This is a genomic window from Pseudomonas sp. TSRC2-2, assembly GCF_049897785.1.
Classification (GTDB): domain Bacteria; phylum Pseudomonadota; class Gammaproteobacteria; order Pseudomonadales; family Pseudomonadaceae; genus Aquipseudomonas.
Map to the genome: position 1 here is coordinate 1 of NZ_JAFCWZ010000005.1, position 56,099 is coordinate 56,099.

A 56,099-nucleotide genomic window follows, 5' to 3' on the forward strand; every position below is an offset into this window, starting at 1 on the left:
ATCGATAGAAATCTATAACCGTAAGCGACCTCATTTGTCCCTGAAATACAAAACGCCCGATGCGGTGCATCGGGCGTTTTGAAACTGAAACAGGTGTAAACCTATTTCAGGACTAGACAAATCAAAAGCCCCTCACCACTCAACACAATGAGCGTTAGCTCGAGTACCGCTTTTGATCTTGCCGTGCCAGCGATGTCGGAAGGCTGAGTGGCGGGATTGTTCCGGGCGTGGGAGCGCAGCGACCGTCTGGCGCAGCCAGACACAGCGCAAGGAGGTGCAGCGCAGCAAACCGTAGCCGCTGCGCCCGGATCAGTCCCGGAGCGAAGGTACCCCGAGCCCCAGCGAGCGGGCCGAACGTAGGAGCTAGCGTTTTTTGCTGACTTTTTTACTGGGCCGGCATTCCGGGCGTTTGTAAAAAAGTAAGTCGCCGTAAGGGCGAAACCCGAAACAGCCGTTACCGCAGCAACGGATATTCACCCAAAACCCCAAGAACCTGGTCCGCCCCAAGGCCGCCAAGCCCCTAAAACAACCTCAAAGCAACCCCTCACTCTCCGGCAGCTCATACGCTACAGCCACATTGCTCCCGCCCACCGACTTCCCGGGCCGACCCAACGTCGGTTCCTTCTGCAAACACTCCACCAGATAATCAATAAACACCCGCAACTTCGGCGGCAGATAGCGCGTCGGCGAATGCAGCAACCACAACCCACCATGATAGGAAGCAAGAAACGTCCACTCCGGCAGCACCTGCACAATCAGCTGCTGCTCCAACGCATAACGCGCGGTGAAATACGGCAGGCTGCCTATTCCGATGTGCTGCAACACCGCCCCTAGCCGCACACCGGTGTGATTGGCGGCATAGCGCCCGCGCACACCGACGGTCACCGCCTTGCTGCCCTGCTTGAATTTCCAGCGCGCATCGCTCGGCGTTTCACCCAGATAAATACAACTGTGATTGAGCAAATCGTGAGGATGTGTCGGCGTGCCATGTTCGGCCAGATATTGCGGCGTCGCGCAGAGCATATGATCGATCGTCAGCAACTGCCGGCCGACCAGACCGGCCGGCGGACGATCGGTGATGCGAATCGCGAGATCGACATGATCATCGATCAAATCGACCTGACGATCCTCCAGCAACAACTCGACATCAACCTTGGGATAGCGGCGAAGAAACTCCGGCATGTGCGGATGAATCACAAAGCGCCCCACCGCTTTCGGCACGCTGACCCGCACCAGCCCCTCCGCTTCGTGGGTGAACTGACCACTGATTTCCATCACCGACCTGGCCGCACTGACCATTTCCTGGCAACGCTTGAACACCTCTTCACCACCATCGCTCAAGCGCAATTTGCGCGTGGTGCGTTGCAGCAAGCGTGTGGCCAAGGCTTTCTCCAGACGCGAAATGCTGCGGCTGATCGCCGAGGGTGACGACCCCATCTGCCGGGCCGCTTCAGAGAAGCTGCCGGTCTCGACAACCTTGACGAAAATCGCCATTTCACCCAGCAGAGGCAGCGGAAGATTGATGCTCACAACGCACAAGTCCTTTGATGTTCGAATGGATTATCACGTTATTGCACGATTCATATAATAAAAACAGAACTTCATCAGGGCATGGAATATGACGCTTCGCCTGTTTTTTCACAGTGATGATCTCAAGGCGAATGTCGAAGTCCTCGACTGCACACCCTGCGAGAACGAATTCGCCGTAGTGCTGCGCGCTACCCTGTTTCACCCGCAGGGTGGCGGCCAGCCCTGCGACACCGGCTGGATCGGTGAAAGCCGGGTGTCGCGCGTGGTGCAGGAACCGGAGCGCATTGTTCATTTCGTCGACCGCCCGGTCCCGCTTGGCATGACCGTCATCCGTGTCGATGAAGAGCGCCGCCGCTTCAATACCCGCATGCATTCGGCTGGGCATCTGATCGGTCATTTCATTCAAGCCATGGGCTGGGTGCCGATCAAGGCGCACCACTGGCCGGACGAAGGTCGGGTGCAATTCAAGCCGGGCGATGGCGCTGAAGAAGTCGATGCGCCAACCGTACAAACCGGCATCGAGCAGTGGATCGAACACGATCTGCCGCGCCTGACTTCACTGCGCGAGGGCGCACGGGAAATCAGTTTTGGTGAACTGCCGGCCTATGGCTGCGGTGGCACCCATGTACGTAGCCTGAAGGATTTAGGCACAGTCACGATCGCGTCGCTTTCGCAGAAGAAAGGCACGCTGTCCGTCCACTACAGCGTGGGTTGAGCATTTCGGACGATGCCATCGCGCAGCGTCCACAGCCGGGAACCGCATTCGCCGGTTCCGTTGACTATCGATAGATGGACCTAAAAAATGATGCTAGACGTCGAGCGTCTCGATGAGACGTGCATAAAAAAACTGGCCAACGAAGAAGTCCTCGCCATCCGCGTCAAACGCTTTTTGCCCGAGCCGCTGGCGATCGAGATCGGAGACAAGATTCTTGCTCCAGGTTTTGAAGGCTACATCAACGCGCCGAGTATCGGCCGCATCGGCATGGCCTTTTACGAAGCGGAAAATCAGCCGCTGCTGATCGAGGATTACTTCGAACGCGCCGCCCGCAATATCGATGAATTACGCCAGCGCTGCGCGCCCTACTCCTCACCGATCGACACCCTGCGCTGCATCCTCGACGAATCCTGGCCCGCCGGCGCGCATCTGGAAAACCTCTACGGGCGCAAGATGTATGTCGGCTTGTCGCGAGTGGTCAAGCCCGGCGTGTGCTTTCTCGCCCACCACGACATCTTCGCCAAGGACGCCCCGGACAGTTTTCAGGCGCGCAGTCTGGAAGCGCAATTTGCCTGCAACGTCTACCTGAACATGCCCACCGAGGGTGGCGCCTTGCAGATGTGGAATGACCACATCACCCCGGATCAATTCGACGAAATGCGCGGCGACAGTTATGGCATCGAACCTTCGCTGCTGGGGCCGCCGGCGCTTGAAGTGCGGCCGCAGCCGGGCGATTTCATCATGTTCAATTCGCGCCGTATGCACTCGGTCACTCCGGGCGTAGCAGACCCGCGTTTGAGCCTGTCGTTCTTTGTCGGTTATCGCGGCAATGCTTCCCCCCTGACGTTCTGGAGCTGACATGCTTTCCAACTACCTCGGCGAATTTCTCGCATTGGCCACCATCCACTTCCTCGCCGTGGTCGCACCCGGCCCGGACTTCGCCGTGACCATCCGTCAGAGTGTGCGCTTCGGCCGCCTCGTCGGAATCTGCACCGCGCTGGGCATCGGCGCGGGCATTTCCGTACATGTGCTGTACACCCTGCTGGGCGTCGGCGCCCTGATGCATACCACGCCTTGGCTGCTGACTGTGGCTAAGGTTGTCGGCGGTGCATACATCCTTTATCTGGGCGTCAGCCTGATTCGCAGCAAACCGAAGAGCAGCGTCAATAGCGAGAAAAACGCTGAAGAGCCGCTGATCGAGCAGTCGTTGTTCAAGGCGTTCGGCACCGGTTTTCTGACCAATGCGACCAACCCCAAGGCCACGCTGTTTTTCCTGGCGATTTTCACCACGATCATCAGCGCCAGCACACCGCTGCAGGTCCAGGCGTTGTATGGATTGTGGATGTGCTTCGTCAATGCGCTGTGGTTCGTTATTGTCGCGGTGTTTTTTTCCAGCAACAAAGTGCGCCTGCTGTTCATGCGCCTCGGACACTGGTTCGAACGCAGCATGGGCGTGATCCTGATTCTGTTTGCCGGACGCCTGATGCTGTCGATGTAACTCACACAAAAAAGTCCCGGCATCAGCTGCCGGGACTTTTTCATGTGTGCGCCTCTTTTGCATTTCTGTGCGACAGATCAAGTTTGTGACTCCCTCTTCACCTGCTCATGGTGGTAGGTTGCAAAATGTTTCTGCCGCAAGCGTCAGACTATTTTCCCAATCTCTAGCAAAGGAATGCCTGTTCCATGGTCTTTTCCCTGAAAAAACTGGCCGCTGCCACGCTCGTCATGGCCAGCCTCACCGCGTTTACCAGCGCCGCACAAGCCAACATCACTGCCGAGCAAAGCGCGGCGATCCTGAAATCCTTCGACGGCAAGAGCTTGACGGATTTCCGCAGCTTCCTCGGTAGCCTGGCAAAAAGCGACGTGGCCAATGCAGATAACCTCACCCCGTCCATCAGCGCCTTCCTCGACAACAAGGCCTTGAACGATGAACAGCAGAACGAAATTCACCGTCTGCTGGGCATTTACACCCGCGTGAAATATGGCAAGTCTGCACTGGAAACCCTGCGTCAGCTCGTCGAAATCCCGAGCTTCCGCAAGGATGGCGTTGAACAACATGACAACCCGGAATTCATCAAGATTGCCGGCGAGATTCAGAAACTTGCTGAATCCTTCGGTTTGAAATTCCGCAATGTCGATAACCGCGTCTATGAAATCTCTCTGGACGGCAAAGGCGACGAAGTCGTTGGCATTCATGCACACGCCGATGTGGTGCCAGTAACTCCGGAAAACTGGGTATTGAAAGACGGCACCAAGCTCGACCCGTTCAAGGTCACGCTGATTGGCGATCGGATGTACGGGCGCGGCACCGAGGATGACAAGAACGCCATCGTCGTCGCCCTGTACGCCATGAAAGTGATCAAAGACGAGAAGCTGCCATTGGCGCGAAACTTCAAGTTGCTGGTCGACACCACCGAAGAAACCAGCGGCGATGCCATTCCTTATTACTTCGAACGCAACCCGACGCCGAACTACAACATGGCGCTGGACGGCGGTTATCCAGTGGTAATTGCTGAAAAAGGCTACGGCACCGTCATGGCCAACTTCGCCAAACGCAAAGCCGAGGGCAACGGTGCAGAAATCATTTCGATGACCGGCGGCAAAGCGACCAACCAGATTCCATCGGCTTCGGTGGTCACGCTGACAACCGACAAGCCTGCCGAGCTCGCCGCCAGTTTGCAAAAAGCCGGCGACGCCTACGCCAAAGCCAACGGCGGCGACTTTGAAGTTGCGGCAAAGGTTGATGGCAAAGGCGTGAAACTCACCGTCACGGGGGTTTCTGCGCACTCTTCCGAACCAGAATCCGGCGTCAACCCGGTTGCGCGGATGCTGAGCTTCATCAACAGCCTGGACGGCAAAGTCCCGCTCAAGCACAACCAGTTCACCGATGCCGCGCGTTACGCCGATGACAACTGGGGCCTGGATTATCTCGGCAAAAAACTTGGCGTGGGCTTCTCCGACTCGTTCATGGGACCACTGACCACCTCGCTGACCTATGTCGGTGAGGACGACAAAACCTTCAAACTGGCAGTGAACTTGCGGGTTCCGAAGGGCAAGTCGCCTGAAAAGCTCAAAGCTGAGATCGCTGAGAAACTGGATGCATGGAGCAAAAAGGCTCACGTTGCGGTGGCATTCGACTATTCGGTGGCCGAACCGATGTATCGCAATCCCGAGGGTGAGTGGGTCAAGGCGCTGCTCGCCGTGGCCAGCGAAAACCTCGGCATGAAGTCTGAATTCGGTACATCCGCTGGTGCGACTTCGGTTCACGAATTGCCGAACGGCGTGCAATTCGGCCTGGCGCGGCCTGAGGCCAAATACACCGGCCATACCGACGGCGAATTCAAGACCGTCGAGCAGTTCCTGCTGGATCTGCAGATCGTCACGGAAATGATGGGGCGTGTCGGGCAACTGCCGAAACTGTAATGCAGCGCCTGAGTTTGGTCACCGATGACCGGGATCGAGATAAAAAAGGACCTGTGAAAAGGTTCTTTTTTATCGCCCCTATAAAACGCGCACAAACAAAAACGCCGATCATCGCTGATCGGCGTTTTTGTGAAATTGGAGCGGGAAACGAGACTCGAACTCGCGACCCCGACCTTGGCAAGGTCGTGCTCTACCAACTGAGCTATTCCCGCAAATGGCGTCCCCTAGGGGACTCGAACCCCTGTTACCGCCGTGAAAGGGCGGTGTCCTAGGCCACTAGACGAAGGGGACACGCTACCCGGAACACATGGTGTGTGTTTCGGTGTCCAGATCCGCATCCGAAGACTTGGTTCTGGTTTCACTCAGCACCGCCCGAAAGCACTGCTGTTTAAAATTGGAGCGGGAAACGAGACTCGAACTCGCGACCCCGACCTTGGCAAGGTCGTGCTCTACCAACTGAGCTATTCCCGCATTGGCGTCCCCTAGGGGACTCGAACCCCTGTTACCGCCGTGAAAGGGCGGTGTCCTAGGCCACTAGACGAAGGGGACACACTACAACATTCACTCCCTGCCGCGTTTCGCTGTGTGCTTTACGCTGCAAGTGGCGCGCATTCTATGGATGGATTGAGAGGTCGTCAACCCCCTGATATAAATTTATTTAAATCAATGACTTCGACCTCGATTAAGCGTCGGGCAGGTCTTTTCCGTCGTCCGAAACCTGACGCCTATATTCCGCCACTCGCCAAGACGTTATAGTCACCGCACAGTGATGGCAATCTGCACATCAAGCGCCAGCATTCATCTATACAGCTGGCGGCCGATACAGATTGCAGCAGCCGATCAAACCCGTCGAGCGGCGCTAGGCGCCTAAATGCCCAGCCACTACACTCGCATGCGAACCCTATAAAGAGGTCTTACCGGTGACACCACTCATGATCACCCTGCTAGTCGTAGCCGGGATCGCAATTCTGATCGCCATTGGCTACATGAACCATGTGGTGGAAAACAACAAACTGGAGAAGGCCCGCACCAAAGTCGAACTCAACGACCGCCTGCGCCGCTGCGGCGAACTGACCGAAACCTTCCCCGGCCAGTTCATGACTCCGGCACTCAAGCTACTGCTGACACGCCTGGAACTCAACGTGTGCCAGCGTCTGCTCAATCTGGAAAAGACCAGCGCAACCACCAAGGCCCGCATCACCGAACTCAGCGCCTTGGTCGCCCAAGGCGAATCGATCCCGGTGAACAACCCGCCCGCGCCGATCCTGACCGAAGCCAAGGCCAAAGATGTGCGCTTCCTCCTCGAAGCCCTGCACGGCCAGATCACTCGCGCCGCGCACGACGGCTTCCTGCCACCGAACGAAGCCAAGCAGTGGATCCGCGAAGTGCGCCACATCCTTGTGCTGCTGCACATCGAGTTCTTCAACAACCTCGGCCAACAGTCCCTGCAACAAAACCAGCCCGGCCAGGCCCGCCTCGCCTTCGAACGTGGCGTGCAATATCTGCGCAAACAGCAGGACCCACAGATGTACGCGGAGCAATTGCAGTATCTGGAAAAACTGCTCGCCCGAGCCAATGCCCAGGTCATGGACAAGATTGCCCCGGTTGAAGGGGACGAAAACCAATTGACCGCCGGTTTGAAGGATGTCGAAGCGGATGCGGACTGGAAGAAGAAAGTTATTTACGACTGAGGCGCGAATGCTGGGGAGAGAAGCCACCTTATTGGTGGCTTTTTTGTGGGCGACTTGGAAGAGGATGTGAATTGAAGACCGCTTTTGCGAGCAGGCTCGCACAGAAAAGCAAAAGCAAAAGATCGCAGCCTTCGGCAGCTCCTACACACGATGAGCGTTAGCTCGAGGACCGCTTTTGATCCTGGCGCCCGTCGGCAGGCTTAGTGGAGGGATTGAGCGACCTTACGACGCAGTCGTACACACGCAAGGAGGTGCAGCGAAGCAAACCGGAGCCGCTGCGCCCGGATCAGTCCCGGAGCGAAGGAACCCCGAGCGCCAGCGAGCGGGCAGAACGTCAGGGCGCAGCCTTTTGGTTACTTTTTGCTGGGCCGGCATTCCGGCGTTTGAAAAAGTGACCCGCTGTGAGAGCGGAACCGCCCCAAGGCTCAAAGCCGAAAATGCCCAACCATCGAGCGCAACTCCCCGCCCAACTGCGCCAGCTCAACACTCGAAGCCGCATTCCCGCGCATCGCCAGCGAAGAATGATCCGCACTCGCGCGAATCTGCGTCACACTGCGATTGATCTCCTCCGCCACCGAACTCTGTTGCTCGGCCGCCGCCGCAATCTGCTGATTCATCTGTTGAATCAACGACACCGCCGCCGCAATGCTCCCCAGCGCACTCTCGGTCTGCAACGCATCGCTGACCGCCAGTTTTACCAGTTCGCCACTGCTGCGGATCTGCTGCACCGACGACTGCGCCGCCGCCCGCAAGGCGCTGACCAGACGCTCGATCTCCTCGGTCGATTGCTGGGTACGCCGCGCCAGCGCACGCACCTCATCGGCCACCACCGCAAATCCCCTCCCCTGCTCCCCGGCCCGCGCCGCTTCGATTGCCGCGTTCAGCGCCAACAGATTGGTCTGCTCGGCCACGCTCTTGATCACTTCCAGCACCGTGCCGATATTCTGAATCTCGGCGCTGAGGCTCTCGATGCTGGAACTGGCCGAGGTCGCCGAATCCGCCAACTGCTCGATCCGCGCCATGCTCTGGCGTACCACCTGCTGACCGCTCTCGACCTTGTCATCCGCCGTCTGCGCCGCCAGCGCCGCCTCTTCGGCATTGCGCGCAACATCATGCACGGTGGCGGTCATCTGGTTCATCGCGGTGGCGACCTGCTCGGTTTCTTCCTTCTGACTGTTGACCTCCAGGTTGGTCTGCTCGGTCACCGCCGACAAAGATTGCGCGGAACCGGCCAAGCGCTCGATCCCGGCCTGCAAGCCACTGACAATCGTGCCAAGGCCGACAGCCATTTGCTGCATCGCCAGCATCAACTGACCCATTTCATCGCGGCGCGTCACCTCGACCTTCGCCGTCAGATCACCCGCGGCAATCTGCTGCGCCACACGAATCACGCTGCGCAACGGCGCCACGATCAGGCGCGTGATCACCCATGCGGCGAGTAATCCGACCAACAGCGCCAGCGCCGAAGAGCCAATGATCAACAGCGAATTCTTTTTCAGCTCGGCCTGCATCGAAGCGTCTTCGGCGACGTAAGCCTGATTCACTCGATCCACTACCTGCGCGGCACGCTCATGCAGTTGGTCGTAGACGGTTTTTTCCTGAGCCAGCAGGCCGGTGTATTCGGCGAGTTTTTCGTTGAACCCGGCGATGTGCCCCGACACTTCATTGAGCACGGTCAGATAGCCCTCGTCCTTGACCGTGGTTTTAAGCGCTTCGGCCTGCTCCTGTGCCTGTGCGGCCTGCTCGATGTTGCCCTGACCGGCATTGTCGGCATCTCCCTTGCGGCTCTGATCCAGGCGCACCCGCGCTTCGTTCATCGCCTGCAGCATCAGCCGCGCGACCTGACTGACCTGATTCGCCTGCTCGATGAACTGGGCGCCGTCCTTGCCCTCGGTGTCTTTCAACGTATAGGCGCCATCATCCGCGAGCCCGGCCTGCAACACGTCGAGGTTATTGGCCACGCTGGACACCGACCAACTCGCCATTTCCAGGGCGAGATCCTTGGCCTGGCTCAGCGAGACGAACTGATCGAACGCCTTGCGATATGCGCCCAGCGCTTGCTCGACATCGCTCATCACCGGCCCATTGGCCGGCGCTTGCGCCTTGAGCTGCCCGGCGAGCACGACCAGTTCATCAACGCCTTCGCGCAAGGCATCGGCTGTTTTCGGGTTGCCGCGCAGGGCGTACTCTTGCTCGAGCAGGCGCACCTTCAGCAGGCCGCTGTTGAGCGCGGACATCTGCTTCAAACCCTCGAAACGCAGACTGATGGCTTGCAGGGACCAGACGCCGATCGCCGCAACCAATGCAGTCAGCAACAAGACCAGCACAAATCCGATACCCAGTTTTTTCGCCATACCGAGGTTGGCAAAACGTCCCTGCACGGCCGAAATCATTGCGCGTAGCCCCCTGCCAAAGTCTGTGGATGGAGATTCGCAACGGGCTCGAACCAGCACAAGTCTCAGGCATCGGAATAATGGCAAAAAGCTACGCCAGCGTCGTTTTCAGAATGCTGGAGGTCGATCCACGCACGTATTGCGAAAAAACTGCCGGGCACGTGGGTCACAGGCACAGGCCACATTGATGCGCTGCCAGTCACCGGACTCACCACTGGGACTGAATGCATCCGCTGCCGACAACTCCAGCCCGCAACGCTGCGCCTGCCTGCGTACCGATGCCTGATCGCCCAACCGGGCGCGCGCCCAGATGAACAGCCCGCCAACCGGCTTGCCGAACACTTCCCACTCGGCATCTTCCAGAGCCTGCAAGGCCGCCGCGCGATCAGCATTCAAGCGTTGGCGCTGACGCTGCACCAGTTTGCGGTACGCGCCAGTCGCCATCAGCCTGGCCAGCACCGCCTCGGCCAATCTGGAACAGCCGAGGCCGCTGACCATCTTGACCTCGGCCAGACGTGTCAGCAGTTGGCTGTCAGCCAGGACGAAACCGACCCGCAACGAACTGCTCAGTGTCTTGGAAAAACTGCCTACGTAGATGACCCGGCCCTCATGGTCCAGCGCCGCCAGCCGCGTGCCGCTGCCGGTGTGCAAATCAGCGTAGACATCATCTTCGATCACGTGCAGCTCGTAAGTCTTGCTCAACTGCACGATGCGCTGAGCCACGGCGGGCGTGAGACAACTGCCAGTGGGATTGTGGTGATGGCTGCCGATGAACAAGGCGCCGGGACGAAACTGACGCAGCAGCGATTCGAGCATGTCGATGTCCGGCCCGCTCGGTGTACGCCGCACTTCGAGCATGCGTACGCCGTGCAGGCGCAACAGGTCAAACAACGGTGCATATCCGGGCGTTTCCACCACTACGCAATCGCCCGCCCTGAACAAGGTGCGCACGATCAGATCCAGCGCATGACTGGCACCACTGGTGCTCATGAGCCGGGTACTGCAGGCATCGATATTCATCAGCTTGAGGCGCTTGGCAATTTGCTCGCGCAACGCTGGCAGGCCCAGCGGCGAGCTGTAGTTGAACAGACTGGCCATGTCGGTGCGCGCCACCTCGCGTAACGCGTAAGTTAGGTCGTCGGGCTCACGCCAGCTCGGCGGCAAGCCACCCTGCCCCAATATCAAGCGCCCCCTGGAGTCGCTCACCTCATCACGCCATGCATGGCGCCCCTCGAATACTGGCGATTCCGAGTCCGCTTCGAGCAACGTCGGCGAGGCCGCGACGATGAATCCGGCCCCCTGACGTGAAGTCAACACACCTTGCGAAACCAGGCGTTCGCAGGCTTCGACGACGCACGACTGGCTGAGCAGATTACCCCGTGCGATTTGCCGAACGGAGGGCAATCGCGTGGCCGGAGGGATACCGCTTTGAACGATCCAGTCAGTCATTCCGTCGACAATCTGCTGCACGACCGGCACCATTGCCTGTCGGTCAATTCTCAGTTCCATGAGCACGCAAACTCCTGTCCGTTTTGCTGGCAGCAGTAAATCACAGCCGCGCCGCCGAGGCTGTGCGACAACGCCGCCAAATGCACCAGTTCTAACTATTTGATACACATTGTTGAACGGTCTTCACGGGGACAAACAGCGAGGCACAAAAAAACCGCACGCAGGCGGTTCTTTGTATAACAGCAACGGTCAGAACGCGGTCACGCCGCCATCCACCGCCAGCGAATGTCCCGTGGTAAATGCTGCACCGTCGCTGCACAGATACAACACGGCACTGGCGATTTCTTCGACCTTGCCGATGCGCCCGACCGGGTGCATGGCGTTGGCGAATTCGCCCTTCTTCGGATCGGCTTCATAGGCACGGCGGAACATGTCCGTATCGATCACCGCCGGGCACACCGCGTTGACGCGGATTTTCTTCTTAGCGTATTCGATCGCCGCCGATTTGGTCAGGCCGATCACCGCGTGTTTCGACGCCGCGTAGATACTCATTTTCGGTGCCGCGCCCAACCCGGCTACCGATGCCGTATTGACGATCGCTCCACCGCCCTGTGCCAGCAGCAACGGCAGCTGATACTTCATGCACAGCCAGACGCCTTTGACGTTGACGCCCATGATCGCGTCGAATTCGTCCAGCGAACCGTCGGCGAGTTTGCCCTTCTCGATTTCAATCCCGGCGTTGTTGAAGGCATAGTCAAGACGACCGTAGGTATTGATCACCTCGTCCATCAGATTTTTTATATCGCTTTCCAGCGTTACGTCACAGCGTACGAAGGACGCTTCGCCTCCAGCTGTACGAATCAGCGCCACTGTGCCTTCGCCACCTGCCGCATCCAGGTCAGCCACTACCACTTTCAGGCCTTCAGCGGCAAACGCGAGGGCAGTTGCACGGCCGATGCCGTGTGCGGCTCCCGTGATTACAGCCACCTGACCGGAAAACGTCATGCTCATGGGTGTGTCCTCGAAGGCAAACAAGCTGGGGGGATATTGGCGTTGCAGCATAGCCAGCTGCGGTGGCAGCGTGTCAGCACTATCCAATCGCTGTTTACTTGTCCATGCATGGCGGTGATGTAACCCCACCAACGACCATCACTGCACTGGATCGAGCTGCATTCGCCGCATCAGCCAACCTTGCGGCATCGGCCCTGAAGGGCTATCAACAAGGCTTCATTCCGTTCGAGTGCCTGTCATGACCAACCAGACCAATCGCCAGTTCCTGCTCGCCAAACGCCCGGTAGGCGCCGCAACCCGCGAGACCTTCACTTACCAGGAAGTACCGGTCGGCGAGCCACAGTCGGGACAGATTCTGGTGAAGAACGAATACTTGTCCCTCGATCCGGCCATGCGTGGCTGGATGAACGAAGGCAAGTCCTACATCCCGCCGGTCGGGATCGGTGAAGTCATGCGCGCACTGGGCGTGGGGAAAGTCATCGCCTCGAACAATCCCGGGTTTGCCGTGGGCGATTACGTCAACGGTGCCCTCGGTGTGCAGGATTATTTCCTCGGCGAGCCGCGCGGTTTCTACAAGGTCGACCCGAAACTCGCACCATTGCCGCGTTACCTGTCTGCACTGGGCATGACCGGCATGACCGCCTATTTCGCCCTGCTCGATGTCGGCGCACCGAAAGCCGGTGACACCGTGGTGCTGTCCGGCGCGGCAGGTGCGGTGGGCAGCGTCGCCGGGCAGATCGCCAAGATCAAAGGCTGCCGCGTCGTCGGCATTGCCGGTGGCGCCGACAAGTGCAAATTCCTCATCGATGAGTTGGGCTTTGACGGCGCCATCGATTACAAGGCTGAAGACGTTGTCGCCGGCCTCAAGCGCGAATGCCCGAAAGGCGTGGACGTGTACTTCGACAACGTCGGCGGCGACATTCTCGACGCGGTGCTGAGCCGCTTGAACATGAAGGCGCGAGTGGTCATCTGCGGCGCGATCAGCCAGTACAACAACAAAGAGGCAGTCAAAGGTCCGGCCAACTACCTGTCACTGCTGGTCAACCGTGCACGCATGGAAGGTTTCGTGGTAATGGACTACGCCGCGCAATTCGCCAGCGCCGCGCAGGAGATGGCTGGCTGGATGGCCAATGGGCAGCTTACAAGCAAGGAAGATGTAGTCGAAGGGCTGGAGACGTTTCCGGAAACCCTGATGAAACTGTTCAACGGCGAGAACTTTGGCAAGTTGGTGTTGAAGGTTTAAGGCAGGATCGCAGCGTTCCGCAGCGCCTACAGCTGTTCGCATAACGCTGTAGAAGCTGCGGAACGCTGCGATCTTTCAGGCGATTTCGGCTACAACCGCGGCCAACGCCTGCGCCGGATCTGCCGCCTGGCTGATCGGGCGGCCGATCACCAGATAATCGGAACCGGCATCCAGCGCCTGACGCGGGGTCAGAATGCGGCGTTGATCGTCCTGCGCGCTGCCCGCCGGGCGAATCCCCGGGGTGACCAGTTGCAGCGACGGGTGCGCGGCTTTCAGCGCCGATGCTTCCAGCGCCGAACACACCAGACCGTCCATCCCGGCCTTCTCGGCCAGTGCCGCCAGACGCAGCACTTGTTCCTGCGGCTCGATATCCAGACCGATACCCGCCAGGTCCGCGCGCTCCATGCTGGTCAGCACGGTCACGCCGATCAGCAACGGTTGCGGACCACTGCGCTTGTCCAGCTCTTCACGGCAGGCGGCCATCATGCGCAGGCCACCGGAGCAGTGCACGTTGACCATCCACACGCCCATTTCGGCAGCGGCTTTCACGGCCATTGCGGTGGTGTTGGGAATGTCGTGGAATTTCAGATCCAGAAAAACTTCAAAACCCTTGTCACGCAGGGTGCCGACGATTTCCGCGGCGCAACTGGTGAACAGTTCCTTGCCCACTTTGACCCGGCACAGCTTCGGGTCCAACTGGTCGGCCAGCTTCAATGCGGCGTCACGGGTAGGGAAATCCAGGGCGACGATGATAGGAGTCTGGCAGGCGGACATGAATGGGCTCTCAGGCTGGTCGAAAACGGCGCGCATTGTAGCAGAGTTGATTGACCGCCAGGACGCCATCGCCGCCATAACCGCAGCAACGGATCTGCTTGCACAACTCAAACAATGCCGCTAGGCCCGAGCCTGACTCTTGCTCCAATCCGTCAGCAAACTATAAGCCACCGCCAACAACGTCGGCCCAATGAACAACCCGATAAAGCCAAACGCAATCAACCCGCCAAACACCCCAAGCAACACAATCACCAACGGCAGATTCCCGCCACGGCTGATCAGATAAGGCTTGAGCACGTTGTCGACGCCGCTGATGATGAACGTCCCCCAGATCCCGAGAAACACCGCCATCCCGTACTCGCCCTTCCACGCCAGCCAGGCCGTGGCCGGCACCCACACCAGCGGTGGCCCCATCGGAATCAGACTGAGCAGGAACGTGACGATTCCCAACACCAGCGCCCCCGGCACCCCGGCAATCAAGAAGCCGATCAACGCCAGCAACGCCTGCGCTGCCGCCGTACCGATCACGCCGTTGACCACACGTTGAACAGTTCCGGCCACGAGCTCGATGTAATAGCCGGCACGATCGCCGATCAGGCGCTCCAGCAGACTGTGCACGAACGCGGCCAGTCGCGGCCCGTCACGGTAGAAAAAGAACACGAAGACCAGGCTCAGCGTCAGTTCTAGAATCCCGCCGCCGATCTGCGCACTGCGCGCCAGCAGCCAGTTACCGACCTGCCCCAGATAAGGCTTGATCGAGACCATCAACGCCGCGCCCTGCTGATCGATGCTGTCCCACATCGCCACCAGACGCTCACCAACCAAAGGCACGCTGCCAAGCCAGGTGGGCGCTTCCGGCAAACCGTCGACTTGTACGTCCTTGATGAAGGCCGTGGCATCGCGCACATGATCGGCGAGGTTGAGACCCAACCACACCAATGGCGCCGCCACCAGCAACATCCAGCCCAGTGTCAGGATCAAAGCGGCCAGCGATTCGCGGCCATTGAGCCAGCGGGTCAGAAGACGCATGAGCGGCCAGCTGGCGAACGCCAGCACCGCGCCCCAGAACAGCGCCGACCAGAACGGCGCCATTACCCACAGGCTGGCACCAAACAACACCAGCAGCAGAATCTGCACCAGCAGGCGATCGTTATTGAGCATGGAAAGTCCCGGCAAAGTCAGTCAGCGAAAGAGTAGGCGAGCACTGTGTTCGTGCCCGCCCGGCACAGCTTATCGCAACAGATCAATGCGCAGGCCCGGGCCTTCGAGACTGCCCATTTCCATCCGCGCTGCCCGCACGCCCTGACTGATCAGCGCCTGGCGCCAGGCTTCGGCCCTGGGCCCGGAAACCGTGACCCGCAAGGTTGTGTCGAGATTAAGGCCACGGGAAATCAGGCGCAGCCAGGTGGCATCCGGCTCATCCGCCAGTTTCGGGAAATCCAGCTCGCCGGTGCTTTTCAACTGGCGCAGCAGGGTCGCCGAGGTCGGGAGTAACTCGCCCAATGGCGCAGTCGCCTCGAATTGCTCGACATGCAGATAGGCTTTGCGATTACCGCGAGTGATGCTGTAAAGCGCCACCAGAGTGTTGTCCTTTGGCGCGGCCAGCCTGAGCAACAGATAGGCCTGCTGCTCATCGGAACCGTACAACTTGGCGTTGCCAAACACCTCGTTGGCCCACAGGCTGCTTTCGCCGCAGTCACGGGCCTGACACCAGAACAGCAATTCGGCGTCCTGCTTTTGCAAGGCTTCGCGGGCGGCGGTGAAGGCTTCGGTGGCGGAATGTTCCGGCGGCAACTCATAGGTCACCGAGGTGGTCTGGCCGCGGGCGGTGACCTGCCCGTCGAAACGCAATTGGCCGCTGATCTTGCGGATCGCGCCCAGCGGATAGATACGTTCCAGCTCGGCGACCGGGCGATAGTCGACGATTTGCGCATCGGCCAGACGCGGCACGATTTGCAGGTCATGGCTGCCCGGCACATCGGCAGCAAACGATAAGGAGCTGAAGCAGCACAGCGCGAAGAGACTGAGTGACCGCATAGTCAGCCTCACCGGACGGTCATGGCTGGGCGGGTCGGGGTCGCAGCGGTATAGAAATCCATCGAGTTTGTCTCCCATTTCAACCCGCCCAGCCTCGACAGTTGCCCGCAGCAAGTCAAGGCATGGAGAAGAAGCGATTGAAACAGTCTGCTACAAGACCTGCGCCAGCCTCGTCATTCAGGTGCAGATGATGCCCGCCCGGCAACTGTTCCTGGCTGAAGGGCAAACGCTCCAACAGCGCAGGATGTTTGGCCAACATGCCATCCGCCGCGACCACCAGATGGGCCGGGCAACTGACGCGCGAGGCAAACGCCATCGCCTGCTCTTCAGTCAGGCGCAGCGGCGATGGCAAGGTCAGGCGATTGTCGGTACGCCAGGTATAACCGCCGGGCACCGGCATCAAACCGCGCTGGCCCAACAGTTCAGCGGCCTCGCGACTGACTGCCACCAGCCCCTTCATCCGTGCTTCGATGGCACGGTCGAGGGTGCTGTAAACCGGTTTGCGCTTTTCCCGCAGATCCAGCTGCGCCTGCAGAGCCATGCCCATGCGCTCGGCAGCGTTTTCGCCTTTGTCTGTCGGAGGAATTACTCCATCGATGAGCGCCAGATGACTGATGCGCTCGGGCAGCGAACCGGCCAGCACCATGGAGACGATCGCGCCCATCGAATGTCCGAGCAGGCCGAAACGTTTCCAGCCAAGTTGTTCGGCGACTTGCAGCACGTCATGAGCGTAGTCCCAGAGGGCATAACCGGCGCCGTTCGGCCGATGCCCGGAATGACCGTGGCCGGCCATGTCCAGGGCAACAATGCGCAAGCCGTTGAGCTTGGGTGCAAGCCGGGCAAAGCTGTTGGCGTTGTCGAGCCAGCCGTGCAACGCGATCACCGGCAAGCCGTCCTCGGGGCCAAAAAGATGCGCGGCCAACTCGATGTGCGGCAGGTTCAGCCGCACTTCTTCGCAGGTCGGGCTCATGCGCAATCCTTGTTCTGGCGCTGTTCCCAGCGCATGAACAGGCTCTTGAGCAGCCGCGCCGTGTCCTGCGGGCGCTCCAGCGGGAACATGTGCCCGCCGGGCATGCTCAACGCCTCGCCTTGCGGCAGCCGCGAGACGAAACGTGTGTGATGACGCATGACCACGCGGCTCTTGTGCCCGCGCACCATGGCCAGCGGCACCTGCAACTGACGGGTACGCCCTGGGCTGGTGTGCGGCACCCCGCGATAAATGCTGATTTCGGTGGCCGGGTCAAAACGCAGGCGCAGCTTGTCGTCGACCTGATGCAAACCATGTTGCAGGTAGGCATCGAAGCATTCCGGATCGAAGCCGCGAAACAGGGTCTTGCCGGAAAAGTAATTGCGCGCACTGTCGAGATCGGCGAATTCCTCACGGCGCCCGAGGGTGCGCCCGGCCGGGGTCAGCCGGTCGATGAAACCAAAGCGCTTGGCCGCGCGAATCACCCACTGATCGGTGCGGGTCAGCACTGGCGAGTCGAGCATGACCACGCCGCGATACAACTCGGGACAACGCAACGCCGCGTGCAAATGCAGCAGGCCGCCAAAAGAATGGCCGACGCCCCACACCGGCTGCTCCTGCTGCTCAAGGTGATGGATCAGTTCATCGACGAGGTTGTACCAATTGTCGTCCGCCGGAAAACGCGGGTCATGGGCGTGCTGCTCCAGATGCGCGACCCGATACTCCGGCGCCAGCGCCGCGAACAACTTGCCATAGGTTCCCGAGGGGAAGCCGTTGGCGTGGGCGAAAAAGATCGGTTGCGACATTCGGGTAAATCCACTGGGCGGGAACGTGGCGTTGATTGTCCGCAAGACCCGGCGCCGCAGCAATGACCATAACTGCCAGAAATGGTGGTGGAGACGCTTCACAAGCAAAAGATCGCAACCTTCGACAGCTGCGGCAGGTACACGCATTTTGATGGGGAGCTGCCGAAGGCTGCGATATTTTTGATCTGCAACCGGTCAGCGCACAGGCGGCTGCTCCCCCAGCGGCACCACCGCCATGGTCAGGCGCGACACGCAACTGGCCTTGCCTTCATCGCTGGTCAGGCGGATGTCCCAGACATGCGTGGTGCGGCCTATATGAATCGGGCTGGCCACCGCCGTCACCCGCCCGCTACGCAAGCCGCGCAGGTGGTTGGCGTTGATTTCCAGGCCGACGCAATAGAATTTGCTCGCATCGATGCACAGGTAACTGGCCATTGAACCAACGGTCTCAGCCAGCACCACCGACGCGCCGCCATGCAATAGACCGTAAGGCTGGTGGGTGCGATGGTCGATGACCATGCTCGCCGTCAGCGACTGTTCGTCGAAGGCTTCGAAGCGAATATCCAGCACTTCGCCAATGGTGTTCTTCTGGATTGCGTTCAACTGTTCGATGTCGGGAGTAGTACGCCACAAGCTCATCGCAGACTTCCTTTGTTGTTGTAATCGACGCTCAATCCTGCCACAGCACCGCCTCACTGCGCGCGCTCCATTCTTCGAAGCGAGCGCCGTATCGGTCTTCGATGACGTTGCGCTTGATTTTCAGGGTCGGCGTGAGGAAGCCGTTGTCTACCGCCCAGTTGTCCTTGACCACCACCAGCCGGCGCAAGCGTTCGTGTTTGTCGAGGGCTGCGTTGACCTCTTCCAGAAGTTTTTCCAGGCTCGCGTGCAGGCTCGCCCGTGGCTCCTGCTGATTGACCGTCGACAGCACACACAACCCCAGCGGTGCACTCAGGCCATCGCCGACCACGCACACCTGTTCGATGCGCGAATGCACGGCCAGGCGGTTTTCAATCGGCGCCGGGGCGACATATTTGCCTTTGCTGGTCTTGAAGATTTCCTTCAGCCGCCCGGTCAGGCGCAGGCGCCCTTCGCTGTCCTGCTCGCCCTTGTCGCCCGTGCGCAGAAAGCCGTCTGCGGTCAACGTCTCGGCGGTCTTCTGCGGTTCCTTGAAATAGCCGAGCATGTTGGCCTGGCTGCGCACCTGCACTTCGCCGGTCTCAGCGATGCGCACCTCGACTTCCGGGCACGGCTGGCCAATCCAGCCTTGCTTGTATCGCCCCGGCAGGCAGATATGCGAATAGCCGCAGCCCTCGGTCATGCCGTACACCTCCAGCACATCGAGGCCGAGTTTCTGATACCAGGCAAGCAGGGTCTGCGGCACTGGCGCGGCACCGGACAACGCCACGCGCAAGGCATCCAGTCCAAGCCCGGCCAGCACTTTGTGCCCGACCCGCTTGCCGATGAAGGGCAGCCCGAGGAGGAAATCCAGGCGCTGTGCCGGAATCTTGCTGTACACGCCCATCTGGAATTTGGTCCAGATACGCGGCACGCCGAACATCGCGGTCGGCCGCGCGCGCTGCAGGTCGGTGATGAAGGTGTCGAGGCTTTCGGCGAAGAACACTGTCTGCCCGGTATAAATCGACGCCAGCTCGACAAACATGCGCTCGGCGACATGGCACAGCGGCAGATACGACAGCAGCCGATCGTTCTCGTTGAGTCCGAACAACTGTGTTCCACGACTGGTGGCGAAGCCGAGATTGGCGAAACTGTGCATCACGCCTTTGGGCAGGCCAGTGGTGCCGGAGGTGTAGATGATCGTCGCCAGATGCTCGGCGGCCGGACGCGGATCGTCCTGGATCGGCGACCAGCGCTGCAGGTCCGCCCAACTGAAATCAAATTCGCCCGGCGGGTGCAGCGGCAGGCTGATGGTCGGCAGATCTGCCGGCACACCTTGCGACATGCCCGCCCAGTCATCGAGTTTGCCGATGAACGCCAGCGCACTTTCGGAATGAGTCAGCACTTGCGCCACGGATTCGGCGGTGAGGTTGGGATACAGCGGCACGGACACATGCCCAGACATCCAGATCGCCAGATCGGCGATGATCCAGTGCGCGCAGTTTTTCGAGATCAGGGCGATGTGGCTGCCGGCCGGCAAGTCCCTCGCCCGCAACCAGTGGGCGGCGCAGCGTGCCTGATGGCCGACATCCGCCCAGCTCAGCGCCTCGACCTGCCCGCCGCCGATCGGCTGCACCAGAAAGCGCTGGCGCGGGTGCCGGGCTTCCCGTTCGTAGAACACGTCCAGCGGCAAACGGAAGGCGGCAGACATGCGACTCGCTCCTGTTTTTTTGGTCTGGAGCAAGCGTAGTCAACCAAGCAAGTGCTTGGTTGGAAATTTCAAACAAATAATTTCGTGAGGTTTGCGCAGATCCAATGTGGGAGCGGGCTTGCTCGCGAATGCGGTGGATCAGACACATCAACTGTGAATGACACACCGCATTCGCGAGCAAGCCCGCTCCCACAGCGATATGGCGTTAAGGGTGTTTCAGGCTATTGAGCTTCATCGAGCCAATCAGCAGTTCACTGTGCTCAAGCTCCGCCAGCCCCGCTGTGCTTACCCGTTCCGGCGGGTGTCCGGCGCCATGCTGCAGATAGCTGAGCAGGTTACCCACCAATGGGTTGTGGCTGACCAGCAGCACATTGCTCACCGCGACCAATTGCTCGGCGACCTTGTCCGGATCACTCTCCGGCGTCAACCACTCGACCGTGCGGATCTCAGGCTCGAAACCCAACGCCTCGCGCACGATCTGCGCGGTTTGCTGCGCGCGCACATAAGGACTGGCGTAAATCGCTGTCAGCGGCTGGCCCATCAGATGCGCGGCGCTGCTGAGAACTTCTTTACGGCCATGCTCGGTCAGCTCGCGCTCGGAATCGATTTTAGAGCCGTGAGGCACCGCCTCACCATGACGCAATACCCAGAGTTTCATAGCTTGGGCTCCTCATCGCGCACCGGATGCGCGGCCGGGGCGACGGTGTGTGGCGCCTCACCTTCCGGGGTGCGCGGCGCCGGCCAATCAGCAAACGGCCAGGGCTTCTGGTCACTGTGGAACGTGCCGAAGCGGCCGATCTGCGCAAGAAACTGGCTCAGGCTGTCGCCAAAATTCATCAGGCTGGCGCTCGGTGCGCCGTAGATCAGACGGTAAATCAGTTGCACCAACACCACCGCGCCGAGGATGAACTGCGCGACTTGCCAGACCAGCAGATAAACGATCATCCACAACACCCGCAGGGGGAGGGATTCGTACTGGGTTTCGCTTTTCGGATCGTTCATGGCTTGCTTCCTGTCCGTGTAACAGCTGAATCAGTTGAAACCGCTGGTGGAAATAAAGTCGACGTCGGTTTTCGGCTCGGCCCGCATCAGTAGACCAATCACCTGCTCCAGCGTGCGGCCTTCGAACAGGATCGCGTGCAGCCCGGCGACCAGCGGCATGTACACGCCGACTTCCTGGGACTTGGCCTTGAGCACTTTCAGCGTGTTGACCCCTTCAGCGACCTCGCCCAGACGCGACACCGCTTCGTCGAGGCTCAAGCCCTGGCCGAGGGCAAAACCGACCTGATAGTTGCGGCTCTTGGGCGATGAGCACGTGACGATGAGATCGCCAACGCCGGCCAGGCCCAGGAAGGTCATCGGATTGGCACCTTGATTCACCGCAAAGCGGGTCATCTCGGCCAAGGCGCGAGTGATCAGCATGCTCTTGGTGTTCTCGCCCATCTCCAGCGCTACGGCCATGCCGGCGATGATCGCGTACACGTTTTTCAACGCCCCGCCCAGCTCGACACCGAAACGGTCGGCGCTGGCGTAAACGCGAAAAGTGCGACCGTGCAGTGCGGCTTGCACCGCTTTGCACAGTGCTTCGTCTTCGCTGGCGACGACCGTGGCGGTCAGTGCATGCTCGGCAATTTCCCGAGCCAGATTCGGCCCGGATAACACGCCGATCCGTGCCTGCGGGGCGATCTCTTCAAGGATCTGACTCATCAGTTTGAAGGTGTGCGCTTCGATGCCTTTGGTCAGGCTGACCAGCATCTTGCCGCTCAAGCGCTCGGCGTGGGCGGCGAGCACCGTGCGCAAGGCGCTGGATGGCAGCGCGACAAAGCACAGATCGCAGGCCTCGAGGGCCGCTTGCAGGTCGGTGACCGCGGTCACGCCTGGCAGAATCTTGATGCCTTTGAGGTAACGCGGGTTTTCGCGATTGACCCGGATGGCCTCGGCCTGCTCGGGGTCACGCATCCACTGAAGGACTTGATGGCCGTTCTCGGCCAGCAGATTGGCCACGGCGGTACCAAAACTTCCGCCTCCCAGGACCGCAATCGGGCGCTGTTCAGTCATATGCAATCCGTTAATCCATACCAGTGGCGATGGCGGGCATTATACGGGGCCCCCCGGTGGCGGCCAGCCCCAGCAACAATTACCGTCAGTTGTAAGAAGAAGACCAATAAAATCAATGAAAATGCCTGCAACGTCACTGGAAAAGTGTCGGCCCTCGGTTAACATGCGCGCCAACTCCTCTCTCTACAGGCTGCGTCGTGCTTTCTGGCTCTTCTCCCCCGCGCTCGCCCCTGCTACTGGCGCTGCTGTTCAGCCCGCTGGTGGTGGCGGACGACCTGTTCGTCGACAGCCAGACGTTGCCGCAAGTGCTTACGGCCACGCGCCTGAAACAGACGCCGGCGGAAGTGCCCGGGAGCATGACCGTCCTCGACAGTGAATTGATCAGCGCCAGCGGTGCTCGCGACTTCAACGAACTGTTGCGGCTGGTGCCGGGGATGATGGTCGGCAACATCAACGGCAATCAGCCAGCCGTGAATTACCACGGCACCAACGCCAGCGAAGCACGACGCATGCAAGTTTTGATCGATGGCCGCTCGGTGTACCGCGCAGGTCTGGCCACAGTGGACTGGAGCGATATTCCAGTGGCCATGGAAGATATCGACCGGGTCGAGGTATTTCGTGGCCCGAACACCGTCAGTTACGGTGCCAACGCGCTGATGGCGGTGATCAACATCATCACTCGTCACCCGGCCGACAGCCACGGCACGCGCTTGAAAATCACCCGAGGCCAGCGTGGCATCAACGACTTTTATGCCAGCCAGGGCACCGGTTGGGATGGCGGTGATTTGCGCCTGTCGCTATCCGGCCAGGAAGACGACGGTTTCGACAGCGACCGCAACGGCGCCGATTATCGCGACAGTCGGCGCTTGAATCGTCTGAGTCTGGCAGTCAGCCACAACCTCGACGAAGGGCAGAGTCTCGACTGGCAGCTTAACGCCAAGGACGGCAGCAATCAGCGGCCTTACACCTACCGCCCAGTATTCTCGGGGATTACCGACGCAGGGAACAATTCCGACGTGGTAGCCAAGGATTACGCCGGTTCGGTGCGCTGGAATCTCGATATCAACCCCGAACACAGCCTTTATGTACAAGGCTCGGCACAGCACTGGGATCGCCAGCAAGTCTGGCGCGCCTGCGATGCCGAGGTGTCGTTCAGCCCTGAGCTGACGCAGCTGTGGCAGCTCGACCCGAATTACACCGAGCGGCTGGCGCGCAACATCAACCAGTTCACCGGGCCCGGCGCGGCGCCCGGCACGCCACAGCAAATGGCGCTGGCCAATCAGGTGCTCGAGCAATGGCGTAACGGCGCCAGCCAGACCTTGTGCGGCGATATCGACCAGAGCGCCCGCGAGTCGCGCTACGACCTCGAATTGCAGGACACCCTCAGCCTGTCCGACGACCTGCGTCTGGTCAGCGGCCTGAACTACCGTTACGACCGCGCCGATTCGCAGACCTACTTCAACGGCACCCTCGACGACACCACTTGGCGCGCGTTCGGCCAACTTGAATGGCGCGCTACCGAGCACTGGCTGGTGCAGGGCGGTGCGATGTTCGAAGACACGCAATTGATCGGCAGTTCGCTGACCCCGCGCTTCGCAGTCAACTACCTGATCAACCCGCGTCACGGCCTGCGTGCGGTGTACTCGGAGGCGATCCGCTCGCCGGACATGTTCGAGAACAACGTCAACTGGAGCTATCAAGTCAGCAACCTGCGGCCCTCGGCCTACGGCCAGTCGTCGGCGCGTTATTTCGTCAAGACCCGTGGCCCCGGCGATCTCGACCAGGAGCACATGCGTTCGCGCGAGTTGGGCTACAACGGCTACTTCGCCGAACTCGGTCTGGCGGTGGACGTAAAGCTGTTCTACGACGAAATCACCGGAATGATCAGCGAGCCGCTGCGCAACAACCAATACATCGCCAGCAACGCCAACCGCTCGCGCTTTCGCGGCACTGAAACGCAACTTGACTGGCGCCTCAGCAGCGCCGACCGTTTGCGCTTCACTTATGCCTTCGTCGATGCCGAGGCGAGCAATCCGCTGGATCAGCAATTCACCTCACGCAACAGCGGCTCGGCCGGATGGCTGCGCAACTGGGGGCATGGCTGGAACAGCGCCCTCTTCTATTACGGCGACAACGCGCTCAATGGCTATCGCTTCGAACGCGTCGACACGCGCATCGCCAAACGCATCCCCATCGGCAAAGCTCAGTTGCAATTGGCAGGCGTGCTGCAACAGCGCCTCGACCATCAGCCAAACACCTTCGTCGACAACAATTACGACGAACGCCGAGTGATGTATTTCAGTGCCGAGCTGGAGTTCTAGGATGCGCAACGGCCCGTCACGGAAGACGCCAACCCTTGGCCACTGGCTGGCCGGGCTCTGCCTGTTTTTGACCGCGTGGCTGCACGGCGTCGCGGTGCAGGCGGCCGATATTCTGTTGACCGGCGCCGAGGAAAGCCCCGGCGTGCAGGCTTTTGTTCAAGCATTGAGTGAATTGCGCCCGACCGACAACGTGCGCTTTCAGCCGCTGGCCAGCCTGCCCGCACCTGGCAAACTGCCGACCAGCCTGCGCCTGATCCTGCTCGATCTGCCGAGTCTCGACTGGCGCCTGCAGGACTCGCAAGGCCCCTCGACGCTGGTGCTGCGCATCAGCCGCTTGCAGGCGCGCCAGCGTTTCGCCGATGCCCAGCCGGCGCGCTTGAGTCTGCTCTGGAGCGATCCGCCGCTGGGCCGGCAATTGCAATTGATCCGGCGAATCCTGCCGCAGGCCCGGCGCGTCGGCGTCCTGTTCGATGAGCACGGCGAATTCCTTCTCAACGAATTACGCGTGGCTGCGCGGCCCTTGAATCTGGAGATTGTCAGCCAGCGCTGGGACAACACCCACGACAGCCGTCCGTTACACGCTGTGCTGAAAAACAGCGACGTATTGCTCGGCCTCGACGATCCCGATCTGTACAACTCGCAAACGGCGAAAAACCTCTTGCTCAGCAGCTACGCGCGGCAGGTTGCGCTGATCGGCCCGACCATTGCATTCGTTCGCGCGGGCAGCCTCGCCAGCACCTACAGCGACCAGCGTGACTGGCTGGCGATCCTCGACCATTTGCTCGACCAGCCGACCAGCGCATGGCCGCGAACGCTTTATCCCGCGCGTTTCAAAGTTTCAAGTAATGCGCAGGTGGCTCGTTCACTGGGCATCGAACCGCTGAATGAAGCATCTGTCGCCACTGCCTTGGCCGAAGGAGAGCGCCGCCCATGAATTTCCGTCGCCGTTGGGACATCAACACCCGCACACAACTGATCAGCCTCGGGCCGGCGCTGTTGCTGACACTGCTGTTGATCAGTTTCTTTACCTTCGTGCGTATCCAGGATTTGCGTCAGGAGCTGAACCACACCGGTCAGTTGATCGCCAACCAACTCGCCCCCGCCACGGAATACGGGGTGATTTCCGGCAACAACGAAGTGCTGGAAAGCCTGCTCAAGGCGACACTGGCCACCCCCAATGTGCGCTTTCTCGAAGTGCAGGACAGCGCCAACCGGATTCTGGTGTACGTCGAACAACCGGCCGATAGCCACAGCCGCCCGCATCAGGTCGAAGTGTTCCAGGCGCCGGTGCGTTTGCAGCGTATCGCCTTGCACAATGATTTTTTCCAGGACGGCAAAGTCAGCAACGGCGCCGCGGGCGAGGATTATCTGGGGCGGGTGATCGTCGGGTTGTCCAATGACGCTTTCAGTCAGCGCCAGCAGGAAATCCTGTTCAAGGCCGCAATCCTCGCGCTGTTTGCTCTGCTCTTCACGTTCGTCGTGGCGCGGCGCCTGGCCGGCAGTCTGTCTCAACCGATCCGCGACATCGGCGACGCGGTCAAGGCCATTCAGGAAGGCGACTACAAGACGCCGCTGCCGATTGTCGATGACACCGAACTGGGCGCGCTGTCGCAGCACATCAACAACCTCGCCCACGCGCTCGAACAGGCCAGTCGCGAACAGCAACAGGCGATGGCGCAACTGATCCAGACCCGCGAAGAGGCAGAAAAAGCCAACAACGCCAAATCGGATTTCCTGGCGATGATGAGTCATGAACTGCGCACGCCCATGAACGGCGTCCTGGGCATGCTGCAGTTACTCGAAACCACCGAGATGACCGATGAGCAGATCGAATATGCAGCACTCGCTTCAGAGTCGACCGAGCACTTGCTCAAGGTCATCAATGACATTCTCGACTTTTCGCGGATCGAGCGTTCGGAGCTGGAGCTTGAGCACATTCCGTTCAACCTCGCCGAGCTGATCGGCGCCTGCGCGCAGTCGTTCCAGCACAGCGCGGCGCAGCGTGGCCTGGCGCTGAGTCTGCGCATCCCCGACGACATGCGCGGTTTGCAGGTCCAAGGTGATCCGACGCGGATCCGGCAGATTCTGGTCAATCTGGTTGGCAATGCCTTGAAGTTCACCGAGCAGGGCCGTGTCAGTATCGAGGCGCAGTGGCAATCGCTGGATCACGAACTGCTGTGGTTCACCTGCTCGGTGCGGGACAGCGGTATCGGCATTTCCTCGCAAAGTCTGGAGCTGATGTTCAATGCCTTCCAGCAGGCCGACAGCTCGATCTCCCGCCGCTATGGTGGCACCGGTCTGGGTCTGCCGATCGCGCGGACGCTGGCCGAACGCATGGGCGGCACGTTGCGCGCGCAGAGCGAAGAAGGTCGCGGCTCGGTATTTACGCTGGAAATTCCACTGGCGCTATATAAGCAGGCAATGCCACCGCTGGTCGCGCCGCGTGCGCTGAACGGCAGTGGCCAGGGCGAAGGACGGCATGTGTTGCTGGTCGAAGACAATCCGGTCAACCAGACCGTGATTGAAGCGATGCTGCGCAGCCTCGGTTTTGCCGTGAGTGTGGCGACCGATGGTGCGCAAGCGGTGCGCTGTGCCCAGGGCGGTGAATTCGAAGTAATTCTGATGGATTGCCGGCTGCCGATCATCGACGGCTACGAGGCCACGCGGCAGATTCGCGACCTGCCCGGACGCCGCGATGTGCCGATCATTGCGCTCACCGCCAATGCCTTGCAGGGCGATCGCGAAACCTGTCTGGCAGCGGGTATGAACGATTACCTGGCCAAGCCGTTCAAACGCAATGACCTTCAGCAGATTTTGCAGCGCTGGGTGTCGTAGTGTGGGCCTTTCGACCATCTGCGACTGGCGTGAAAAGCGAAAGTGCGGCAGTCTTAGGCACCCGAACGAGCCCCAAAAGGGGCTTGATTAAAAATTTCAGTGCACAAGTGTACATTCATGTCCTTGGTGCTGTGACTTTCACCACAACGCAATAGTCTATGAGTAGGCTGCCGGTTCGAGGCATGAACGCTTTGAACGGTCGGGAAGATCTGCCCCACCTGCCGCATGGGATTATTGAGGAGCTCGCATGACCAAACAAAACGCCTTTACTCGGGAAGACCTGCTGCGCTGCAGTCGCGGTGAGCTGTTCGGCCCAGGTAACGCGCAACTGCCCGCCCCGAACATGCTGATGGTGGATCGCATCACCCATATCAGCGAAGAAGGCGGCAAGTACGGCAAAGGTGAATTGGTCGCCGAGCTGGATATCAACCCTGACCTGTGGTTCTTCGCCTGCCATTTCGAAGGCGATCCGGTGATGCCGGGCTGCCTGGGTCTGGATGCCATGTGGCAACTGGTCGGTTTTTTCCTGGGCTGGCAAGGCCTGCCGGGCCGCGGTCGTGCGCTGGGTTCGGGCGAGGTGAAATTCTTCGGTCAGGTGCTGCCGACCGCCAAGAAAGTCACTTACAACATTCATATCAAACGCGTCCTCAAGGGCAAGCTGAACATGGCCATCGCCGATGGTTCGGTCAGCGTCGACGGACGCGAAATCTACACCGCCGAAGGCCTGCGCGTCGGCGTGTTCACCTCCACTGACAACTTCTAAGGGTTATTCGCATGCGCCGCGTCGTTATCACTGGTCTGGGCATCGTTTCGTGCCTGGGCAATGACAAAGAGACCGTCTCCGCTAACCTGCGTGCAAGCCGCCCTGGCATCCGGTTCAACCCGGAATATGCTGAAATGGGTCTGCGTAGCCAGGTTTCCGGCTCCATCGACCTCAACCTTGAAGAGCTGATCGATCGCAAGATCTATCGCTTCGTCGGCCATGCAGCGGCTTACGCCTACCTGGCCATGAAAGACGCCATCACTGACTCCGGCCTGACCGAAGAGCAGGTGTCCAACCCGCGCACCGGCCTGATCGCCGGTTCCGGTGGCGCATCGACCTTGAACCAGATGGAAGCGCTGGACATCCTGCGCGAGAAAGGCGTGAAGCGCGTCGGCCCGTACCGCGTCACGCGGACCATGAGCAGCACCGTTTCCGCCTGCCTGGCCACGCCGTTCAAGATCAAGGGCCTGAACTATTCCATCGCTTCTGCCTGCGCCACCAGTGCTCACTGCATTGGTACCGCCATGGAACAGATCCAGATGGGCAAACAGGACATCGTCTTCGCCGGTGGCGGTGAAGAAGAGCACTGGAGCCAGTCGTTCCTGTTCGACGCGATGGGCGCCCTGTCCAGCAAGCGCAATGACACTCCGGAACAAGCTTCCCGCGCCTACGACAAGGACCGCGACGGTTTCGTCATCGCTGGCGGCGGCGGCATGGTTGTCGTCGAAGAGCTGGAACATGCTTTGGCCCGCGGCGCGAAGATCTACGCCGAGATCGTTGGCTATGGCGCAACGTCCGACGGCTACGACATGGTTGCCCCGAGCGGCGAAGGCGCGATCCGCTGCATGCAGCAGGCGCTGTCCACCGTCGACACCCCGATCGACTACCTGAACACCCACGGCACTTCGACTCCGGTCGGCGACGTCGCGGAAATGAAAGGCGTGCGTGAAGTGTTTGGCGACAAGGCTCCAGCGATCAGCTCGACCAAGAGCCTGTCCGGTCACTCCCTGGGCGCCGCCGGCGTGCACGAAGCGATCTACTGCATGCTGATGATGGAAGGCAACTTCATCGCCGGCTCCGCCAACATCGACGAGCTCGATCCGGAAGTGGCCGATCTGCCGGTGCTGACCAAGACCCGCGAGAACGCCACCATCAACACCGTGATGAGCAACAGCTTCGGCTTCGGCGGCACCAACGCCACGCTGGTGCTGAAGCGCTGGGAAGGCAAGTAATTCCCCGCTGCTGAGCCACACATGAAAACGCCCCGACTGGTTCGGGGCGTTTTTTTGTCTGAAGAAAATAGCCAGAACACCGTTGATCCCTGTACTGATCGTTCCCACGCTCTGCGTGGGAATGCAGCCCGTGACGCTCCGCGTCACTGGACGCGGAGCGTCCCTTGAGGCATTCCCACGCGGAGCATGGGAACGATCAATTCGGGGTGTCTGAAGATGAAACGTTTGTCATGAAACCAAACGCCCTGCGACCGAATGTCGCGGTTTACGCGGCCTGCAGCACTGTTGCGAAAACCGCAACAACACCCTGCGCCAATCGGCGGTTTACTTAGCTGGCTAACAAAATCTATAACAGAGTCCTGCACACGCCTTGGTGCAGATAACCTGAGATTTGGAGCTAGCAGATGACTGTAAAAGTAACTGAACGCGACGATTCACACATGTCCCACGAAGGCCTGGCCGCCGGCATCCGTATCTGGGATGTGCATCAACAAGACTTGCTGGTCGGCATGTTCCACAACGAAACAGATGCGCACAACTACAAGGCCGAACTGGAAGTGCAGGAACAGCAACGAGAGCTGAAGTCCGCCTGAGGCAACCACAGCATTGAAAACGACAAACCCCGCCATGAGCGGGGTTCGTCGTTGTTACAGCCTTGGATTTACCACATCAGATCGTCAGGGATCTGGTACGCCGCGTACGGATCGTCCTCGGCGTTGACCTCTTCGGTCTGCACGTTGAGCTGGACGATACGCTGCGGGTCGCGTTCCTGGATCTTCAGCGCCGCTTCACGGGGAATCACTTCATAGCCGCCATTGTGGTGGACGATCGCCAGCGAACCGCTGCTGAGCTTGTTGCGCATCAGCGTGTTGACCGAGATACGCTTGACCTTCTTGTCGTCGACAAAGTTGTAGTAGTCCTCGGTGGTCAGCTTGGGCAGACGCGAGACTTCGATCAACTGCTTGACCTGCGCGGCACGGGCCTTGGCCTCGGCTTTCTCCTGCTGCTGGCGGTTCAGCTCCTGGTCGCGCTTGACCTTCTCGGCCATGGCTTCCTGGGCGGCGCGCTGCTGCGAATCGTCCAGCTCGGCCTGGCCTTTGTGGGCGAGACGCTGCTGCTTTTGCTTGTCTTTGCTGACCTGTTTGGCCTGCTTTTGGTTGACCAGGCCTGCTTTGAGCAACTGGTCGCGAAGGGAAAGGCTCATCAATGCTTACTCACTTGGGCAACGGCTCAGCCGCAGCTGGGCTCATTCTTTTCCTGGCGTTTGGCTTCGCCCCACAGGGCGTCCAACTCTTCGAGGGTGCAATCTTCCATGGGACGGTGGGTCTCGCGCAATGCCTGTTCGATAAAACGGAAACGTCTCTCAAACTTGCCGTTGGCGCCGCGCAGGGCGGTTTCCGGATCGACCTTCAGGTGCCGGGCCAGATTGACCACGGAAAACAGCAGGTCGCCGATCTCGTCCGCCACCGCCACCGGATCGTTTTCGGACATGGCTTCGAGCACTTCATCGAGCTCTTCACGCACCTTGTCGAGCACCGGCAAAGCGTCCGGCCAGTCGAAACCGACCTGCCCGGCGCGCTTCTGCAACTTCGCCGAACGCGATAGCGCCGGCAACGTCGCCGGCACATCGTCGAGGAGGGACAACTGCTCGGGCGCGGCGGATTTCTCGGCGCGCTCCTGGGCCTTGATCTCTTCCCAGCGTTGCTTGACCTGCTCTTCGCTCAAGCGCGGCACGTCGAGCGGCGCGTACAGGTCGCCGGTGGGGAAGACGTGCGGATGGCGGCGGATCAGTTTGCGCGTGATGCTGTCGATCACCCCGGCAAATTCGAACCGCCCTTCTTCCTTGGCCAACTGGCTGTAATACACCACTTGAAACAACAGATCGCCCAACTCGCCCTGCAAATGATCAAGATCGCCACGCTCGATGGCATCCGCCACTTCATAGGCTTCTTCGAGGGTATGCGGGACGATGGTCGCGTAGGTTTGCTTGATGTCCCACGGGCAACCGAACTGCGGATCGCGCAGGCGGGACATCAGGTGGAGCAGGTCTTGGAGGGTGTACATAAAGGCCTCTATATACCCCTGTAGGAGCTGCCGAAGGCCGCGATCTTTTGATCTTGAAAAACCAAAGTCAAAAGATCGCAGCCTTCGGCAGCTCCTACAGGAGATCGCATCACGGAGTTCGGTTACGCCGCGTTTCGATGATGTTCGGCAATTGCGAAATCCGCCCCAGCAGCCGCCCGAGCGCATCCAGACCGGGAATCTCGATGGTCAGCGACATGAGCGCGGTGTTGTCTTCCTTGTTCGAGCGGGTGTTCACCGCCAGCACGTTGATGCGTTCGTTGAGCAGCACCTGCGAGACGTCACGCAGCAGCCCGGAACGGTCGTAGGCGCGGATGATGATGTCCACCGGATAGGTGAGCACCGGCACCGGCCCCCAACTGACCTGAATGATCCGCTCCGGCTCGCGCCCGCCCAGTTGCAGCACCGAGGCGCAGTCCTGACGGTGGATGCTCACGCCACGGCCCTGGGTGATGTAACCAACGATCGCATCGCCCGGCAGTGGCTGGCAGCAGCCGGCCATCTGCGTCATCAGGTTGCCGACGCCCTGGATCTGGATATCGCCGCGCTTGCCCGGTTTATAGCCGGTAGCTTTGCGCGGGATCAGTTCCAGCTGCTCGTTGCCGCGCTCCGGCTCGACCAGTTGCTGTGCGAGGTTGACCAGATGCGCCTGACGCAGGTCGCCGGCACCGAGGGCGGCGAACATGTCTTCGGCGGTTTTCATGTTGGCCTTTTCGGCCAGCTTGTCGAAATCCACCGCCGGCAGGCCGAGGCGATTGAGTTCGCGCTCGATCAGGGTTTTACCGGCCGCAACGTTCTGATCGCGAGCCTGCAACTTGAACCAGTGCACGATCTTCGCCCGTGCTCGCGAGGTGGTCACGTAACCGAGGTTGGGGTTCAGCCAGTCGCGGCTTGGCGTGCCCTGCTTGCTGGTGATGATTTCGACCTGTTCGCCGGTTTGCAGGCTGTAGTTCAGCGGCACGATACGGCCGTTGATCTTCGCGCCTCGGCAGTTGTGGCCGATTTCGGTGTGTACCCGATAAGCGAAATCCAGCGGTGTCGCGCCTTTCGGCAAATCGATGGCGTGACCGTCGGGCGTGAAGATGTAAACCCGATCGGGCTCGATGTCGACGCGCAACTGCTCAGCCAGACCGCCGATGTCACCGAGTTCTTCGTGCCATTCGAGGACCTGACGCAGCCAGGAGATTTTCTCTTCGTAATGGTTCGAGCCGGATTTGACGTCGGTACCCTTGTAACGCCAGTGCGCACAGACGCCGAGTTCGGCTTCTTCGTGCATCGAATGGGTGCGGATCTGGACTTCGAGAACCTTGCCCTCCGGGCCGATCACCGCGGTGTGCAGCGAGCGGTAGCCGTTCTCTTTCGGGTTGGCGATGTAGTCGTCGAATTCTTTCGGGATGTGCCGCCACAGGGTATGGACGATGCCGAGCGCGGTGTAGCAATCGCGCATTTCGGGTACCAGCACACGCACGGCGCGCACGTCGTAGATCTGGCTGAATTCCAGACCCTTGCGCTGCATTTTGCGCCAGATCGAATAGATGTGTTTGGCCCGGCCGCTGATGTCGGCATCGACGCCGGTAGCCTGCAGTTCGTCCTTGAGCTGGGTCATCACGTCGCTGATGAAGCGCTCGCGATCCAGCCGCCGCTCGTGGAGCAACTTGGCGATCTGCTTGTATTGATCGGGTTCGAGATAGCGGAAGGACAAGTCCTCCAGCTCCCATTTGATATGGCCGATGCCGAGGCGATGCGCCAGCGGCGCATAGATGTCGAAGACTTCGCGGGCGACGCGGTTGCGCTTTTCATCGTCGGCGGTTTTCACCGCACGGATGGCGCAGGTGCGTTCGGCGAGTTTGATCAGCGCGACGCGAACGTCGTCGACCATGGCAACGAGCATCTTGCGCAGGTTCTCGACCTGCCCTTGCGTGCCCATGACCATTGACTGGCGCGGGCTGAGGCTGGCGCTGATCGCCGCCATGCGCTGCACGCCGTCGATCAGCTTGGCCACCACCGGGCCGAAGCGCTGGCCGACTGCCGCCAGTTCGATCTGGCCCTCGCGCACGCCGCGATACAAAACGGCGGCGACCAGTGAATCCTGATCGAGCTTGAGGTCGGCGAGGATCTCGGCGATTTCCAGCCCGGTGCTGAAACTTCCGGAGCCTTCGGCCCACAGATTCTTCTTCGCGTTGGACTGTTGTTCGGCCTCGCGAGCGAACTCGCAGGCTTCTTTCAAGGCCTCGCGATCCAGTGCCAGATCGACACTGACCGCGTGATCGAGCCAGGCCTCGAGATTGATACTGCCGTCGGTGTTGATCGGCTGGTGTGCTCTCACCTGTACCATGCTGCTTTACCTTCCCTACGACGCAGATTCAATGCGTCAAATCGCTGATCCTCAGTGTCCGTTCGCGCTCGCGGGGCTCAGGCGAGCGCTGCGCGGACAGATCAGACGGATTCAGACGAGCCGTCCTGGCTCGCTTCAAATAACGCCATGGCCTCGACATGTGCCGTCTGAGGAAACATATCGAGAATCCCGGCACGTTTTAACCGGTAGCCCTGCTTGATCAATTCCTGCGTGTCGCGCGCCAGCGTGGCCGGGTTGCACGACACATACACCAACCGCTTGGCACCCAGGGTCGCGAGCTTGCGCACCACCTCGAAAGCACCGTCACGCGGTGGGTCCAAGAGTACCGCAGAAAAGCCGTTTCCGATCCACTGGGCATCGGTCAAAGGCTGGGATAAATCGGCTTGAAAAAACTTTGTGTTATGCAAATTGTTACTGATGGCGTTGGCAGCGGCCCGCTCGACCATCGTCTGCACACCCTCCACCGCCACCACTTCGCCCACGCTTTTGGCCAGCGGTAGCGCGAAGTTGCCCAGCCCGCAAAACAGATCGAGCACGCGTTCATCCGCCCTCGGCTTCAGCCAGTCCAGCGCCTGCGCGATCATCGCTTCGTTGACCCCGGCGTTGACCTGAACGAAGTCTCCCGGCCGATAAGCCAGCTCGAGACCCCACTGTTCCAGGCGATAACCGAGGCTCTGACCGGCCTCGACCGGTTGCGGTTCACCTTCGCCATGCAGCCACAACTGCGCCTCATGGAACTGGCAAAATTCCTTGAGTATCGCCAGGTCCGCTTCGGACAACGGCGCCATGTGCCGCAGCAATACCGCCAGTGACGAACCGCTGAACAACTCGACATGGCCCAGCGCCTGCGGCTTGCTCAGGCGCCGCAGCATCTGCGGCAAACGGCTCATGATCGGTTGCAAGGGCTGTACCAGCACCGGGCATTCGCTGATCGCGACGATGTCCTGACTGCCGGCGGCGCGAAAACCGACTTCAAGTTGTTTCGCTTTCATGTCCCAGCGCACGGCGATGCGCGCGCGACGACGGTAGCCGAATTCCGGACCGGTCAGCGGCGCTGCCCACGCTTCAGGTTCGACACCGGCTACCCGCGACAATTGCTCGGCGAGCATGCGCTGTTTGAGGGCGAGCTGTTCGGCGTGGGGCAAGTGCTGAACGCTGCAACCGCCACAACGGCCGAAGTGCGCGCACGCAGCCGGACGACGCAGCTCGCTGGCAGTGAATACCCGTTCGGTACGCGCTTCGACCACTTTGCCGTGGGCGCCAAGCACCCGCGCTTCGACCTCCTCACCGGCAAGGGCACCGAGGACGAACCAGGTTTTGCCTTCGAAGAACGCGATACCGCGACCGTCATTGGCCAGGCGCTCGATGCTCAAGCGCTGCTTTTTACCGGTCGGAATTTGCGCTGCCTTGCTGCCGCCGGTGGGCTGGAAGCGCAGGCCTCTCTCGTGTTTGGCCATCAGTTCGGCGCGTCGAAAATGCCGGTCGACAGATAACGGTCGCCACGGTCGCAGATGATCGCGACGATCACCGCGTTTTCAACTTCTCGGGACAGGCGCAGCATCGCTGCCACCGCACCGCCCGAGGACACGCCGCAAAAGATGCCTTCTTCGCGGGCCAGGCGACGGGTGACGTCTTCGGCCTCGCTTTGCGCCATGTCGACGATGCGGTCGACGCGGTCGGCCTGATAGATCTTCGGCAGGTATTCCTGCGGCCAGCGGCGGATGCCGGGAATGGCCGAGCCTTCCATCGGTTGCAGACCGACGATCTGCACGCTGTCGCTCTGCTCTTTCAAGTATCGCGAAACGCCCATGATGGTGCCGGTAGTGCCCATCGAACTGACGAAATGGGTGATGCTGCCCTGGGTCTGGCGCCAGATTTCCGGACCGGTGGTGGTGTAGTGCGCTTCCGGGTTGTCGCCATTGGCGAACTGATCGAGCACCTTGCCACGGCCTTCGGCTTCCATGCGCTGCGCCAGATCGCGGGCGCCTTCCATGCCCTCTTCCTGAGTGACCAGAATCAGCTCGGCGCCATACGCGGTCATCGCCGCCTTGCGCTCGGCGCTGGAATTGTCCGGCATGATGAGGATCATCTTGTAACCCTTGATCGCGGCAGCCATGGCCAGGGCGATCCCCGTGTTGCCGGAGGTCGCCTCGATCAGCGTATCGCCGGGATTGATCTGCCCGCGCAGCTCGGCGCGGGTAATCATCGACAGCGCCGGCCGGTCCTTGACCGAACCCGCCGGGTTGTTCCCTTCGAGCTTGAGCAAAAGGGTGTTGCTGGTGGCGCCGGGCAGGCGCTGCAAACGCACCAGCGGCGTGTTGCCGACGCAATCGGCGATGGTTGGGTACTGCAGGGTCATGGCGTATTCGCAATCCAGACGTGCGGGGGCGCCTATCATACCGGCAAACCCGCGCAGGCAATATCACGCAAAGTGCGGGGCTTATGGTTTATAGGAATAAGCGAATAAAAGTCGCGCCAGTGGTGCGACTTTTATTTGCGCAACACTCAGTTCTCGTGGTGCTGCTTGGAATTCGCGAGCAGGCTCGCTCCCACAGGATTTAGTGTCAGCAGTGATGACACTATTAACGGTAGATCACACAGCCTGCGGCGAACCGAGCTCCATTGTGGGAGCAAGCCTGCTCGCGAAGGCGTCCGCATGGGCAACACCATCATCCGCCAACAAGCGCAAATTCAACCGCAACCCCGCCCCGGCATTCTCGGCCCAGAGCAACCCGCCCTGACGTTGCACCGCGTTGCGCGCAATGCTCAACCCCAGGCCAAAGCCACCATCACCGGGCCTTGACCCGTCCAATCGAATGAACGGCGAAAAGATCCGCTGCAGATCTTCGTCAGCCACGCCGCCGCCCTCATCCTCCAGCCACAAATGCCAATACTCGCCATCGCGCCGTCCATCGAGACGCACAATCCCGCCCTCGGGCGAGTGACGAATGGCATTGCGCAGGGTGTTTTCCAGCGCTTGCGCCAAGGTATTGAGGTTGCCGCGCACCCAGCACGATGCCTCGACCGTGCACTGCAATTGCAGACTCGGCCAGCCGCTTTCATAACAGGCATTGTCGGTGAGCATTTCCCACAGTGCCTGAATCTGGATGGCTTCATCCGGCAATGGCGAGCGGTCGGTGTCGAGCCAGGCCAGTTGCAGGGTGTCTTCGACCAAGCGCTGCATGCCGTCGACTTCGCGACCCATGCGTTCGCGCAACTGCGCCAGGCTCTGTTCGCTGTCACTGGCCACGCGCAGGCGGCTCAGCGGTGTGCGCAGTTCGTGGGACAGGTCGCGCAACAACTGCTGCTGCAGGGCAACGGTGGTCTGCAAGCGCTCGGACATGGAATCGAAGGCCCGCGCCAGCTCACCGAGTTCGTCGGGGCGCTGGGTCATGCCGCTCGACAGGCGCACATTCAATTGGTCGGCGCGCCAGGCGTTGGCCTGTTCGCGCAGGTTGTTCAGCGGCACCACCAGCAGGCGATACAGGCCGACGCAAAGCAACAGGGTGAACAGCCCGGGAATGACGCCGTTGGTGATCACTCGCCAGAACACTCGGTACTTGCCCGGGACAAAGCGCTCGGGCAACTCGATGACGAGGATGCCGGCGGTCGGGTCATGGGGAAAGGGTACCCGCAGCCACGGCCGGCCCTTCTTGTGGATCGGCCAGTCGAGGCCGCGCAGGAAAGTCAGGTGTTGCACCTGCGCAGCGTTCAGCGGCTGGCTGCTCAGCGATTGCAGATCAGCGCCGATCACCCCGACCCAACTGGCCTCGCGTAATTGCATGCTCTGCAACCAGTCATCGACACCGTTGCGCCCGCCACGCTGCCACGCCTGTTCGGCCTGTGCGGCATATCGGTTGAGAGTGCTGCGCGCTTCGCTGGAGAGAAACTGGTTGCGCTCCTCCATGTAACGGCCCCACGACCAGCTCAGCCAGATCATCAGCAGACAGAACGCCACCAGCAGGCAGGCCAGTTTCCAGAACAGCGAATGCCGCCCCGGCAGCTCAGACAGCTTCATCAGCGGCGCTCAAGACATAGCCCTTGCCCCACACCGTGCGCACTTCGCGTTCGGTGTAACCGATGGCTTTGAGTTTGCGGCGGATCTGGCTGATGTGCATGTCGAGGCTGCGGTCGTGCGCCGCAAAGCCGCGTTGCAGGACGTGCTGATAAAGGAAGGCTTTGCTCAACACTTCTTCGTGGTTGCGGTGCAGGGTTTCCAGCAGACGGAATTCGCTGCGGGTCAGACCGGCCGCTTGCTCGCGCACGAACACGTCGCAGTGTTCGTCATCGAAACGCAGGCTGCCGCTGACCACCGCAGCGGTAACCGCAGGTGGGCGCTGATCAAGCGCCACCCGACGCAGGATCGCTTCGATGCGCACGTGCAACTCGGCCATGCTGAACGGCTTGGGCAAATAATCATCGGCACCGAGGCGGAAACCGCTGATGCGATCGGCCTCGGCGCCCAGTGCCGACATCAGCAACACCGGCGTCGAGTGGCTCTGGCGCAGTTGCGTCAACAGCTTCAGGCCATCGAGCCCCGGCAGCAGAATGTCCATCAGCACCACGTCGAAAGGCTGGCGCCGGGCAATGTTCAGGCCTTCCTGGCCGTTCTGGCACCAGGTCACCTGAAAACCGCTGCGGCCCAGATGCTCGTGCACATAAGCGCCGAGGACCGGATCGTCTTCAATGGAAAGGATGCGTGGCTGGCCAGCGGAAACAGGAGTCATGAGTATCTGCAAGTAATTCTCAGTTGGCGGATTATTCAAGATTGTCCGACAGCGGGCAACACAAGCTTCGCCCCTCGGACGAACGCGTGCATGAGCGGCACTGCATTTTCCGCAAGATTGCCCGCCTGCAAATCGCTACACTGCGCCCATGTCGCGTGCCGGATGCACGCATGAGTCAACAGATCAGCGGGATGCGGGAGAAAGGCGTGCTCAAGAAACTGGGAATCAAAGGTCGCGTGCTGTTGCTGACCTTGTTGCCGACCAGCCTGATGGCGCTGGTGCTGGGTGGCTATTTCACCTGGACACAGCAGACCGACCTGCAGAGCCAATTGTTGCAGCGCGGCGAAATGATCGCCGAGCAACTGGCGCCGCTGGTGGCGCCGGCAATGGGCCACGGCGATGCCGAGCTGCTCGAACGGGTCGCCACCCAATCCCTTGAACAACCCGACGTGCGCGCGGTGACCTTCCTCGCTCCGGACCGTTCGCCGCTGGCCCACGCCGGGCCGACCATGCTCAATCAGGCGCCAAGCGGCGACAGCGCGCTGTTGCAACGACGCAGCGGCAATGACGCAACGCGCTACCTGATGCCGGTGTTCGGCAAGCACCGCAACCTCGCCGGTGAAATCATTCCCGAGGAATCCGAACGGTTGCTCGGCTGGGTCGAACTCGAGCTGTCGCACAACGGCATGCTGCTGCGCGGTTATCGCAGCCTGTTCGCCAGCCTGCTGCTGATCGCCGCTGGCCTTGCCGGCGCCGCCCTCCTCGCGCTGCGCATGGGCCGCACCATCAACCGCCCGTTGAGCCAGATCAAACAAGCCGTCGCGCAGCTCAAGGATGGACATCTGGAAACGCGCTTGCCGCCCCTCGGCAGCCAGGAGCTGGACGAACTGGCCTCGGGCATCAACCGCATGGCCGGCACCCTGCAGAACGCCCGCGAAGAGTTGCAGCACAGCGTCGATCAAGCCACCGAAGACGTCCGGCAGAATCTGGAAACCATCGAGATCCAGAACATCGAACTGGATCTGGCGCGCAAAGAGGCGTTGGAAGCCAGCCGGATCAAATCCGAATTCCTCGCCAACATGAGCCACGAGATCCGCACGCCACTCAACGGCATTCTCGGTTTCACTCATCTACTGCAGAAAAGCGAACTGACCCCGCGCCAGCTCGACTATCTGGGCACTATCGAAAAGTCTGCCGACAGCCTGCTGGGGATCATCAACGAGATTCTCGACTTCTCGAAAATCGAGGCCGGCAAACTGGTGCTCGACCATATTCCGTTCAACCTGCGCGACCTGCTGCAGGACACCCTGACCATTCTCGCCCCGGCGGCGCACGCCAAGCAGCTCGAGCTGGTCAGCCTGGTCTATCGCGACACGCCGCTGTCGCTGGTCGGCGATCCGCTGCGTCTCAAACAGATCCTCACCAACCTGGTCAGCAATGCGATCAAGTTCACCCGCGAAGGCACCATCGTTGCCCGGGCGATGCTCGAAGACGAACACGAAGACAGCGTGCAACTGCGCATCAGTATTCAGGACACCGGCATCGGTTTGTCGAGCCAGGATGTGCGCGCGCTGTTCCAGGCCTTCAGTCAGGCCGACAATTCGCTGTCACGCCAGCCCGGCGGCACGGGTCTGGGGCTGGTGATTTCCAAGCGTCTGATTGAGCAGATGGGCGGCGAGATCGGCGTCGACAGTACCCCGGGCGAAGGCTCGGAATTCTGGATCAGCCTGAGTCTGCCGAAGACTCGCGACGATGCCGAAGACTTGCCCGCCGCGCCGCTGCTTGGGCGCCGCGTGGCGGTACTGGAAAATCACGAACTGGCGCGCCAGGCATTGCAACATCAGTTGGAAGACTGCGGGCTGGAAGTTACACCGTTCAATACCCTTGAAAGCCTGAGCAATGGCGTCACCGGCGCACATCAGACCGATCAGGCGATCGATCTGGCGGTGATCGGCATCACCAGCAACGACATGCTCCCGGAACGCCTGAACCAGCACATCTGGGATCTTGAACATCTGGGCTGCAAAGTGCTGGTGCTGTGCCCGACCACCGAACAGACGCTGTTTCACCTGTCGGTGCCCAACCCGCACAGCCAGCTTCAAGCCAAACCGGCGTGTACGCGCAAGTTGCGCCGGGCGCTGGCTGATCTGGTCAATCCGCGCCAGCCGCGCAGCGAACCGGGCGAGCCGCTGTCCAGCCGTGCGCCGCGCGTGCTGTGTGTCGACGACAACCCGGCCAATCTGTTGCTGGTGCAGACCCTGCTCGAAGACATGGGTGCCCGAGTGCTCGCGGTAGAAAGTGGTTACGCGGCGGTCAAAGCCGTGCAAACCGAATCTTTCGATCTGGTGTTGATGGACGTGCAGATGCCGGGCATGGACGGTCGCCAGACCACCGAGACCATTCGCCAGTGGGAAAGCGAACGGCACTGCACACCGCTGCCGATCGTCGCCCTCACCGCCCACGCCATGGCCAACGAAAAACGCGCACTGCTGCAAAGCGGCATGGACGATTACCTGACCAAACCGATCAGCGAGCGGCAACTGGCACAGGTGGTGTTGAAGTGGACCGGGCTGGCTCTGCGCAATCAGGCGCCGGAGCGCAGCGGCGACAGCGCGGCGAGTCAGCAGGAACTGCCGGTGCTCGATCACGAAGAAGGCTTGCGTCTGGCGGCGGGCAAGGCGGATCTGGCGGCGGACATGCTCGCCATGCTGCTGGCCTCGCTGGAGGCTGATCGCGAAGCGATCCGCGCTGCGCGTGAGAGCCACGACCAGAATGCCCTGCTCGAACGCGTGCACCGCTTGCACGGCGCAACCCGATACTGCGGGGTGCCGCAACTGCGTGCGGCCTGCCAGCGCAGCGAAACCCTGCTCAAGCAGGACGACCCGAAAGCTGCTGTCGCGCTGGATGAACTGGAGCGTTCGATCAATCGGCTCGCAGCGCAGGCGCGCATCAACGCCTGATCTACGGCAGGGTACGGCGCGCGCAAAGCGCTACAGTTGTCGCGGGCCTTTGCGGGCCGCGTCGATGTCCCAGGAGGATTCATGCGCACGATCATTTTCAGCAGCCAGACCTACGACCGCGACAGCTTCCTCGCCGCCGACTGCCCGGCCGGGCTTGAATTGCACTTTCAAGCCGCTCGGCTCAGCCTCGATACGGCGGCGTTGGCCGAACGGCACGAAGTGGTCTGCGCCTTTATCAATGACGACCTCAGCGCCCCGGTGCTGGAGCGCCTCGCGGCTGGCGGCACGCGGCTGATTGCGCTGCGCTCGGCGGGCTACAACCATGTCGACTTGCCCGCGGCGAAACGCCTCGGCCTGGCGGTGGTGCGTGTGCCCGCCTACTCGCCGCACGCCGTTGCCGAACATGCGGTGGCGCTGATTCTCGCCCTCAATCGCCGTTTGCATCGCGCCTACAACCGCACCCGTGAAGGCGATTTCAGCCTGCATGGCCTGACCGGTTTCGATCTGGTCGGCAAGACCGTCGGCATCGTCGGCACCGGGCAGATCGGCGCAACGTTCGCGAAAATCATGCACGGCTTCGGCTGTGAGCTGCTGGTCTGCGACCCGTATCCTAATCCCGAGGTGCTGGCGTTGGGCGCGCGCTATCTGAGCCTGCCGGAATTGCTCGCGCAGTCGCGGATCATCAGCCTGCATTGCCCGCTCAACGAGCAGAGCAAACACCTGATCAATCGCCAGTCACTGGCGCACATGCGGGCGGGGGCGATGCTGATCAATACCGGACGCGGTGGTCTGGTCGACACGCCGGCGCTGATCGACGCGCTGAAGGATGGTCAACTCGGGTATCTGGGGCTGGACGTTTATGAAGAAGAGGCGCAGCTGTTTTTCGAGGACCGCTCCGACCTGCCGCTGCAGGACGATGTGCTGGCGCGCCTGCTGACATTTCCCAACGTGATCATCACCGCGCATCAGGCGTTTCTGACCCGCGAGGCGCTGGGTGCGATTGCCGCGACCACGCTGCATAACATCGCGACATGGGCGGCGGGTACGCCGCAGAACCAGGTCGAGGGCTGAACTGCCTTTACTTGGGCAGCGAAGACGCCAGGATCAGCAAACCCAGCCAGCCGAAACCGAGCAGGCGTTGTTTGCTGGAGTGGCCGCGGCGCAGCAGGAACCAGACGAAAAACGCCGGTAACAGAAACACCATGATTTTCAGCCAGCCTTCCACCGGGCGGCTGCCATCTGCGTTCAGCGGTTGCTGCTCCTCGCGGGCCTGTTCTGCAGCCTGCTGACGACGGCGACGCCCTGCCGCTGCCGGCATCACTTTCGGTAACGGCTCGACCACTGGCGCCGCAACCGCTTCGGGCACTGCCTTGTTGCGTGGCAGGCTGCCGAAGGAGATCGTCGAGGTCTGCGCCGCTGCCGCAGCTGGCTGCGCCTGCATGGCGACGTGTTCGGCCATCGGGGCGCCGCAGTGAATGCACGCCAGCGCTTCGGAACTGATGCTCCGCTTGCATTCATAACATTCGATCAGCGCCATGTTCCGTTCCTTCAGATTCGGGGGCCGGCAGTTTGCCATGACTGCCGGCCCATTTGAACCGGATCGAAGGTCGCACGCGCGCATCATTGTGCAATCGAGCCCGTGCTAGCATGTCGCGCATATTTGGAGGATCCATGGTCGAACACGATTTCCGCTACACCCTGATGAACCCGCAACACACCCTCACCGAATGCCGCGCCCTGGTTCCGGGCCGCTATCAGGTGACCGGCAACGGTGGCTCGATCCGCATCGGCGATGCCCTGTTGGTGACGCTCAAAGGCAGCAAGGATTTGTCCATGCGCCTGACCGTCGACACGGTCCGCCACTTGATCAATCCCCCAGGTCAGTGGACCGCGATGACCACAGGCCCGGTGTTCGGCGAACTGGCCATTCACACCTGGCAAGTCAATTGCGACAGCTGCGCCAAAGCGCTGAGTTTCGAATTTGCCGTGGATGCCAAACTTGGCAAAACCGCAGAAAAACCCGCCGCCACCGCACGCATCGCCGAGCTGGGCTGGAAAGCCGTTGGCGACAAACACCTGTGCCCGAAATGCCAGGAGCCTGCGTGATGAAACGCCTCGCCCTGACCGCACTGATCGGTGCCGGCCTGGCCGGTTGCGCCGCTGAGCCGGTGCAACTGCAGCACAACCGCAGCTACATTCTGGAATGGATCGGCGAGCGACCACTGATGGATTACAGCCATCTGACCGTGACCCTCGGCGACGACGGCCGCGCCTACGGCAATGGCGGCTGCAACCATTGGTTTGCGCCCTACACGCAGGACGGCGACAAGCTGACCTTCGGCAAGATCGGCAAGACCCGCAAGCTGTGCGCCCCGGCGTTGATGGAGCAGGAACAGCGATTCCTGCAGGCGCTGGAGAAGGTGCAGCGCTGGGACATTTCGCCCATCGAGCAGATACGCTTCTGGCCGGCTGAAGGCAAACCGTTGCGCTGGTGGCTCGAAGAGGGTTGAGCCTCATTAGCTGATCGCGATCGCTGTAACGATCGTTCCCACGCTCCTGCGTGGGAATGCATCAAGTGACGCTCTGCGTCACAGGGACGCGGAGCGTCCCGGGCGGCATTCCCACGCAGAGCGTGGGAACGATCCTGCCCAACGACAGCCTATTTGGTCGCCTGCAGCGCCTCGAGTTTGGCCATCACCCCCGCCGCCGTCTGCTCGCCGAGCAATTGCTCACGCACTTTGCCCTTGTCATCGATGATGAATGTCACCGGCAGCGCCTCACTACGCGGCAGGTCGAACAGCTCTGCCGGATCCTGCGCCAGCACGGTGAATTTGATGCCAAGCTTTTCGCTGGCTTCTTTCAGTTCTGCGCCCTGCACATTGTCGAAATTGACCCCGAACACCCCGACATTCTTGCTCTTGAGTTGATCAGCCAGCTGATTCAGCTCGGGAATCTCCGTGCGGCACGGGCCGCACCATTCGGCCCAGTAATTAAGCACCACCCATTGTTTGTCCAGACGCTCGGACGCAACCTTCTGGCCGTTCTGGTCGATCCCGTAGTCATTGCCGCAGCCCCCCAGCATCAACGCCCCGAGAATCGTCAATGCCGCTGCCAATCGCCGTGTCATGTCGTGTTCCTTGTGAAAATTCGAAAGCGCCTGCGACCCATCGCCTCTGACGGTTCTGGATTGCGCGCCGCACAGTTAGAATAGCCGCCACTTTACGCCAGAAGCGACCCGCCATGACCGATCTGACGCTTTATCACAATCCGCGCTGCTCGAAATCCCGCGGCGCGCTGGAACTGCTCGAAGCCCGTGGCTTGAGTCCGAATGTCGTGCGCTACCTGGAAACACCGCTCAATGCCGCGCAGATCAAGGCCCTGCTCGGCAAGCTCGGGATCAGCGCGCGGCAGTTGCTGCGTACAGGCGAAGAGGAATTCAAAACCCTGAACCTGGCCGACGCCAGCCTCAGCGAGCAGCAATTGATAGACGCCATCGCCGCGCACCCGAAACTGCTGGAGCGGCCGATTCTTGAAGTCGGCGACAGAGCCGTCATCGGTCGTCCACCGGAAAACGTGCTGGAGTTGTTGCCATGAGCACGCCGTACATTCTGGTTCTTTATTACAGCCGCAGCGGTTCGACCAACGAGATGGCCCGGCAGATCGCCCGTGGCATCGAGCAGGCCGGAATGGAAGCGCGTCTGCGCACGGTGCCGGCGATTTCCACTGAATGCGAAGCGGTGGCTGCGGACATTCCCGCTGAAGGCGCGCTCTACGCCAGCCTCGATGATCTGAAAAACTGCGCCGGCCTCGCGTTGGGCAGTCCGACCCGTTTCGGCAACATGGCCGCGCCGCTCAAGTATTTCCTCGACGGCACCAGCAATCTCTGGCTGACCGGCGCGCTGGTGGGTAAACCGGCCGGCGTGTTCACCTCCACCGCCAGCCTGCACGGCGGTCAGGAAACCACGCTGTTGTCGATGATGTTGCCGCTGTTGCATCACGGCATGCTCATCACCGGCCTGCCCTACAGCGAATCGGCACTGCTCGAAACCGCAGGTGGCGGCACGCCTTATGGCGCCAGCCATCACGCCGGTGCCGATGGCAAGAACGGTCTCGACCAGCACGAAGTGGCGCTGTGTCGCGCACTCGGTCTGCGCCTGGCGAAAACCGCGCAGAAACTGGTGGGCTGATGGCGAAGAAGCCGAAAGTCCTGCCCTCGGTGGCGTGGCTTGAGCCACGGGTCAAGGCGATGCGCGTGCTCAGCCTGCTGAGCTTTTTCGCCCTCGCCGGCTTGCTGGCCGCTTACTACCTGCTGTTCGCCGATCTGCATGGCGCGCGGCCGTGGGTGATTCTGCTGGTCGAGCTGATCCCGTGGCTGATCCTCGCCCCGGCGATGATCATGGGCAGTGCCCGTGGCCATTCATGGATGTGTTTTGTGGTGAATCTGTATTTCATCAAAGGTGCACTGGCGGCGTACGACCCCAACCGGCAGTTGTTCGGCCTGCTGGAAATGGCCGCGAGCCTGGCGGTGTTCTGCTCGGCGCTGCTGTATGTGCGCTGGCGCTATCAGCTCAATCGCAAGCTGGCGGGTGAGGGAGACGTCTCCGTCGCCTGAACTGGCGCCTTCGCGAGCAAGCCCGCTCCCACACGGGAACGCATTCCAGAATGTGGGAGCGGGCTTGCTCGCGAATCGGGCGATACGCTGTTAATGATTGACGGTGTAGGCCAGCATCATCGAGATCTGGCTCATCGGCCGCCCGCCACTCTGTTCATGCCACTGGTTGAACGCGTTTTGCACCGTCGCCAGATCACGCAGGCTGGTCGGCACCTTGTCGACGATTTTCTGCGCATTCAACGCCGCCACCACGTCGTAACTCGGCACGAACGTGTCCTTGCCGACCATGCGCAAAAACCGTGGCGCCGATAGACCGCCGAGTTGGTGGCCATGCTTTTTCAGGTAGGTCCACAGGCCAACGATATCGGTCACCGGCCAGTCGGCGATCAACGCGCCGAAGCTGCCCCTGTCCTTCTCTACATCGAGAATGAACTGCGCATTGCGCGGCACGCTTTTCAGCTTGCCGAGGTGGCGGATGATCCGCGCGTCCTGCATCAGGCGCTCAAGGTGCTCGGCGCTCATCAGCACGACTTTTTCCGGATCGAACTTGAAGAACACCTCTTCGAACGCCGGCCACTTGGCGTCGACCAGGCTGTGCTTGAGCCCGGCACGAAACACCCGCAGGGCCATGGTCGAGAGGTAACGGTCGTCGCGGATCTTGCGCAGTTGTGCGGGGGTCTTGGGGACGGGCAGATGGGCTTCCAGTTCAGCCGCCGAACCGAAACGGTTCAGACAGTATTCATGCAGCCACTTGTAATCGCGCATGCCCTCTCCTATTGAATGAAACAAAGAAACCAGTGTGGGAGCGGGCGTGCTCGCGAAGGCTGAATGTCAGTCGACTTATCTATCGGCTGATACACCGTCTTCGCGAGCAAGCCCGCTCCCACCTGGAATGTGGTTACAGATTGACGACATTGACGAAACGCGAAGCCGCGGTCTCGTCGATCTTCAGGCTGGTGAAGTCAAACAGATTGCGGTCGGCCAGTTGCGACGGCACCACGTTCTGCAGGCTGCGGAAGATCGATTCGGTGCGGCCCGGGGTTTTGCGATCCCAGTCCTGGAGCATTTCCTTGACCACCTGGCGCTGCAGGTTTTCCTGCGAGCCGCAGAGGTTGCACGGGATGATCGGGAACTGCTTGAGGTCCGAGTAAGCCTGGATGTCCTTCTCGTTGCAGTACGCCAGCGGGCGGATGACCACATTGCGGCCATCGTCGGCGCGCAGTTTTGGTGGCATCGCTTTCAGGGTGCCGTTGAAGAACATGTTGAGGAAAAACGTTTCGACGATATCGTCGCGATGATGACCGAGGGCCATTTTTGTCGCGCCGATTTCATCGGCAAAGGTGTACAGCGTGCCGCGACGCAGACGCGAGCACAGCGAGCAGGTGGTCTTGCCTTCCGGCACCAGTTCCTTGACCACCGAGTAGGTGTCTTTCTCGACGATGTGGTACTCGACGCCCAGCTCTTTGAGGTAGGCCGGCAGCACGTGCTCGGGAAAGCCCGGCTGCTTCTGGTCCATGTTCACCGCGACGATATCGAACTTGATCGGCGCAACCTTCTGCAGGTGCATCAGCACGTCAAGCATGGTGTAGCTGTCCTTGCCTCCGGACAGGCAGACCATGACCTTGTCGCCGTCTTCGATCATGTTGAAATCGGCGACCGCTTCGCCGGCCAGGCGGCGCAGGCGCTTTTGCAGTTTGTTCTGGTTGACCGTAAGAGTGCCCATGACGCGAAATCCGTGAGGTGTGACGAAAGGCCGGCATTTTAGCATCCCGAGAGTCACCTCCTTCAACATGCGTTCTGTGTAGGAGCTGCCGCAGGCTGCGATCTTTTGAATCTGAAAATCAAAAACAAAAAATCGCAGCCTGCGGCAGCTCCAACAGAGGGGATGGCGATTATCCCTCATGTTTACAGCGCGATTTGCTCTAAGCCCGGCATACCGGTGCGCTGGACTCCTTTCTATACTGCGACATAAGGTCGCACACATCTGAAGACCTGTATTTGCTCGGCCGCCTTGGCCCGTAGGCGCTCCGTTGGGGGGCGATGGCAATGACAAGAGGAGTGAATGGCATGATCCATCACGTAGTGGGACTGTTTACCCACCCCGATCAGGAATGGAAGGAGATCCGTGGCGACCAAGAGGAAAGCATCAGCCACATGTACCTGACGCACACGCTGATTCTGGCGGCGATCCCTGCGGTCTCGGCGTTCATCGGCACGACCCAGGTCGGGTGGGTCATCGGCAACCGCGCGCCGGTGATGCTCACGTTCGAAAGCGCCTTGTGGATGACCATCATGTCGTACCTGGCAATGCTCGGCGGGGTCGCGGTGATGGGCGCTTTCGTGCACTGGATGGCGCGCACCTACGACGCCAATCCGAGCCTGGCCCGTTGTGTGGCGTTCGCCACTTACACGGCGACACCGTTGTTCGTCGGCGGCCTGGCCGCTTTGTATCCGCACATGTGGCTGGGGATGATCGTCGGCACGGCAGCTATCTGCTACACGGTGTATCTGCTGTATGTGGGCCTGCCAACGTTCATGAACATTCCATCGGATGAAGGTTTTCTGTTTTCAAGCTCGGTGCTCGCGGTGGGCCTGGTGGTGCTCGTGGCGATCATGGCGTTCACCGTGATCGTCTGGGGCCTGGGTGTCGGCCCGGTCTATACCAACTGACCGGTTTCCTCCCCGGATAAACGACATCTGCCGATACAGGCCGCCGCAAGGCGGCCTTCTTATTGGGGCAATGACCATTCGGCAGGTCGGCGATTCGCAAGCGCCCGGGGTTGCGGCATACTCGGCGTCTCTGGAGATCCATCAAGCATGCCCGAGCAACTCAATACCCGCGTCGAAGATTGTTATCAACTCGCTGAATCCTTTTTCAAACGTTCCTTCAAACGCCCCGTGGTCAGCCTCAAGCTGCGCGGGCAGAAAGCCGGTGTCGCGCATTTGCACGAAAACAAGCTGCGCTTCAATCCACAGCTGTACCGGGAAAACACCGAACACTTCCTCAAACAGACCGTGGCCCACGAAGTCGCGCACCTGATCGCTCATCAATTGTTCGGCGACCGCATCCAGCCCCATGGCGAGGAATGGCAACTGATCATGCGCGGCGTTTACGAACTGCCGCCGGACCGCTGCCACACCTATGAGATCAAGCGGCGCAGCGTGACCCGCTATATTTATAAATGCCCGTGCCCCGACAGTGATTTCCCGTTTACCGCCCAGCGCCATGGCCTGGTGCGGCAAGGGCGGCGGTATCTGTGCCGGCGTTGCCGCAGTACGCTGGTGTTCAGTGGCGAGATGCGGGTGGAATGACAGTTTTGTAGAGCATCGGCTCGCGAGGGCGGCGGCTCAGGCACTAAAGGATTACCTTGGCCGAACGCAACTCGACGATCCGCTCAGCACTCAATCCCAACTCCCCCAACACTTCATCCGTATGCTGCCCTAACCCCGCGCCGACATGCCTCGGCTCCGGCAACGCCTCAGAGAATTTCAGCGGACACGTGATCTGCGCCTGCGTCGAGCCATCGGCGCGCGGCACCTGAGTCACCAGCGCCCGCGCCTGCAACTGCGGATGGCGCACTGCCTCACCCACACTCAACACCGGCTCGACACACGCATCGACCCCGGCGAATAGCTCGCACAGTTCAGCAAAATCATGCCGCTCGAACTCGACCTGCAACGCCTCTTTCAGCGCCTGTTGCTGATCCGGCTTGGGCGATAACCCTTGTGCTGCCAACTCCGGCCGGCCCAGCGCCGCGCACAGTTGCTGCATGAATGCCGGCTCCAGACTGCCCACCGACATCCAGCGCCCATCCCGCGTGCGGTAATAATCGTAGAAGCTGCCGCCATTGAGCATCTGGTCTTCCCGGCCCGGTTCCTCGCCACAAGCCAGATATCCCGCGCCGGCCATGGCGTTAAGGCTGAACGCACAATCGGTCATGCTCACATCCAGATGCGTGCCTTGCCCGCTCTGCTGGCGGGCAATCACCGCCGCCAGCAAGCCGATGACCCCGTGCAGCGAACCGCCAGCCACGTCCGCCACCTGCATGCCCAGCGGCAACGGCCCGCTGTCGGCGCGGCCGGTGTAACTGGCCAGCCCGGCCAGGGCCAGATAGTTGATGTCATGTCCGGCGCGCTCCTTGTACGGCCCGGTCTGGCCGTAACCGCTGATCGATACGTAGATCAGCCGCGGATTGATCGCCTTCAATGCCTCATAACCCAAGCCCAGACGCTCCATCACGCCGGGACGAAATTGCTCCAGAACGATGTCGTAATCGCCCAGCAGTCGCTTGATGATTTCCAGCGCTTCGGGCTGTTTCAAGTCCAGCGCCAGACTGCGCTTGTTGCGGTTCAGGTAGGCGTGGCTGGCCGATACCCCGCCATCGTGCGGGGGCAGCACCCGCAGCAGGTCCATGCGCGTTGGCGATTCGATGCGCAGCACCTCAGCGCCCATGTCCGCCAGCAGCAACGAGGCGAACGGCCCCGGCAGCAAAGTCGAGAAATCGAGAATCTTCAGTGAGGCCAGCGGTGCGGACATGGACGAACTCCTTGGGCGATGCACTCAGCCTAGGCAGGCATCGTCGATGCGGCAATCACCGCAAATGTCAGCAGGTGTGACCGTTACGCTCAAACCCCAGGCAAGAAAAAACCCGCCGAAGCGGGTTTTTCGTTCAAGCGATGCTTACTTCACACTGCTCGGGGTGGGGCCTTCAGCCACACCCAGGTCGTCTTCAGGACGGGTTTCGGCGATACCGCGACCACCCGAAGCCAGTTCGGCTTGCAGTTGGTCGGTGTCCAGCTCCTTGACCCATTTGGCCACGACGATGGTCGCCACAGCGTTACCGACCAGGTTGGTCAGCGCGCGGGCTTCGGACATGAAGCGGTCGATACCGAGGATCAGCGCCAGACCGGCCACCGGCAGGTGACCGACCGCCGACAGGGTGGCAGCGAGGACGATGAAGCCCGAACCGGTCACACCGGCTGCACCTTTGGAGGACAGCAGCAGTACCAGCAGCAGGGTGATCTGGTGAGTGATGTCCATGTGCGTGTCGGTCGCCTGGGCGATGAACACGGCGGCCATGGTCAGGTAGATCGAAGTACCGTCAAGGTTGAACGAGTAACCGGTCGGGATCACCAGACCCACTACCGATTTCTTCGCGCCCAGACGCTCCATCTTGATCAGCATGCGTGGCAGTGCCGATTCCGACGAGGACGTGCCCAGTACAATCAACAGCTCTTCACGGATGTAGCGCACCAGCTTGAACACGCTGAAACCGTGAGCACGGCAGATCGCCCCCAGCACCAGCACGACGAACAGCACGCAGGTGATGTAGAAGCAGATCATCAACTGGCCCAACTGCACCAGCGAGCCGACACCGTAGGCACCGATGGTGAACGCCATGGCACCGAACGCACCCAGCGGCGCCAGTTTCATGATCATGTTGATGATGTTGAACATCACGTGAGCGAAGCGATCGATCATGTCCAGCAGCGGACGACCGTACGATCCCAGGCGATGCAGGGCGTAGCCGAAGATCACCGAGAACATCAACACTTGCAGGATGTCACCGGTGGCGAACGCGCCGACGATGGTGTTCGGGATCACATTAAGGAGGAAGCCGACGATGCTCTGGTCTTTACTGGCCGTCACGTAGGTGGCGATTTTCGAGGCGTCGAGGGTGGTGACATCGATGTGCATGCCGGCGCCCGGTTGCACAACGTTGACAACAACCAGACCGATCAGCAGGGCAATGGTGGAAACGATTTCGAAGTACAGCAGCGCGTAGCCGCCGGTCTTGCCTACCGACTTCATGTTCTGCATGCCGGCGATACCGCTGACAACAGTACAGAAGATGATCGGGGCGATGACCATTTTGATCAGCTTGATGAAGCCGTCACCCAGTGGCTTGAGGGCCACACCGGTCTGCGGGTAGAAGTGACCGAGCAGAATGCCGATGGCGATGGCAACGATCACCTGGAAATACAGGGATTTATACAGTGGCTGACGAGTCGTCATTGCAGGTTTCCTCAAGCGTCCAGCGGCAACATCCATCTGTCGAGCGCAGAACCTTAATTGCGAACCCTCCTGCACTGGAGGGATTTGTTGTTGGAACGGCATTTCCCCGGCGGGGATAAATGCACGCTTCTGTCACCTCTATCGCAAACGTCGTGCCAGATTGGTGCGAATGGCAGCAAGCCTTTTGATATCAGGGCCTGCGGGATTTTCCTGTCACCAATCAGTGACTTGAGGCATGGCGGATTTCCGCCAACTGAGCGTTCGGCGTCCTGCAATTTGGCGGAAATCCGCCTTGTTGCGTCGCCGGCCCGTCGTTACGATCGGTGCTTGAACAAGGATTGCCGCTTATGCGCGAACGCACCATCGCCAGCCATTTCGCCCGTGCCGCCCTTGGCGGTGCGCGCCGTCGCGGCCTGGATTGTTCAGGACTGTTGCAGCAACTGGGGATCAGCCCGGAGTTGCTCGACGAGCCCCGCGCACGCATCGCCCCGGAGCAGTTCACCCGCCTGATTCAGGGGTTGTGGGCGGCGCTGGACGATGAATACCTGGGTTTCGGTAACGCACCGAGCAAGCCGGGCAGCTTTGCCATGATGTGTCACGCCTCGATTCACTGCCGCAATCTGGAGAAGGCCCTGCAACGCGGTTTGTTGTTTTACAGCCTGTTCCCCGACGCCCCGCGCCTGTCCCTGCGCTGCGAAGACGAATGGGTGCGGTTGAGCCTGGATGACGCGCAGTGGTGGGATCCGGATCACTTTCTCAGCGAAAGTCTACTGGTAATCTGGCACCGCCTCGGCAGTTGGTTGATAGGCCAGAGGATTCGCCTGGAGCAGGCAACCTTCAGCTACCCACGCCCCGATCATGGCAGCGAATACGATCTGCTGTTCCCCTGCCCGCTGAGTTTCGAGTCCGAGCAAAGCAGCCTGCTGTTCCACCGTCGCTATCTGGCGATGCCGCTGTTGCAGGACGAACGTACGCTCAAGCATTTCCTCGAACGCTCCCCCGCCGACCTGCTCTCGCGCCCGGACGACGGCGACAGCCTGAGCAGCCGCCTGCGTCGTTTGCTCAGCCGCGACGCTGCGCATTGGCCGGATCTGGAAGCCGTCGCCACGCATCTGCACATCAGCCCGCAAACGTTGCGCCGGCACTTGCGAGAGGAAGGTACGAGTTTTCAAGAGCTAAAGGATCAACTGCGGCGGGATATCGCCATCTATCATCTGGGGCGCGCGGACCTGTCGTTGCAGCAGATCGCCGAGCAGCTCGGGTTTTCCGAGCCGTCGGCGTTTCATCGGGCATTCAAGAAATGGACGGGGCTGACACCGGGGGCTTATCGGGCGCAGGAGTTTTGAAGCAAGACGCCTTTGCGAGCAGGCTCGCTCCCACAGGAGGATTGCATTTCAAGCGTGGGAGCGGGCTTGCCCGCGAAGAGGCCGGCACTGTCAACATTCAAGCCGCAGGAAAATGAATCCTGAACACCGCCCCGCCCATCGGCGAATCGCCCAGGGCCAGACGGGCGTTGTAGCTTTCGATGATGTCCTTGACCACCGCCAGTCCGATTCCCTGCCCCGGATGCTGGGCATCCAGACGTTCGCCGCGCTCGAGAATCCGCGCGCGTTGGTCCAGTGGCACACCTGGCCCATCGTCCTCGACGCATAACTCGATCCCGACCAGGGACTCGCGCACGCTGACACGCACCTCGCCCAGACACAGGCGATAGGCGTTCTCCAGCAAGTTGCCGAGCATTTCCAGCAAGGCGCCCTGCTCGATTGGCACGTAGCAATGCTCAGGCAGATCAAAGGTCACGCGCACATGCTTATCGCGATAGACCTTGTCCAGCGTATCGCACAGGCTTTTGAGCACCGGTTGCAAGCGCACCTGATGGCGGACCAGGCCACTTTTGCGCAGGCTGGCGCGCTGCAGTTGATAGCTGATCTGCTGGCTCATGCGTTCGATCTGGCTCTGCAGGACCCAGGCCTGATCACGGTCTTCCGGACGCTGGGCCATGTCTTCGCTGACGCCTTGCAGTACCGCCAACGGGGTTTTGAGGCTGTGTGCGAGGTCGTCGAGGGAGTCGCTGTAGCGGCTACGCTGCTGCCGTTCGCTGAGCAGCAGGCGGTTGAGCGAGCCGGTCAACCGCAGCAGTTCGCGCGGGTGTTTTTCCGTCAGGCTTTCGCGGGTGCCGCCTTCGATTTCATCGAGTTCCTGACTCAATCGGCGCAAAGCCTTGAGGCCCCAGGTCAGACCGATCCATAGCAACGCCAGTAATACGAGCAATGCCGCGCCGAAGCCCAGATAGAGATTTTCGCGCAGGCCTTCGAGGGTGGTTTCGTATTCACGTACCGGTTGCAGAGCGACGATGCTGAACGCCGCACTTTTGCCGCCGAGCAGTTTGACCTCGACGTCGTAGACGAAGAATTCCTGACCGTTGTCCTCATGGATCCGCGCAAATTCATTGCCGAGACCGTCGTAACGCGGTGTGTAGTTGATCTGTTCTTCGTCAGTGGCTCTCGAACGCCACACCAACTTGCCACTGCGGTCGTAGATATAGCCAAGCAAACGGAAGTCGGCAAGATTGAAGCGCTCATCCGGCAGTTGCGTTGGCATCATCAGGCGACCGTTTTCCACCCGTGCGGCGGAGATCAACGTGGTGACGTCGGAGGCCAGGCGTTGTTCGATCGAGTCCTGCAAGGCGAGGCTGAAGGCGCCCTGCATCGCCGGCAGCAAGGCGAGCATGAACAACACTGCCAACGTGGTGGCGGCGAGCATCAAACGAACACGAAGGGAACGGATCAATTGCAGCGCTCATTGAACAGGTAGCCGAGGCCGCGCACGGTGTCGATCGGTTTGAACCCGGCCGGGCCTTCGAGTTTACGGCGCAGACGGCCGACCAGCACTTCGATGACATTCGGATCACGCTCGTCGTCATCCGGATAGAGCTGCTCCATCAAGCGATCCTTGGGCACCACTTGCTGATGATGGCGCATGAGGTATTCAAGGATGCGGTATTCGTAAGCGGTCAGCGCCAGCGGTTGTTCGTCAAGACTGGCCTGTTTGCGATTGAGGTCGAGCAGCAACGGCCCGGCGACGATGGTCGACTGGGTGAAACCACTGGAGCGGCGCAACAAAGCGTTCAGGCGTGCGTCGAGTTCTTCGAACTGGAACGGCTTGACCACGTAATCATCGGCGCCGGCGGCGAGCCCTTCGACCTTGTCTTGCCAGTTGCCCCGCGCGGTGAGGATCAGAATCGGGAAGGTCTTGCCCCCCGAGCGCAACTGGCGGATCAGGTCGAGGCCGCCCATGCCCGGCAGGCCGAGATCGATCACCGCCAGATCGAAGTTGTACTGTCCGGTCTGGTACAGCGCCTCCTCGGCGTTGGCCACGGACTCGACCACGTGTCCGCTTTCCGTCAGGCGGGTTCGCAGGTGATGACGCAACAGGGCCTCATCTTCGACGACCAACAGTTTCATAAATCCCTCCAATTCACACGAAAATCTACCCATCCTCCTGTGGGAGCGAGCTTGCTCGCGAATGCGGTCATTCAGTCAACGATGATGTTGAATGAAACATCGCTTTCGCGAGCAAGCTCGCTCCCACAGGGTTTCAGGATGAATCTCTCCTTAGAAATAATAGTTGGCCGACAGGTAGGTCTGCGCGCTGCTGGTCAAGCCCAGCGAGCCCTGTTTGCTGCCGCCGCTCTCCTTCATTTCGGTGCTGGCATTGCTGCGCAGGTAACGGTAACCGAGTTCCACCGAGGTGTTCTGCGAAACTTGCTGCA

Annotated in this window: 52 protein-coding genes, 4 tRNA genes and 1 pseudogene (1 of these 57 running past the window's edge); 22 read left to right on the forward strand and 35 right to left on the reverse strand. The window is 60.7% G+C overall.

Annotated elements, in window-relative coordinates; genetic code table 11:
- Positions 1-531: 531 nt before the first annotated feature.
- A complete protein-coding gene (locus ACP7D9_RS11055) occupies positions 532-1,530 on the reverse strand; it encodes a LysR family transcriptional regulator (protein ID WP_101156151.1) in 999 nt (332 codons plus the stop codon).
- A gap of 88 nt (positions 1,531-1,618) precedes the next feature.
- Here ACP7D9_RS11055 and ACP7D9_RS11060 point away from each other — a divergent pair, with 88 nt between their 5' ends.
- From ACP7D9_RS11060 to ACP7D9_RS11075, 4 genes are all read left to right on the forward strand, one after another.
- The gene (locus tag ACP7D9_RS11060; protein WP_426157401.1) at positions 1,619-2,245 is read left to right on the forward strand and encodes an alanyl-tRNA editing protein; all 627 of its coding nucleotides are present in this window, start codon (positions 1,619-1,621) and stop codon (positions 2,243-2,245) included.
- A gap of 87 nt (positions 2,246-2,332) precedes the next feature.
- A complete protein-coding gene (locus ACP7D9_RS11065; protein WP_312999833.1) occupies positions 2,333-3,103 on the forward strand; it encodes a 2OG-Fe(II) oxygenase in 771 nt (256 codons plus the stop codon).
- A 1-nt stretch (position 3,104) separates the two neighbouring features.
- The gene (locus ACP7D9_RS11070) at positions 3,105-3,743 is read left to right on the forward strand and encodes a LysE family translocator (RefSeq protein WP_426157403.1); all 639 of its coding nucleotides are present in this window, start codon (positions 3,105-3,107) and stop codon (positions 3,741-3,743) included.
- Between the two features lie 185 nt (positions 3,744-3,928).
- Entirely contained in the window at positions 3,929-5,668 is a 1,740-nt protein-coding gene (locus tag ACP7D9_RS11075) for a dipeptidase (RefSeq protein ID WP_426157405.1), read from the forward strand.
- Between the two features lie 136 nt (positions 5,669-5,804).
- Here ACP7D9_RS11075 and ACP7D9_RS11080 read toward each other — a convergent pair.
- The 4 genes from ACP7D9_RS11080 to ACP7D9_RS11095 form a co-directional block, all read right to left on the reverse strand.
- A tRNA-Gly gene (locus ACP7D9_RS11080) sits at positions 5,805-5,880 on the reverse strand.
- A gap of 3 nt (positions 5,881-5,883) precedes the next feature.
- Positions 5,884-5,959, reverse strand: a tRNA-Glu gene (locus ACP7D9_RS11085).
- A gap of 104 nt (positions 5,960-6,063) precedes the next feature.
- Positions 6,064-6,139: transfer RNA gene (locus ACP7D9_RS11090), tRNA-Gly, on the reverse strand.
- Positions 6,140-6,141: 2 nt separating this feature from the next.
- A tRNA-Glu gene (locus ACP7D9_RS11095) sits at positions 6,142-6,217 on the reverse strand.
- A gap of 383 nt (positions 6,218-6,600) precedes the next feature.
- On the opposite strand from ACP7D9_RS11095, the gene ACP7D9_RS11100 reads away from it, so the two are divergent.
- Positions 6,601-7,359, forward strand: coding sequence for a hypothetical protein (locus ACP7D9_RS11100; RefSeq protein WP_178081140.1), 759 nt, complete (start codon positions 6,601-6,603; stop codon positions 7,357-7,359).
- Positions 7,360-7,784: 425 nt separating this feature from the next.
- Here ACP7D9_RS11100 and ACP7D9_RS11105 read toward each other — a convergent pair whose 3' ends face one another.
- The 4 genes and pseudogenes from ACP7D9_RS11105 to ACP7D9_RS11120 form a co-directional block, all read right to left on the reverse strand.
- The gene (locus ACP7D9_RS11105) at positions 7,785-8,666 is read right to left on the reverse strand and encodes a methyl-accepting chemotaxis protein (RefSeq protein ID WP_397479760.1); all 882 of its coding nucleotides are present in this window, start codon (positions 8,664-8,666) and stop codon (positions 7,785-7,787) included.
- Positions 8,649-9,752: pseudogene (locus ACP7D9_RS11110) on the reverse strand (HAMP domain-containing protein); the annotation flags it as partial. The pseudogene ACP7D9_RS11110 and the gene ACP7D9_RS11105, both read right to left, overlap by 18 nt.
- A 108-nt stretch (positions 9,753-9,860) precedes the next feature.
- On the reverse strand, positions 9,861-11,261 hold the full coding sequence (locus tag ACP7D9_RS11115) for a PLP-dependent aminotransferase family protein (RefSeq protein ID WP_426157407.1): 1,401 nt from the start codon (positions 11,259-11,261) through the stop codon (positions 9,861-9,863).
- Positions 11,262-11,450: 189 nt separating this feature from the next.
- Complete coding sequence (locus ACP7D9_RS11120; RefSeq protein ID WP_426157409.1) at positions 11,451-12,212, reverse strand: SDR family oxidoreductase; 762 nt, start codon at positions 12,210-12,212, stop codon at positions 11,451-11,453.
- Between the two features lie 238 nt (positions 12,213-12,450).
- On the opposite strand from ACP7D9_RS11120, the gene ACP7D9_RS11125 reads away from it, so the two are divergent.
- Entirely contained in the window at positions 12,451-13,455 is a 1,005-nt protein-coding gene (locus tag ACP7D9_RS11125; RefSeq protein ID WP_101156131.1) for an NADP-dependent oxidoreductase, read from the forward strand.
- Between the two features lie 75 nt (positions 13,456-13,530).
- On the opposite strand, the gene pyrF is transcribed toward ACP7D9_RS11125, so the two are convergent.
- The 10 genes from pyrF to ACP7D9_RS11175 form a co-directional block, all read right to left on the reverse strand.
- Positions 13,531-14,229: an orotidine-5'-phosphate decarboxylase gene (pyrF, locus tag ACP7D9_RS11130; protein WP_178081139.1), complete on the reverse strand. Its 699-nt coding sequence runs from the start codon at positions 14,227-14,229 to the stop codon at positions 13,531-13,533.
- 120 nt (positions 14,230-14,349) lie between these two features.
- Positions 14,350-15,390, reverse strand: coding sequence for an AI-2E family transporter (locus ACP7D9_RS11135; protein ID WP_101156127.1), 1,041 nt, complete (start codon positions 15,388-15,390; stop codon positions 14,350-14,352).
- A gap of 69 nt (positions 15,391-15,459) precedes the next feature.
- On the reverse strand, positions 15,460-16,266 hold the full coding sequence (locus ACP7D9_RS11140) for a DUF4892 domain-containing protein (RefSeq protein WP_426157412.1): 807 nt from the start codon (positions 16,264-16,266) through the stop codon (positions 15,460-15,462).
- Positions 16,267-16,381: 115 nt separating this feature from the next.
- Entirely contained in the window at positions 16,382-17,236 is an 855-nt protein-coding gene (locus ACP7D9_RS11145; protein WP_426157414.1) for an alpha/beta fold hydrolase, read from the reverse strand.
- A complete protein-coding gene (locus tag ACP7D9_RS11150) occupies positions 17,233-18,039 on the reverse strand; it encodes an alpha/beta fold hydrolase (RefSeq protein WP_101156121.1) in 807 nt (268 codons plus the stop codon). The genes ACP7D9_RS11145 and ACP7D9_RS11150 overlap by 4 nt, the downstream gene beginning before the upstream one ends.
- A 195-nt stretch (positions 18,040-18,234) precedes the next feature.
- Positions 18,235-18,678 carry a hotdog fold thioesterase gene (locus tag ACP7D9_RS11155; RefSeq protein ID WP_101156119.1) on the reverse strand — a complete coding sequence of 148 codons (444 nt, stop codon included), beginning with the start codon at positions 18,676-18,678 and terminating at the stop codon, positions 18,235-18,237.
- A gap of 31 nt (positions 18,679-18,709) precedes the next feature.
- Positions 18,710-20,365, reverse strand: a complete 1,656-nt coding sequence (locus ACP7D9_RS11160; protein ID WP_426157416.1) for an AMP-binding protein — start codon at positions 20,363-20,365, stop codon at positions 18,710-18,712.
- A gap of 205 nt (positions 20,366-20,570) precedes the next feature.
- The gene (gene sixA / locus ACP7D9_RS11165) at positions 20,571-21,023 is read right to left on the reverse strand and encodes a phosphohistidine phosphatase SixA (RefSeq protein WP_101156116.1); all 453 of its coding nucleotides are present in this window, start codon (positions 21,021-21,023) and stop codon (positions 20,571-20,573) included.
- The gene (locus tag ACP7D9_RS11170; RefSeq protein ID WP_426157419.1) at positions 21,020-21,367 is read right to left on the reverse strand and encodes a DUF4389 domain-containing protein; all 348 of its coding nucleotides are present in this window, start codon (positions 21,365-21,367) and stop codon (positions 21,020-21,022) included. The genes sixA and ACP7D9_RS11170 overlap by 4 nt, the downstream gene beginning before the upstream one ends.
- Before the next feature lie 30 nt (positions 21,368-21,397).
- The gene (locus ACP7D9_RS11175; RefSeq protein WP_426157421.1) at positions 21,398-22,423 is read right to left on the reverse strand and encodes an NAD(P)H-dependent glycerol-3-phosphate dehydrogenase; all 1,026 of its coding nucleotides are present in this window, start codon (positions 22,421-22,423) and stop codon (positions 21,398-21,400) included.
- Between the two features lie 197 nt (positions 22,424-22,620).
- Between ACP7D9_RS11175 and ACP7D9_RS11180 the strand changes: the two genes are divergently transcribed.
- The 6 genes from ACP7D9_RS11180 to ACP7D9_RS11205 all read left to right on the forward strand — a co-directional run bounded on the left by ACP7D9_RS11180 (position 22,621) and on the right by ACP7D9_RS11205 (position 30,167).
- Positions 22,621-24,744 (forward strand): TonB-dependent receptor plug domain-containing protein, encoded by a 2,124-nt coding sequence (locus ACP7D9_RS11180; protein WP_426157423.1) that lies wholly within the window; start codon positions 22,621-22,623, stop codon positions 24,742-24,744.
- Between the two features lies 1 nt (position 24,745).
- The gene (locus ACP7D9_RS11185; RefSeq protein WP_426157425.1) at positions 24,746-25,678 is read left to right on the forward strand and encodes an ABC transporter substrate-binding protein; all 933 of its coding nucleotides are present in this window, start codon (positions 24,746-24,748) and stop codon (positions 25,676-25,678) included.
- A complete protein-coding gene (locus ACP7D9_RS11190) occupies positions 25,675-27,579 on the forward strand; it encodes an ATP-binding protein (RefSeq protein WP_101156108.1) in 1,905 nt (634 codons plus the stop codon). The genes ACP7D9_RS11185 and ACP7D9_RS11190 overlap by 4 nt, the downstream gene beginning before the upstream one ends.
- A gap of 247 nt (positions 27,580-27,826) precedes the next feature.
- A complete protein-coding gene (fabA, locus tag ACP7D9_RS11195; protein ID WP_024013962.1) occupies positions 27,827-28,342 on the forward strand; it encodes a 3-hydroxyacyl-[acyl-carrier-protein] dehydratase FabA in 516 nt (171 codons plus the stop codon).
- Positions 28,343-28,353: 11 nt separating this feature from the next.
- Complete coding sequence (gene fabB, locus ACP7D9_RS11200; protein WP_016773647.1) at positions 28,354-29,574, forward strand: beta-ketoacyl-ACP synthase I; 1,221 nt, start codon at positions 28,354-28,356, stop codon at positions 29,572-29,574.
- Positions 29,575-29,978: 404 nt separating this feature from the next.
- Positions 29,979-30,167, forward strand: coding sequence for a hypothetical protein (locus ACP7D9_RS11205; protein ID WP_101156106.1), 189 nt, complete (start codon positions 29,979-29,981; stop codon positions 30,165-30,167).
- Positions 30,168-30,235: 68 nt separating this feature from the next.
- Here the strand turns inward: ACP7D9_RS11205 and ACP7D9_RS11210 are convergent, their stop codons facing one another.
- The 7 genes from ACP7D9_RS11210 to ACP7D9_RS11240 all read right to left on the reverse strand — a co-directional run bounded on the left by ACP7D9_RS11210 (position 30,236) and on the right by ACP7D9_RS11240 (position 38,739).
- Positions 30,236-30,778 (reverse strand): DUF2058 domain-containing protein, encoded by a 543-nt coding sequence (locus ACP7D9_RS11210; protein WP_016773645.1) that lies wholly within the window; start codon positions 30,776-30,778, stop codon positions 30,236-30,238.
- 26 nt (positions 30,779-30,804) lie between these two features.
- Complete coding sequence (gene mazG / locus ACP7D9_RS11215; protein WP_426157429.1) at positions 30,805-31,638, reverse strand: nucleoside triphosphate pyrophosphohydrolase; 834 nt, start codon at positions 31,636-31,638, stop codon at positions 30,805-30,807.
- A gap of 109 nt (positions 31,639-31,747) precedes the next feature.
- Entirely contained in the window at positions 31,748-33,991 is a 2,244-nt protein-coding gene (gene relA, locus ACP7D9_RS11220; protein WP_101156100.1) for a GTP diphosphokinase, read from the reverse strand.
- A 101-nt stretch (positions 33,992-34,092) separates the two neighbouring features.
- Positions 34,093-35,469, reverse strand: a complete 1,377-nt coding sequence (gene rlmD, locus ACP7D9_RS11225) for a 23S rRNA (uracil(1939)-C(5))-methyltransferase RlmD (protein WP_426157431.1) — start codon at positions 35,467-35,469, stop codon at positions 34,093-34,095.
- Positions 35,469-36,371: a cysteine synthase CysM gene (cysM, locus tag ACP7D9_RS11230; RefSeq protein ID WP_041479583.1), complete on the reverse strand. Its 903-nt coding sequence runs from the start codon at positions 36,369-36,371 to the stop codon at positions 35,469-35,471. Before cysM ends, rlmD begins: the two co-directional genes overlap by 1 nt.
- Positions 36,372-36,605: 234 nt before the next feature.
- Positions 36,606-38,030 (reverse strand): histidine kinase sensor domain-containing protein, encoded by a 1,425-nt coding sequence (locus ACP7D9_RS11235; RefSeq protein ID WP_426157433.1) that lies wholly within the window; start codon positions 38,028-38,030, stop codon positions 36,606-36,608.
- Positions 38,017-38,739, reverse strand: a complete 723-nt coding sequence (locus ACP7D9_RS11240) for a response regulator transcription factor (protein WP_426157435.1) — start codon at positions 38,737-38,739, stop codon at positions 38,017-38,019. Before ACP7D9_RS11240 ends, ACP7D9_RS11235 begins: the two co-directional genes overlap by 14 nt.
- A gap of 206 nt (positions 38,740-38,945) precedes the next feature.
- Between ACP7D9_RS11240 and ACP7D9_RS11245 the strand changes: the two genes are divergently transcribed.
- Together ACP7D9_RS11245 and ACP7D9_RS11250 are read left to right on the forward strand one after the other, a co-directional pair.
- Positions 38,946-41,699: a response regulator gene (locus ACP7D9_RS11245; protein ID WP_426157854.1), complete on the forward strand. Its 2,754-nt coding sequence runs from the start codon at positions 38,946-38,948 to the stop codon at positions 41,697-41,699.
- A gap of 81 nt (positions 41,700-41,780) precedes the next feature.
- Positions 41,781-42,770, forward strand: a complete 990-nt coding sequence (locus ACP7D9_RS11250; RefSeq protein WP_426157437.1) for a 2-hydroxyacid dehydrogenase — start codon at positions 41,781-41,783, stop codon at positions 42,768-42,770.
- 7 nt (positions 42,771-42,777) lie between these two features.
- On the opposite strand, the gene ACP7D9_RS11255 is transcribed toward ACP7D9_RS11250, so the two are convergent.
- Positions 42,778-43,236 (reverse strand): hypothetical protein, encoded by a 459-nt coding sequence (locus tag ACP7D9_RS11255; RefSeq protein ID WP_426157439.1) that lies wholly within the window; start codon positions 43,234-43,236, stop codon positions 42,778-42,780.
- 134 nt (positions 43,237-43,370) lie between these two features.
- On the opposite strand from ACP7D9_RS11255, the gene ACP7D9_RS11260 reads away from it, so the two are divergent.
- Positions 43,371-43,805, forward strand: a complete 435-nt coding sequence (locus ACP7D9_RS11260; protein WP_101156088.1) for a hypothetical protein — start codon at positions 43,371-43,373, stop codon at positions 43,803-43,805.
- Positions 43,805-44,209 carry an META domain-containing protein gene (locus ACP7D9_RS11265; RefSeq protein ID WP_426157441.1) on the forward strand — a complete coding sequence of 135 codons (405 nt, stop codon included), beginning with the start codon at positions 43,805-43,807 and terminating at the stop codon, positions 44,207-44,209. The genes ACP7D9_RS11260 and ACP7D9_RS11265 overlap by 1 nt, the downstream gene beginning before the upstream one ends.
- 149 nt (positions 44,210-44,358) lie before the next feature.
- Here the strand turns inward: ACP7D9_RS11265 and ACP7D9_RS11270 are convergent, their stop codons facing one another.
- Entirely contained in the window at positions 44,359-44,826 is a 468-nt protein-coding gene (locus ACP7D9_RS11270) for a TlpA disulfide reductase family protein (RefSeq protein ID WP_397479755.1), read from the reverse strand.
- A gap of 113 nt (positions 44,827-44,939) precedes the next feature.
- On the opposite strand from ACP7D9_RS11270, the gene arsC reads away from it, so the two are divergent.
- From arsC to ACP7D9_RS11285, 3 genes are read left to right on the forward strand one after another with little or no spacing between them, the layout of a single operon-like run.
- Positions 44,940-45,293, forward strand: a complete 354-nt coding sequence (arsC, locus tag ACP7D9_RS11275) for an arsenate reductase (glutaredoxin) (protein WP_426157443.1) — start codon at positions 44,940-44,942, stop codon at positions 45,291-45,293.
- Positions 45,290-45,886 (forward strand): NAD(P)H:quinone oxidoreductase, encoded by a 597-nt coding sequence (wrbA, locus tag ACP7D9_RS11280; protein ID WP_426157445.1) that lies wholly within the window; start codon positions 45,290-45,292, stop codon positions 45,884-45,886. The genes arsC and wrbA overlap by 4 nt, the downstream gene beginning before the upstream one ends.
- The gene (locus ACP7D9_RS11285; protein ID WP_101156079.1) at positions 45,886-46,311 is read left to right on the forward strand and encodes a DUF2069 domain-containing protein; all 426 of its coding nucleotides are present in this window, start codon (positions 45,886-45,888) and stop codon (positions 46,309-46,311) included. Before wrbA ends, ACP7D9_RS11285 begins: the two co-directional genes overlap by 1 nt.
- 90 nt (positions 46,312-46,401) lie before the next feature.
- On the opposite strand, the gene ACP7D9_RS11290 is transcribed toward ACP7D9_RS11285, so the two are convergent.
- Positions 46,402-47,076, reverse strand: coding sequence for a DNA-3-methyladenine glycosylase I (locus ACP7D9_RS11290; protein ID WP_426157448.1), 675 nt, complete (start codon positions 47,074-47,076; stop codon positions 46,402-46,404).
- Between the two features lie 133 nt (positions 47,077-47,209).
- Positions 47,210-48,034 carry a tRNA 2-thiocytidine(32) synthetase TtcA gene (gene ttcA, locus ACP7D9_RS11295; RefSeq protein ID WP_426157450.1) on the reverse strand — a complete coding sequence of 275 codons (825 nt, stop codon included), beginning with the start codon at positions 48,032-48,034 and terminating at the stop codon, positions 47,210-47,212.
- A gap of 344 nt (positions 48,035-48,378) precedes the next feature.
- Here ttcA and ACP7D9_RS11300 point away from each other — a divergent pair, with 344 nt between their 5' ends.
- Both ACP7D9_RS11300 and ACP7D9_RS11305 read left to right on the forward strand, forming a co-directional pair.
- On the forward strand, positions 48,379-48,981 hold the full coding sequence (locus ACP7D9_RS11300; protein WP_016773629.1) for a Yip1 family protein: 603 nt from the start codon (positions 48,379-48,381) through the stop codon (positions 48,979-48,981).
- Positions 48,982-49,128: 147 nt separating this feature from the next.
- Positions 49,129-49,623 carry a SprT family zinc-dependent metalloprotease gene (locus ACP7D9_RS11305; RefSeq protein ID WP_426157452.1) on the forward strand — a complete coding sequence of 165 codons (495 nt, stop codon included), beginning with the start codon at positions 49,129-49,131 and terminating at the stop codon, positions 49,621-49,623.
- Between the two features lie 43 nt (positions 49,624-49,666).
- Here the strand turns inward: ACP7D9_RS11305 and ACP7D9_RS11310 are convergent, their stop codons facing one another.
- On the reverse strand, positions 49,667-50,848 hold the full coding sequence (locus tag ACP7D9_RS11310; RefSeq protein ID WP_101156075.1) for a CaiB/BaiF CoA transferase family protein: 1,182 nt from the start codon (positions 50,846-50,848) through the stop codon (positions 49,667-49,669).
- Positions 50,849-50,992: 144 nt separating this feature from the next.
- Entirely contained in the window at positions 50,993-52,327 is a 1,335-nt protein-coding gene (locus ACP7D9_RS11315) for a dicarboxylate/amino acid:cation symporter (RefSeq protein WP_426157454.1), read from the reverse strand.
- A 347-nt stretch (positions 52,328-52,674) separates the two neighbouring features.
- Between ACP7D9_RS11315 and ACP7D9_RS11320 the strand changes: the two genes are divergently transcribed.
- Complete coding sequence (locus ACP7D9_RS11320) at positions 52,675-53,673, forward strand: AraC family transcriptional regulator (RefSeq protein WP_426157456.1); 999 nt, start codon at positions 52,675-52,677, stop codon at positions 53,671-53,673.
- Positions 53,674-53,770: 97 nt separating this feature from the next.
- Here ACP7D9_RS11320 and ACP7D9_RS11325 read toward each other — a convergent pair whose 3' ends face one another.
- From ACP7D9_RS11325 to ACP7D9_RS11335, 3 genes are all read right to left on the reverse strand, one after another.
- Positions 53,771-55,117, reverse strand: coding sequence for an ATP-binding protein (locus ACP7D9_RS11325; protein WP_426157458.1), 1,347 nt, complete (start codon positions 55,115-55,117; stop codon positions 53,771-53,773).
- On the reverse strand, positions 55,114-55,791 hold the full coding sequence (locus ACP7D9_RS11330) for a response regulator (protein WP_101156067.1): 678 nt from the start codon (positions 55,789-55,791) through the stop codon (positions 55,114-55,116). Before ACP7D9_RS11330 ends, ACP7D9_RS11325 begins: the two co-directional genes overlap by 4 nt.
- 150 nt (positions 55,792-55,941) lie before the next feature.
- A protein-coding gene (locus ACP7D9_RS11335) for a hypothetical protein (RefSeq protein WP_101156065.1) crosses the window boundary here: on the reverse strand, positions 55,942-56,099 show its final stretch. Its footprint extends 448 nt past the window's final position; the window shows 158 of its 606 coding nt (coding positions 449-606); its start codon lies beyond the right edge, outside the window; the stop codon is at positions 55,942-55,944.

Excerpts from the sequence above, each read along its gene's own strand:
- ACP7D9_RS11060 (WP_426157401.1), top strand. The coding sequence starts at position 1,619 with ATGACGCTTCGCCTGTTTTTTCACAGTGATGATCTCAAGGCGAATGTC.
- ACP7D9_RS11160 (WP_426157416.1), bottom strand. The coding sequence starts at position 20,365 with ATGTCTGCCGCCTTCCGTTTGCCGCTGGACGTGTTCTACGAACGGGAA.
- ACP7D9_RS11320 (WP_426157456.1), top strand. The coding sequence starts at position 52,675 with ATGCGCGAACGCACCATCGCCAGCCATTTCGCCCGTGCCGCCCTTGGC.
- ACP7D9_RS11305 (WP_426157452.1), top strand. The coding sequence starts at position 49,129 with ATGCCCGAGCAACTCAATACCCGCGTCGAAGATTGTTATCAACTCGCT.
- ACP7D9_RS11075 (WP_426157405.1), top strand. The coding sequence starts at position 3,929 with ATGGTCTTTTCCCTGAAAAAACTGGCCGCTGCCACGCTCGTCATGGCC.
- fabA (WP_024013962.1), top strand. The coding sequence starts at position 27,827 with ATGACCAAACAAAACGCCTTTACTCGGGAAGACCTGCTGCGCTGCAGT.
- fabB (WP_016773647.1), top strand. The coding sequence starts at position 28,354 with ATGCGCCGCGTCGTTATCACTGGTCTGGGCATCGTTTCGTGCCTGGGC.
- ACP7D9_RS11190 (WP_101156108.1), top strand. The coding sequence starts at position 25,675 with ATGAATTTCCGTCGCCGTTGGGACATCAACACCCGCACACAACTGATC.
- ACP7D9_RS11135 (WP_101156127.1), bottom strand. The coding sequence starts at position 15,390 with ATGCTCAATAACGATCGCCTGCTGGTGCAGATTCTGCTGCTGGTGTTG.
- ACP7D9_RS11205 (WP_101156106.1), top strand. The coding sequence starts at position 29,979 with ATGACTGTAAAAGTAACTGAACGCGACGATTCACACATGTCCCACGAA.
- ACP7D9_RS11100 (WP_178081140.1), top strand. The coding sequence starts at position 6,601 with ATGATCACCCTGCTAGTCGTAGCCGGGATCGCAATTCTGATCGCCATT.
- ACP7D9_RS11235 (WP_426157433.1), bottom strand. The coding sequence starts at position 38,030 with ATGAAGCTGTCTGAGCTGCCGGGGCGGCATTCGCTGTTCTGGAAACTG.
- ACP7D9_RS11290 (WP_426157448.1), bottom strand. The coding sequence starts at position 47,076 with ATGCGCGATTACAAGTGGCTGCATGAATACTGTCTGAACCGTTTCGGT.
- ACP7D9_RS11260 (WP_101156088.1), top strand. The coding sequence starts at position 43,371 with ATGGTCGAACACGATTTCCGCTACACCCTGATGAACCCGCAACACACC.
- ACP7D9_RS11210 (WP_016773645.1), bottom strand. The coding sequence starts at position 30,778 with ATGAGCCTTTCCCTTCGCGACCAGTTGCTCAAAGCAGGCCTGGTCAAC.
- pyrF (WP_178081139.1), bottom strand. The coding sequence starts at position 14,229 with ATGTCCGCCTGCCAGACTCCTATCATCGTCGCCCTGGATTTCCCTACC.
- ACP7D9_RS11115 (WP_426157407.1), bottom strand. The coding sequence starts at position 11,261 with ATGGAACTGAGAATTGACCGACAGGCAATGGTGCCGGTCGTGCAGCAG.
- ACP7D9_RS11175 (WP_426157421.1), bottom strand. The coding sequence starts at position 22,423 with ATGACTGAACAGCGCCCGATTGCGGTCCTGGGAGGCGGAAGTTTTGGT.
- relA (WP_101156100.1), bottom strand. The coding sequence starts at position 33,991 with ATGGTACAGGTGAGAGCACACCAGCCGATCAACACCGACGGCAGTATC.
- ttcA (WP_426157450.1), bottom strand. The coding sequence starts at position 48,034 with ATGGGCACTCTTACGGTCAACCAGAACAAACTGCAAAAGCGCCTGCGC.
- ACP7D9_RS11065 (WP_312999833.1), top strand. The coding sequence starts at position 2,333 with ATGATGCTAGACGTCGAGCGTCTCGATGAGACGTGCATAAAAAAACTG.
- ACP7D9_RS11150 (WP_101156121.1), bottom strand. The coding sequence starts at position 18,039 with ATGTCGCAACCGATCTTTTTCGCCCACGCCAACGGCTTCCCCTCGGGA.
- ACP7D9_RS11140 (WP_426157412.1), bottom strand. The coding sequence starts at position 16,266 with ATGCGGTCACTCAGTCTCTTCGCGCTGTGCTGCTTCAGCTCCTTATCG.
- ACP7D9_RS11285 (WP_101156079.1), top strand. The coding sequence starts at position 45,886 with ATGGCGAAGAAGCCGAAAGTCCTGCCCTCGGTGGCGTGGCTTGAGCCA.
- ACP7D9_RS11185 (WP_426157425.1), top strand. The coding sequence starts at position 24,746 with ATGCGCAACGGCCCGTCACGGAAGACGCCAACCCTTGGCCACTGGCTG.
- ACP7D9_RS11105 (WP_397479760.1), bottom strand. The coding sequence starts at position 8,666 with ATGCTGGCGATGCAGCAAATGGCTGTCGGCCTTGGCACGATTGTCAGT.
- ACP7D9_RS11145 (WP_426157414.1), bottom strand. The coding sequence starts at position 17,236 with ATGAGCCCGACCTGCGAAGAAGTGCGGCTGAACCTGCCGCACATCGAG.
- ACP7D9_RS11300 (WP_016773629.1), top strand. The coding sequence starts at position 48,379 with ATGATCCATCACGTAGTGGGACTGTTTACCCACCCCGATCAGGAATGG.
- rlmD (WP_426157431.1), bottom strand. The coding sequence starts at position 35,469 with ATGGCCAAACACGAGAGAGGCCTGCGCTTCCAGCCCACCGGCGGCAGC.
- sixA (WP_101156116.1), bottom strand. The coding sequence starts at position 21,023 with ATGAAACTCTGGGTATTGCGTCATGGTGAGGCGGTGCCTCACGGCTCT.
- ACP7D9_RS11240 (WP_426157435.1), bottom strand. The coding sequence starts at position 38,739 with ATGACTCCTGTTTCCGCTGGCCAGCCACGCATCCTTTCCATTGAAGAC.
- ACP7D9_RS11255 (WP_426157439.1), bottom strand. The coding sequence starts at position 43,236 with ATGGCGCTGATCGAATGTTATGAATGCAAGCGGAGCATCAGTTCCGAA.
- ACP7D9_RS11270 (WP_397479755.1), bottom strand. The coding sequence starts at position 44,826 with ATGACACGGCGATTGGCAGCGGCATTGACGATTCTCGGGGCGTTGATG.
- ACP7D9_RS11250 (WP_426157437.1), top strand. The coding sequence starts at position 41,781 with ATGCGCACGATCATTTTCAGCAGCCAGACCTACGACCGCGACAGCTTC.
- ACP7D9_RS11125 (WP_101156131.1), top strand. The coding sequence starts at position 12,451 with ATGACCAACCAGACCAATCGCCAGTTCCTGCTCGCCAAACGCCCGGTA.
- ACP7D9_RS11265 (WP_426157441.1), top strand. The coding sequence starts at position 43,805 with ATGAAACGCCTCGCCCTGACCGCACTGATCGGTGCCGGCCTGGCCGGT.
- ACP7D9_RS11170 (WP_426157419.1), bottom strand. The coding sequence starts at position 21,367 with ATGAACGATCCGAAAAGCGAAACCCAGTACGAATCCCTCCCCCTGCGG.
- ACP7D9_RS11330 (WP_101156067.1), bottom strand. The coding sequence starts at position 55,791 with ATGAAACTGTTGGTCGTCGAAGATGAGGCCCTGTTGCGTCATCACCTG.
- mazG (WP_426157429.1), bottom strand. The coding sequence starts at position 31,638 with ATGTACACCCTCCAAGACCTGCTCCACCTGATGTCCCGCCTGCGCGAT.
- ACP7D9_RS11310 (WP_101156075.1), bottom strand. The coding sequence starts at position 50,848 with ATGTCCGCACCGCTGGCCTCACTGAAGATTCTCGATTTCTCGACTTTG.
- ACP7D9_RS11120 (WP_426157409.1), bottom strand. The coding sequence starts at position 12,212 with ATGAGCATGACGTTTTCCGGTCAGGTGGCTGTAATCACGGGAGCCGCA.
- cysM (WP_041479583.1), bottom strand. The coding sequence starts at position 36,371 with ATGACCCTGCAGTACCCAACCATCGCCGATTGCGTCGGCAACACGCCG.
- arsC (WP_426157443.1), top strand. The coding sequence starts at position 44,940 with ATGACCGATCTGACGCTTTATCACAATCCGCGCTGCTCGAAATCCCGC.
- ACP7D9_RS11070 (WP_426157403.1), top strand. The coding sequence starts at position 3,105 with ATGCTTTCCAACTACCTCGGCGAATTTCTCGCATTGGCCACCATCCAC.
- ACP7D9_RS11155 (WP_101156119.1), bottom strand. The coding sequence starts at position 18,678 with ATGAGCTTGTGGCGTACTACTCCCGACATCGAACAGTTGAACGCAATC.
- ACP7D9_RS11315 (WP_426157454.1), bottom strand. The coding sequence starts at position 52,327 with ATGACGACTCGTCAGCCACTGTATAAATCCCTGTATTTCCAGGTGATC.
- wrbA (WP_426157445.1), top strand. The coding sequence starts at position 45,290 with ATGAGCACGCCGTACATTCTGGTTCTTTATTACAGCCGCAGCGGTTCG.